Genomic DNA, 56,977 nt, shown 5'->3' on the forward strand with positions numbered 1-56,977 from the left:
TGCTTTTCGTCTTCTTTTTTGTTCAGTTTTCAAAGGTCAGTTTCTTTTGCTGCTAAAGCGTTTGTCCGTATCAGCAACGTTTATAAATATACCAAGATTTTTGCCTTTCGTCAATACTTTTTACAAAATTTTTTAAATAAAGATGAAAAAAGATTAATTTAGTGTATAAATTGATGTTAGGACAATGTTTTTTAGTCAAAACTAAAAGGCTTTATGTTGTATAAATTTGCATTCCTTTTTCTTCAAATTGTTCTTTCAAGACTGGATCTATTTCTTTTCCAGTGATGATAGAAGATATTTCATCTAGGGCTGCGTATTTGTATAAGGAGATGCGGCCAAACTTGGTGTGATCTGTTACTAGGATTACTTCATCGGCTGAGTGGAGCATTTGTTGTTTAGCTGGGATTAGGTATTCGTCGTAGTGCATTAATCCCTTATCAATATCAAGAGCTGGTGTGGTTACGAAGGCTTTATGTACGTGAATACTCTGTAAGGTTCCGCTCGTAATCATACCGTTAAGAATGAATGTTTCTGGATAAATGACGCCGCCTGTCACGATTACCTTGGATGGGGAAAAGCGCATTATGGAAGCTACGTTAATATCATTTGTTATTACGGTTAATTTGGAGCGGTCTTTTAACGCTGTTGCGATATGACCGGTTGTTGTTCCGGCGTCTAGGATGATTGTGTCCCCGTCTTTAACCATTGTTGCTGCTAATGTAGCGATGCGTTGTTTTTCTTCATAGCGCACTTCACTACGTTTTTTCCAGTTAGGTTCAGAAACTACTTTTTCTTCTATCATAACTCCGCCATGGGTTCTTTTTAGTTTTTTGTCTTTTTCAAGTGATGTTAAATCGCGGCGAATGGTTGCTTCGTGAACTTCAAAATGTTTAGCTAGTTCGCTAACGGTTGCTATTTTTCGGCTTTTGACATATTGGACAATGGCGCGTTTACGTTCGATAGATAGCACTTCTTCCCCTCCTTTTGTTTAACTATATGGTAACTCCAATAGAAAAAAATCGCAAACAATCAAAAAACCTTGGAGCGATTGGCCCCAAGGTTTGGAAATGAAAATTAATCGTTTAAGCGTTTTTCTAGTTCTGCTTTTTTGTCTTCGAAGCCTGGTTTGCCAAGTAATGCGAACATGTTGGCTTTATATGCTTCTACTCCTGGTTGGTCAAATGGATTTACGCCATTTAGGTAACCACTGATTGCTACAGCTTTTTCAAAGAAGTATACTAGGTAGCCGAAAGTATAGGCATCTAGTTCTGGTACTTCTACAACAAAGTTTGGAACTTCGCCGTCTGTATGTGCTAAAAGAGTTCCTTCGAATGCTTTTGTATTAACGAAATCAACTGTTTCACCAGCAAGGTAATTTAAGCCATCTAAATCTACTTCTTCTTTATTGATAGTTAAATTGTGGCGTGGTTTGTCCACTTTGATAACTGTTTCAAAAAGGTTACGACGGCCGTCTTGGATATATTGACCGATAGAATGTAAATCTGTAGAGAAGTTAGCGCTCGATGGGTAAATTCCTTTTTTGTCTTTACCTTCACTTTCGCCGAATAATTGTTTCCACCATTCGTTGAAATATTGTAAACCTGGTTCGTAGCTGATTAGAAGTTCAGTTACTTTTCCTTTACGGTAAAGAACGTTACGAGCTGCTGCGTATTGGTATGCAATGTTATTTTTCAGTTCAGGTTTGTCGAAATCTTTGCTTGCTGCTGCTGCTCCGTTCATAAGTGCATCAATATCCACACCACTCACTGCGATTGGAAGTAAACCTACTGCAGTTAAAACGGAGAAACGTCCACCAACGTCATCTGGAACTACAAATGTTTCGTAGCCTTCGTTGTCAGCTAATGTTTTTAGAGCCCCTTTTGCTTTATCAGTTGTAGCGTAAATGCGTTTTTTCGCACCTTCTTCGCCGTATTTTTTGATTAGAAGTTCTTTGAAAACACGGAAAGCGATTGCTGGCTCTGTAGTTGTTCCGGATTTAGAAATAACGTTAACAGAGAAGTCGCGGTCGCCAACTACTTCGATTAAGTCATGTAAGTAAGAGGAACTAATGCTATTTCCTGCAAAGAATACTTGAGGTGTTTTACGCGCACCTTTTTCAAGTACATTATAGAAGGAATGATTTAAAGTTTCGATTGCAGCACGTGCCCCGAGGTAAGAACCACCGATACCGATAACGATTAATACTTCAGAATCGTTGTGGATTTTTTCTGTTGCTTTTTTGATACGAGCAAATTCTTCTTTGTCGTAATCTGTTGGTAAGTTAATCCAACCAAGCGCGTCACTACCAGCACCTGTACCATTATGTAATGAATCATGAGCTGCTTTTACTGCTGGTTCAAGATAATCAAGTTCGCGTTCTTCAAAAAAACGGAGCGCTTTGGAATAATCAAATTTAATATGTGTCATTGTTTTCCCTCCAAATTTTAAAAAAGTTTCTTTATTAACTTTATATCAATCAATGCTTTTTAGCAAGGATAGACCTTGTGAAATTTAAGCCTTTTTGAAAAATTAGGTATAGTTTTCATATAAGACTCCCTCGCTTCTGACTAGTTCATTTAAAGATAATTGGTCTATAGGTAATAGATCGTCAGCAAGTGGAATTGGTATCCATTTTACTCGGAAGACATTGTCGTCGTTTGAAAAAGTCGCCATCTCACCAACTGGTTTTGCTCGAAAAACAAATGTACAAACGTGTTCCCATGTAGCACGGCGCTCTTTGCAATGTAAAATTGACTCTATTTCTATATCAATATTTGTTTGTTCTTTTACTTTACTTGCGAGTGCTTCTTCCATCGTTTGGTCTGTTTCGACATGTCCTCCTGGAAAAGTCCAAGCTAAATTGCGGTTTCTAACTATTAATATCTCATCTTTCTTCTCGTTGTACACAAATGCTTGCACATGAATAGATCTTTTCACGTAAATCCCCCTTTTTTGACTATTTTATACAAATGAATAAATTGAAAATTACTACTAACTATTCCCTTTTTCTAAAATTTTAGTCAATTAAATTTATCAGCCTAGCAATTTATCCCGAAAAGGGCATTATACCAAGCTGATGGAGATTTTTATTTATCTGCTTTTTTAATCCATTCTTCTAATTTATCTCGTAATGTGTTGAAACCTTCATCATTTTCGCCAGATGATACGGTTTTTTTCTTAGCCGGTTGTTCTTTTGGTGCTTCTTCAGTCGCTCTAATAGAAAGACTGATTTTGTTTTTTTCTTCATCAATGTCGAGTATTTTTACTTTTACCTCTTGGCCAACTTCTAGAAAATCATGGATATCTTTTACAAAACCATGTGTTATTTCTGAAATATGAACTAAGCCTTGTGTAGAATTATCTAATGCTACAAATGCACCGTAGCTTTGAATTCCGGCAATTTTCCCAGAAACTACTTCTCCCACCTTGAATGTACTCATCCTCATTCCACCTACTTTCAACCTTACAATATTTTATAAATTATAACACTTAGGCGAAACTTTAACAATTATTCTAAATCCTTGTATGGTGAGCTTTAAAGGTGAAATTTATGCTATAATTGAGTCGAATGAAAGAGAAGGAGCGTGACATAATTGAGTCAATTTGATGAAGTCATTCCGCGGATTGGAACTAATTCAGAAAAGTGGGATGGGGCAGAAGAATTATTTGGCAGAAAAGATATTATTCCAATGTGGGTAGCTGATATGGATTTTCGTGCGCCGCAGCCAGTACTTGATGCATTCCAGCGTCAAATCGATCACGGGATTTTTGGTTATTCTACAAAATCAGCGGCACTTGTCGAAGCTGTTATTGATTGGAATAAAGAACAACACCAATTTGAAATTGATCCGAGCACTTTGTTTTTCAACGGGGCTGTTGTTCCAACTATTTCGCTAGCAATTCGTTCGTTAACAAGTGAAGGTGACGCTGTTCTAATGGTTTCGCCGATTTATCCGCCATTTTTCAACGTAACCAAAGCTACAGAACGAAAAGTAGTTATGTCCCCGCTCATATATGAAAACCACCAATATCGAATGGATTTTAATGATTTGGAAAAACGTATGAAAGAAGAAAATGTAAAATTATTCCTTCTATGTAATCCGCAAAACCCTGGTGGTCGTTGTTTCACGAAAGAAGAACTAGTGGAACTTGCTAATCTGTGTGAAAAATACCAAATTCCGATTGTTTCAGATGAAATTCACGCTGATTTAGTGATGAAAAATCATAAACATGTACCAATGATGGTTGCTGCGCCATTTTATAAAGATCAAATTATCACTTTGATGGCTGCTACAAAAACATTTAATTTAGCTGCTATTAAAGCTTCCTACTATATTATTACGAATAAAGACTACCAAGCAAAATTCGCCGCGGAGCAAAAATATGCTACAACTAACGGGCTTAATGTTTTTGGGATTGTTGGTACTGAAGCTGCCTACAGGGATGGCGCTGCTTGGTTAAACGAACTAAAAGAATATATTTATCGTAATTATGAATATGTAAAGGATGCAATCGAAAAAGAAGTACCAGAAGTTGGCGTAACGGACTTAGAGGCAACTTACTTGATGTGGCTTGATTGCCGCGCGCTTCCTAAAGATGAGAAAACGATTTATACTGATTTAATCGAAGCCGGCGTTGGTGTCCAAATGGGTTCTGGATTTGGTCATTCAGGTAAAGGTTTTGTCCGCCTCAACATTGCTTGTCCAAAAGAAACATTAGAAAAAGGTGTAAAACTTCTGATTCAAGGCTTAAAAAAATAGTTTATTATGGGAAACTAAGTAGCAAATACTTAGTTTCTTTTTTTAGGAAATTGAATATAGCTTTGGTATACTATTCTTTGGAAAGTGAAATAGTGTTCATTTTCCGTTTACATAAATTTAAAGGAGTTGGTATAACCGATGTTTTTAGGGCTTCGTGAATTAGTTTATTCTAAGTTGCGCTATATTTTAGTAACAGGCATCATGGTCTTAATTATGTTACTATCACTTATTTTATCTGGGCTGGCAAACGGGCTTGCTTATGATAATGCTTCATCTGTAGCAGATAACGGGGTTCCATATTATGTTCTCAGCAAAGACGCCCAAGACAAATTATCTAGATCTCAGTTCCCAGAATCCAAACTCGCTGACGTGAAAAAAGATGCGAACGTGAAGGATGCTGCGGTTCTCGGACAATCTATGCAAACGTTAAAACGGGAAAGTGACGATAAAAAGTTTAGCGTCGCACTTTTCGGTATTCAACCAGATAGCTTTCTCGCTCCCAAAATTTCTGATGGAGCTAACATACAAGTGACAAAGCCTGACGAAATCGTCGTCGATTCTTCCTTGAAATCAGACGGAATCAAAATTGGCGATGTTTTAATGGATGATATTTTAAATAGAGAATTAACGGTTGTCGGCTTTACGGAAAATCAAAAGTATAGCCATGCTCCCGTTGTTTATATTAATATCGCGACTTGGCAAGAGATTAACCCTGTTTTATATCACCAAAAAATCCCGCAAACAAGTACTATTGCGATTAAAACAGAGAATCCTGATAAAGGCGTAACCCTTTCGGATAAAGATTTAACAACGATTGATCATAAAGGTTTCTTAAATCAAATTCCAGGTTATTCCGCGGAACAAATGACGCTTAACATGATGATTTTCTTCCTAATCATTATTGGCGGATTTATTTTAACAGCATTCTTCTATGTAATGACGCTCCAAAAAACAACGCAATTTGGTATTTTGAAAGCACTTGGAACGAAAACTAGTTACTTAGTGAAGAGCATTATTACTCAAGTGGTGATTATTTCGATTATTAGTATTTTAATTAGTGTCGGTGTAACATTGCTGCTTCCAAGTATTATGCCAGCAGCTATGCCATTTAGATTGAGTCCAATGACGATTGCGCTTTATAGTGGCCTATTCTTCTTAGTTGCTCTATTTGGTGCTCTTTTATCACTTAGACGAATCGCTAAAGTAGATGCATTAGATGCTATTCGAGGAGGTGATGAATAATGGAAACTCTATTATCTTTTGAAAATGTATACAAAGATTACCCGTCTGGCCCTTCAATTATTCATGCACTGAAGGAAACCAATTTCGAAGCGAAAAAAGGAGAATTAATCGCCATCGTTGGTCCAAGTGGTTCTGGCAAAAGTACGCTACTTTCTCTTGCCGGAGCGCTATTAACACCAACTGGCGGAACAATTTCCATAAACGGCAAGTCAGTCGGAAACTTATCTTCTAAAGAACAAACAGCTCTTCGTTTAGAAGAAATTGGCTTTATTTTCCAAGCTGCTCACTTAGTTCCTTATTTACACGTAAAAGATCAAATCAGCTTTATTGGAAAAATGGCTGGGAAAAGCGCGGCGGAACTTGAAAAAGATACCGCTTCCCTTCTAAGCCAACTTGGAATTAGCGATCGCGCAAATTTCTATCCAAAAGATCTATCTGGTGGGCAAAAGCAACGTGTCGCTATTGCGCGAGCACTTATCAACCAACCTTCCGTTATTTTAGCCGATGAACCAACTGCAAGTCTTGACACAGAAAGAAGTCGTGAAGTTGTGGAGCTCATCCGAAACGAGGTTGTTCAAACGAGTCGAACTGCGATTATGGTTACACACGATGAACGTATGTTAGATTTAGTGAACCATGTGTATCGTATGGAAGACGGAATACTTACCCAAGAAAGCTAAAAAACCTGCGTGGCTTAACTGCCACACAGGTTTTTTTACTGTTTATTTTTGGAACCCATCAATTAAATCTAATGCTTGACCGAGTACTTTTTCACCGTTCATTGTACCATAAGCTGCCATGTCGATAACATCTACTGGAATTTTCCCAGCAGCTAGTTCATCAACTGTTTTTTTCTGATAACGTACTTGTGGTCCTAAAAGTACTACATCTGCATCATCGATTAAGTTACTTACTTCAGCAATGGAGTATGCTTCGATTTCGCATGTTTCTCCACGATCTTCAGCTGCTTTACGCATTTTTGTTACTAAAAGGCTTGTTGACATCCCTGCCGCACATACTAAAACAATATTTTTCATCGTAATCTTTCCTTTCAGATTAAGGCTGCTTTTTTTGTACACTCTTATTATAACTACCTTTAGCTTTTTAAACAAGTAAACTACTGGTGCCAAGATAAAATTATTAAAAATGCGAAAAAACATTGCGATTTCACGTAAAAAGAGCGATAATAGACAATAACTTTATCCGAAAGCTCAGAAAATTTCGCATCATTCAAATACAACAGTTTCGGGAGATAAAAATTCAGATCAGGAGTGTGTTGCATGAAAGTAATTAAATTTGGCGGAAGCTCTTTAGCATCAGGGATTCAATTAAATAAGGTTTTCCAACTTGTAGCGGAGGATTCTGAACGAAAAATCGTCGTTGTTTCTGCACCTGGAAAGCGTTTCAAGGACGATACAAAAGTGACCGATTTACTTATTGATTGTGCGGCAAAAGCACTTCTAGGCGAAGATACGAGTGAACTATTTGAAGCCGTCATTGCGAGATATGCTGGCATTGCCCTTGATACAGGAATGGATGACGGGATTATCACACAAATTCGCGCCGACTTACAAAAGACTATTTCGTCTGATAAAAGCGATCCAGATAAATTTTTAGATCGAATGAAGGCTAGTGGAGAAGACAATAATGCGAAATTAATCGCTGCTTATTTTAAATTTAAAGGCTTAAACGCCAACTATGTTAATCCAAAAGATGCCGGGTTATTTGTGACGGATGAACATGCTAGCGCCCAAGTTCTTCCTGAGTCTTATGACCGTTTATTTGCGCTTCGAGAGCGAGAAGGTATTATTGTTTTCCCAGGATTTTTCGGTTATACGAAAGACGGTGAAATCAGTACATTTTCTCGCAGTGGCTCTGATATTACTGGAGCGATTGTCGCAAACGGGGCTCAAGCTGAGTTATACGAGAACTTTACTGATGTTGATGCAGTGTATGCGGTCAATCCCGCTATTGTGAAAAATCCGAAGAAAGTTCTTGAACTGACTTACCGGGAAATGCGCGAACTTTCTTATGCAGGCTTTTCTGTTTTTCATGATGAAGCACTGATTCCGGCGTTCCATGCGGGTATTCCTGTGCATATTAAAAACACAAACAACCCTGATTCTTGTGGTACACGTGTCGTTCATGAACGCGAAAACAATAATGGTCCTGTCGTTGGCATTGCTAGTGATGATGGCTTTTGTAGCATTTATATTAGTAAATATTTGATGAACCGGGAAATTGGCTTTGGACGGAAAGTGCTGCAAATTCTGGAAGATGCTGGGTTGAACTATGAACATATGCCGTCTGGGATTGATGATTTAACGATTATTATTCGTGAAAATCAATTTGGTGAGGATACAGAGCGGACGATTATGACGCGGTTAAAAGAAGAATTAAATGCCGATCAAGTGATTATGCAACATGGTATCTCCCTGATTATGGTCGTTGGTGAAGCTATGCGCCATAATGTTGGAATAACCTCGCGTGCTTCGAAAGCTTTATCCGACGCGAAAGTGAATATTGAAATGATTAATCAAGGTTCCTCTGAGGTAAGTATTATGTTTGGTGTGAAGGAAGAACAAGAAGATGCGGCCGTTCGCGCACTATACAATGAATTCTTTTCAGAAGTCTTAGTCTAAAAAAACAAGTTTTTCATCCTGATTGATGAGAAACTTGTTTTTTGTTATTTATTTGCTTCTTCTAATTGGTGGTCTTTGGCGATTATATCAATAATATAATCATAAGTACTAACGCGGTAATGCTTAAAATCTTGAACGTTATAATCATTTCTTATTTTCACTCGTTCATGGATTAAATTAGACTGCTCGATTATTTCAAAATTGCTCTGACTTGTTAACCAACTCGTACTCCATTTGCTTTTTTCGTAGGTGTCGAGTTCGGTGGATGAGTAGAATAATAATCCAGAGAAAATTAAATTCAGTTGACTGCTTCTAGTTTCGAAGTCAATTTCAAGCAGAAGCGTAAGGACATTATCATTTTGTTGTAGACCATTTAACCAAATCTTGTCTCTCCCATAAATTATTTGTTGGTTTATTTTTATAGGTTTAGATTGCTCTATTATTTTGTCCACCTTCTCCATATGATATTCAAATTCTTGTATAAAAGATACCATACCACTCCTATAAAAACAAAGTTCTCCTTAGTAATCATATGTATCAACATTCAAACAAGAATATAATGAGAGTATTATTTTATAAGTTAGGAAGTGAACTATTTGAGAGATCCGAATTATTTTGAATTAAGATCTATACTTCATGAAAATGAAAAAGAAAATATTGTTCATTTTAGTTTAGGTAAACTCGCTGAAGCTTGGTATTACTCCAAGAAAAATGCTAAAAAAAAGCTACAAAAATATGAAGAAAACAATTTAATAAAGTATATTCCTGGAAATGGCAGAGGTAATTTATCAACTATTATTTTCCATAATGATTTTTATTCAGAAGTTCACGAGGTATTAACTAATTGCATTGAAAATAAGGACATTAAGTTTGCACTTCAACTTTCTCAATTGTCCATACCTCAAGAATGGTTTACTCCTTTCTTAGATGAAATACACGCCCTTTTTAATCATGGCAGTGAGAATGGAAATAATGTTCTTAGGTTTGTAATTAACAGAAAAATCGAGGTATTAGACCCTAATTTAGTTTCTTTGCACTTTGAAGCTTCCTTAATCAAGCAAATCAGCAATACGTTAGTTGACTACAATGAAGAAGAAGATACATTCACCTCTTCCGTCGCAATTGATTGGTCTCATACTGAGGATTTCACAAAATGGACTTTTAATATTAGAAGAAACATCTTTTTCCATAATGAGAAAAAAGTAATTGGCAGCGATGTTCTTTTTACATTTGAGGAAGCTGCGAAAAGTAGTACCGGTAAATGGCTACTCTCTAATTTAGAAAAAGCTTACTCGGAATCTGAAAATATTGTTCACTTTATCTTTAGAAAACCAGAGCCATCATTTTTAAAGTTGGTAACTCATTATTCGCTTGTAATCAGACCTGCGAATTCAAATAGCAAAAAGCTTATCGGTTGCGGTCCTTTTATGCTTGTGGAAAGCAAGAATAATTATGTTTACTTAAAAAGTTTTTCAAAATATTTTAAAGAGCATCCATTAATTGATGGGGTAGAATTCTGGCTGATAAATTCAAATTTCAAAAAATGGTTAATTGTTCCTCAAGAAAAATACATTCAGCTCAATAATGATGGTGTTAAGCCTATTGAAGTAGCTCGGTCCGGAGTAGCTTATTTAATTTTCAATAAAAACAAACAAAATCCTACAGATATGCTTTTGATAAATTATTTAAAATTAATCTTTAATGTAGCTGATTTTGTATCTGAGTTATATCAAGCTAGCATCCCAGCGGCTTACAGTTATTTTTATGAACTTTCGAAATCGCTGGAACCCGTACAAAACAAACCATTAGTAACTCCTTCCGATGTCTCAAGCTACATAGATAAGCCTTTAAATTTAGCAGTTTTTAATCATCCTAGACTCATTCAAGAAGCGTTATGGTTTAAAGAACGCGCGGCGATGTTTAAATTAAAAATAGAAATAATAACATATACATTTGACGATGATTTTTTCAAAGAAAAGATTTTAGTTGATGCGGATATAGCCTTAGCTATGGATGTGCCCGTTACTGATGTTGAATTAGGTTATCTCGATTTTTTATTAAATAAAACTTTACTCTTTCAGCGATTTATCAATACAGAGCAAACCGCTACTATAGTTTCGCTCACGGAAGAATATAGAGCAGCTGTCTCCTTTGAACAAAAAACAACCTTAATCAATCAAATTGAAGATTATATAAAGCGGGAAAATATACTTATATATCTTTATCATCCTTTAAAGCACTATAATATTCACACTTTCATCAATGGAGTTGAATTTGATAGTAATGGCAATATTGCTTTAGGTAAATTGTGGTGGTGAATACAAAAAGAGCACTTTCATAGAAAGTGCTCTTCATTCATTATTTAATATTAATTTTCTCAATCACAACGTCATTAACTGGTTTGTCTTGCATGCCAGTTGGTAGGTTGGCGATTTCGTCTACTACGTCCATGCCTTCGATTACGTGACCGAAAACTGTGTGGCGGCCGTCTAACCATGGTGTTCCGCCTTGTTTGTAAGCTTCGATAATTTCTACTGGGAAGCCAGCTTGTTCCATTTGGCCAAGCATGTCAGCAGGCATATCTGGTTTTTGAACGATGAAGAATTGGCTGCCGTTTGTGTTTGGACCAGCGTTTGCCATTGATAGAGCTCCGCGTAAGTTGAAAGCTTCTGTAGAGAATTCATCTTCAAAAGATTCGCCCCAAATACTTTCGCCACCAGTACCGCGGCCGTCTGGGTCGCCACCTTGGATCATGAATTCAGGAATAACACGGTGGAAAATAAGGCCATCATAGTAGCCGTTTTTGGAATGTGTAACAAAGTTTTCTACTGTTTTTGGTGCAATTTCAGGGAACAGTTTGATGCGGATAGTTCCTCGGTTTGTAATCATTTCTGCTTCGATTTCATTAGGTGCCACTTCTTTTGATAATTGTGGGTATGTCATATTGTAAAAACTCCTTCTTTTGTTTAAATTTATTGTTTACTAACGTAGCCAAATAATAAGCAAATTAACAACGACAGCAATCAGATACAGTACTAGTATAACAGCTGAAACCCAAATGACAATTTTTTTAACCAAAAATGCACATCCTTCACTTTATTTTTCATTCACTATCTTTTATTCTATAATGAAAAGGACAGTTTTAACAATAATACGAATAGAGATGATTCTTTTATGACAACTCGAACACGGAATTTATACATCTTAATGCTGGCCAACCTGCTGATGTCAGCCAGTATGACAATGATTATGCCCTTTTTATCTCTTTACATTGAAACATTTGGCGATTATAGCAATGCCTACGTCCAAAGGTGGGCCGGTTATATTTTTGGCGTGACATTTTTAGTTGCGTTTATCTTTTCGCCGATTTGGGGTCGTATTGGTGATAAGCACGGTTATAAAGGGATTTTGATTCTGACTTCGGTTGGTTTATCAGTTTGTATTTTTTTGATGGGATTTGCGCATTCTGTCACCTATTTACTGATATTGCGGATTTTCATGGGGGTTGTAACTGGCTTTATTGGCGTTAGTAATGCCTTTATTGCAAGGCAAACTCCTCGTAATGAAGCTGGGAAAATTCTTGGTACGCTGCAACTTGGCGGGGTTACTGGGATGCTTTTTGGGCCACTTATTGGTGGTGCGATGGCGGATTTATTTGGTTTTAAAGACACTTTTACAATTACTGGGATTGCGATGATGGTTGCGGCACTGCTTGTTGCTTTTGGTGTAAAAGAAATTCGGACTGAAGAACAAAAAGAAGCTGCCAAAGTAGTGTATTCTCGTCGTGCGGTGTTAAAACAAATTTTTACGCTACGAGTACTTTTTACTGTGATGGTTATTACTGCTCTTATTCAAATAGCGAATTTTAGTGTGCAACCGCTTCTCGCACTGTATGTTGGAGATATGACGAAATCAGATAATATTGCGTTTTTATCGGGGTTAGCCTTTTCTGCGACGGGGTTTGGGAACTTGGTGATGACGCGAAAATGGGGACAGCTTGGCGATAAATATGGGTATGAGAAAATTTTAAATATCCTATTGATTATGGCGGCGGTTTTCGTTATTCCACAAGCATTCGCGACAAATCTGTGGGTGTTTATCTTCTTCCGCTTTTTATTCGGTATCGCAATTGGTGGAATGGTTCCTTGTACGACAGCCTATATTCGGCTTGCGGCGCCTGGAGTTATGCAAGGAGAAATGCTTGGATATAACCAGAGTGCTCGCTTCTTAGGAAATGTTATTGGACCTATTCTTGGTGGAACACTTGCTGGTTTTACAGGTATTCCAAGTGTTTTCTTATTTATGAGTTTTATGTTTCTTGTCGCGTTTTTCATTCTACTTTACGCCCTTCATTCTGACCGAAAACGGCAAGTTAATGTTGATTAATCTTTGCAAACCTAAGTTTTTTCTTAGGTTTGTTTTTTTGTTCTTCCTATTTAATTGTTTTTTAACATTGCGTAAATTGATTTATAAAGTTAAGTTTCCTGCCTTTTTTTCAGATAAAAAAGTATGTTATAATAAAAAATATAAAAAGTACGGCGTTTATTTGGGTACTTCGTGAATAGTAAGGTTGTTGAAATTTGATGAGTTAGCGCAATTTTTTAAAATGTTAGTTAGAGCTATGTTTCATTAAATGTAAGTACTTGCTTAAAAAATAATGATTTCCTGTTCTTATTTTCACATTTCCAGGATGAGTTTCCGTATAAAAATTCTTCGAGGAGGAGCCGATATTGTCATTTCTTCATCTAGCAATTGTTCTGCCATTTATTGTGGCACTGCTAATTCCACTTTTTTACCGGTGGACTAAACAAGTTCATACTGGCTGGTTAGTACTTCCGATTCCAGTGATTTTGTTTATTTACTTCTTAACATTTATTCCCAAAACGATGGACGGGGCAACGATTGTTTCAATGCCTTGGATTCCGCGACTTGGGATTAATTTTACAGTAGTAGTAGATGGGCTAAGTTTACTGTTTGCGCTACTTATTACTGGAATTGGTTCACTCGTTACATTTTACTCTATTTATTATTTAGGGAAAAAGAAAGAACGACTTAGCAATTTCTATACATTTTTATTTATTTTTATGACGGCAATGCTTGGGGTTGTCCTAAGTGATAACTTGATTGTCCTCTATCTTTTCTGGGAATTAACTTCGATTAGTTCGTTCTTATTGATTGGGTACTGGTATCATCGTGAGCGTTCAAGGTACGGTGCTCGTAAATCGATGATGATTACAGTCTTCGGTGGACTAATGATGCTCGGCGGGTTTATTTTGCTTTATATTATGAGCGATTCTTACTCCATTCGCGAGATTATTAGTAACGCGGACGTGATCAGTAATAATAGTTTATTCATTCCCGCAATGATTCTTGTATTGCTCGGGGCATTTACGAAATCTGCGCAAGTACCATTTCATATTTGGCTACCTGACGCAATGGAAGCACCTACTCCGGTTAGTGCCTACCTTCACTCTGCTACGATGGTAAAAGCTGGGATTTATATTGTAGCTCGCTTTACGCCGCTGTTCGCAAGTTCGGGTGTCTGGTTTTGGACGGTATCACTCGTTGGGATTACGACCCTTTTCTGGGGTTCACTGAATGCCACAAAGAAAAACGATTTAAAAGCGATTTTGGCTTACTCGACAATTAGTCAACTTGGACTTATTATGTCACTTCTTGGTGTTGGAGCGGCCTCGCTTCATTTTGACACGCTAAGTGATGATATTTATGTGATGGCGATTGTAGCGGCTGTCTTCCATCTGTTTAATCATGCGACATTTAAAGGAAGCTTGTTTATGATGGTTGGGATTGTCGATCACGAAACCGGCACGCGAGATATTAGACGACTTGGCGGATTGATGCGAATTATGCCTATTACAGCAACGATTGCATTTATCGGAACATTTGCGATGGCTGGTATTCCACCATTTAACGGATTTCTAAGTAAAGAAATGTTTTTTGAAAGCATGGTAAATATTACGCAATTGCAATTGTTTGACGCAAGTACTTGGGGCGTTCTGCTTCCTGTTGTTGCTTGGGTTGCTAGCGTATTTACGTTTGTTTATAGCATGATTATCTTCTTTAAAACATTTACTGGAAAACTGAAGCCATACTTACTTCCTAAAAAGCCACATGAAGCTCCGTTTGGACTACTGTTGCCACCAATTATTTTATCAATTTTTGTGGTAGGGATTGGGCTTTTCCCTAATTTAATTGCAGAGCCGATTTTGGAACCTGCTGTAAGAGCGATTGTTCCAGGACTTGCTACTGATTTTTCTATTCATATTGGTTTATGGCACGGATTTACACCAGCTTTATTGATGACTTTCGGGGTTGTCGCAGTTGGTATTGGCTTGTTCCTTACACATAAATACTGGAAACCTTGGATTACTACTCGGGTTCCAAAAGCACTTCGAATTGGCAAAACATATGATAATGGGATGTATTATTTAGAACAAGGTTCGTATCGGATGACGATGTTTATTATGACTGGTTGGCTACGAACTTACTTAAACTATATGTTATCGGCCTTTATTTTAATGATGGCTTCGGTAATGATTTTCACGAATGCACTTGATTTCAACTTTTCGAGTATGACGAAAGTAACGGTTGTTGATTTTGTATTAGCTGCTGTTATTTTAGTGACTTTGGTTGGGATTGTCTTTTCCAAGTCACGTATCACTTCGATTATTTTACTTGGAGCGATGGGTTACACGATCAGTATTTTCTTTGTTATTTCAAGAGCTCCTGACCTTGCTTTGACGCAGCTTATTATTGAAACTATTTCCGTTGTGCTTTACCTACTTGTGTTTTATCATCTTCCTCAGTTTAGTAATATTGAGGAAAAGCCGAAATGGTTTTCAATGAAGACGATATTGAGTATTGGGGTTGGTGTGATTATTACACTGGTTTCCCTTTCAGCGTATAATACGACTTTTTATGACTCAATTTCGAAATACTATGTCGATAATGCTTACGTGGAAGCGGCGGGACGAAATATTGTTAATGTTATCTTGGTTGATTTCCGTGGTTTTGATACGATGTTCGAAACCGCTGTTCTGTCAATTGCCGCGATTGGTATATACGCGATGATTAAATTACGACTGACGAAACGAGGTGAGAATGATGAAAACGAATGATGTTCTACTGAGAAATGTAACGAAAGTAGTAGCTTTCATTATTTTCTTATTCTCGCTTCACCTCTTCTTCGCAGGGCATTATAATCCAGGTGGCGGGTTTGTGGCCGGGCTTACAACAGCTGGCGCAATTACGTTAACATTACTTGCTTATGATACAAAAACAGTCGCTAGTATGCTTAATATCAATACAATTATGCTCACTGGTGTCGGCCTTGTTTTTGCTCTAGGTACAGGAATGATTGGGATTTTTACGGGTGATCCTTTCTTAACACATAAGTTTGGTCATGTTGATTTGCCCATTTTAGGAGATACTGCGTTACACACGGCGACTTTGTTTGACCTTGGCGTTTACTTAGTTGTTGTCGGTGTAACACTTACGATAATTCAAACGATTGGGGAGAGTGACTGATGGAACTATTAATGTCTATATTAATCGGCTTGATTTTTGCAGCTGCTGTCTACTTAATTCTCTCTAAAAGTTTGTTACGAATTATCATTGGAACAGCTGTCCTAAGTCATGGCGTCAATTTACTTGTACTAACGATGGGTGGACTGAAAAAAGGTCGCGTACCGATTCTTGGTACACCGGGATCTGGAACATACAATGATCCCCTTCCACAAGCACTTATTTTAACTGCGATTGTTATAAGCTTTGGTGTAACTGCCTTTTTCCTTGTTCTTGCTTATAGAGCGTATCAGGAGCTTGATAGCGAGAGTGTATCCAAGACGAGAGGACATGAAGCCGATGATGAATAATTTAATTTTAATGCCGATATTGATTCCTTTCCTTGGAGCAATTACGTTAATGCTACTGCCAAAACGGGTCATCGTTCAACGAGTTTTCGCCCTGATATTTAGTGGTATTCTGGTTGTGGCGACACTTGGACTTGTGTTTTACATTCGAGAAAATGGTATCACAACTGTGAATATTGGTAACTGGGCTGCTCCTTTTGGGATTACGATGGTTGGCGATATGCTTGCGATTTTACTTACGGCAACGACTAGTATTATCCTTTTCTGCGTGATACTTTATTCCTTTTATACAATTGGGAAACCGCGTGAGAAATTTCTTTATTACCCAGCGATTCTCTTTATGATTGTTGGGGTGAATGGTTCGTTTTTAACTGGTGATATTTTCAATATGTTTGTGTTCTTTGAAGTAATGTTGATGGCATCTTATGTACTTCTTGTCATTGGAGGGACCCAAGTTCAACTGAAAGCAACGATTAAATATTTACTGATAAATGTGGTTGGGTCTGGATTTTTCGTTGTAGCGATTGCGCTGCTTTATTCGATGATTGGAACACTCAACATGGCAGATATTTCACAAAAAATTACGGACTTAAATGGTGCGAATACTGGAATGATAAGCGTTGTCGCAGTTTTATTCTTGTTTGTATTCGGACTAAAAGCAGGACTCTTCCCGCTTTATTTCTGGCTTCCGGGATCTTACTTTGCTCCACCAATCCCAGTTCTCGCTTTATTTGGCGGGCTTCTGACAAAGGTTGGTGTTTACGCAATTATTCGAACGTATACACTATTTTTCAGTTCACTAACTGACTTTGTTGTTCCGTTACTTGGAATACTCGCGATTGTGACGATTATCCTTGGCGTTATAGGGGCAATTAGTTATTATGATATGAAAACAATTGTGATTTACAATATTATGATTGCGATTGGCGTGATACTATTTAGCGTTTCGATTATGACACGCGAATCGATGACTGGTGCCGTATTTTACTTGATTCACGATATGATAATCAAAGCCGCACTCTTCCTCATTGTTGGGATTGTGATGGCGATTACTGGTTACTCTAGCGTGAAAAAATTCAGTGGCTTAATGAGCGTGAAGCCGTCACTTGGTTGGATTTTCTTTATTGCCACATTAGGCCTTTCAGGGATTCCACCTCTTAGCGGATTTATCGGAAAACTTTTGATAGTCGAAGGAGCTTTCTCAGCTGGTCAAATTGTTGGCGGGATACTCATTTTATTATCAAGTTTATTCGTCCTTATGTCTTTAATCAAAGTCTTTACAAGAGGTTTTTGGGGCGAGAAAAAAGGCGTATTCAATCTACAAATTCCGTATAAAAAAATGCTCGTACCTGTAGTTATTCTACTTGCAATTTCTATTGGTTATGGCGTGTTTAGTAACGCAATCTATCCGTTTATTGAACAGGCGGTTGACCCACTTGTTGACCCTTCTGTTTATATCGATGCGGTGATAAAGGAGTGATAAAAGATGGCTTTTCAACTTATTCTTAATATAATACTTGCTTGTTTGTGGATGTTTCTTGAGTCATCATTTAGTTTTGCGACATTTATCATTGGCTTTATTATCGGGATATTTTTGCTTTTATTTATGCGACGCTTTCTTGGGTCAAGATTTTACCTTTTCCGGTTATTTGCCCTCGTTAAACTAGTTTTCCGTTTCTTACATGATTTAATAGTTTCAACGGTTCATGTAAGTCGAATTGTTTTGAAGAAAGATATGAACATTCGTCCGGGGATTTTCAGATACGATACAACACTTGAAACTGACTGGGAAGTAACTATGCTTGCGTTATTAATTACATTAACTCCTGGTACACTTTCGATTGATATTTCAGATGATTATAAAGCAATCTATGTTCATTCACTGCACGTTCCGAATATCGAAGAAGAAATTGCGACGATTCGTAAATCTTATGAAGGTGCGATTATGGAGGTGTTCCACGGATGATTATTCAAATAGCTTTATCCATTGGTTTACTTCTTTATTCGATTTCTACCTTCTTATATCTTTACCGTATTTTAAAAGGACCAACTACTTCTGATAAAGTCGTGGCGCTTGATTCTATTGGCATGAATTTAGTGGCAATTGTTGCCCTCCTTTCAATGTTTTATGACACCCATGCCTTTTTAGATGTTATATTACTTATTGCGCTCCTTGCCTTTATTGGGACGGTTTCCTTTGCTAAATTTATTGAGAAAGGGAAGGTGATTGACCGTGAACGTGATAATTGAGATTATTATTTCTATTATGATTTTAATTGGTGGCTTGCTTAGTATTCTGGCGGCAATTGGTGTTATCAGACTACCGGATGTTTATACAAGAACACATGCTGCTGGGATTAGTAATACATTTGGCGTTAGCTTGCTTCTTTTTGCAACGGTTGGTTATTTTTTCCACTCAGGTGAAGGTTTTAATGCACGAGTGCTTCTGGCAGTGCTGTTTATTTTCTTAACGACTCCAGTAGCTTCCCACCTTATTAACCGGGCCGCTTATGATACTGGTGTGCCGCTAGCTATTCGAATTCGTGACCAATTGCGTTCGGTGAAAAAAGACGACATCAAGAAAAAGAAAAGCCTTATTATTCGCCAAGAACAAATTGAAAAAGCGCGACAAGAACGAGAAGAATTGGAAGAACGAATGGAATGGGAACGACGCGAAGAAAAAATCGATGAGCGTGAAGATCAAGAAGAGCAAGAACGCGAACGCGAGGAACAAACGATTGAAGAACAGTCGGATGATTCCGAGCATGAAATCATCGAACAAGATGAAAGTGAAACTGATTCAGACGAAGATGAATCAGAGAAATAAAATAAGCATGGCGAGAGTTCATCAATTGACCTCTGCCATGCTTTTTATTTTCGTTTCTTTTTAACTGCTATAGTACATCTGCTAATACAAATTAGTTTTTCCGTTTCGTCAGTGATTTTAATTTCCCAGACTTGGGTACTTCTGCCAAGGTGGATTGCTTCCGCGGTTGCTGTTACTAATCCTTCTTGTTTTGAAGCAAGGTGGTTGGCGTTAATTTCTAAACCAAAGACGATTTCATCAGGTTCAATTGATTTCGCAGCACCAATACTCGCAGCATGTTCTGCCAAAACAACAGAAACTCCGCCATGCAAATAGCCAAATGGTTGATGAACTTTTTCTGTTACTTCTAACTGAACGACTGCTTTTCCTTTTTCTACTGAAACAATTTCAATGCCAATAGTTTCTTGGAGTCCCATATGTTCCCTTCTTTCCGAATTTGATTTATACTTTATTATATAAGAGTTAGAAGAAAAATTCTAGAAAAGGTTTTTAATAAGCTCATTGTGGTAAAATAAGAATAGACTTTTTGACAGGAGAGATTTGATGTCGATATTTACGAATACACCATTAATTGCATCTATTATTGCGATAGTGTTTGCTCAAGTGGTAAAAGTGCCGATTCATATATTAGTTTACCGGAAGTTTAACCTCGGACTAATGTTTTCCACTGGTGGTATGCCTAGCTCTCACTCGGCTGCGGTTACTGCACTAATGACAACACTCGCAATTGAATACGGGCTAGATTCACCTTATTTCGCGATTGCTGTTGTATTTGGTATTATCGTGATGTTCGATGCGACTGGCGTTAGAAGACAAGCCGGTGAACAAGCAGTTGTTTTAAACAAATTAGTAACAGATTTCCAAGACTTCGTGGAGCATGCAAAAGGGCTAGCGGCACCTGAACAAGAAGAGAAAACGAAGCATTTAAAAGAATTACTCGGCCATAAACCGATGGAAGTTTTCTTTGGGGCTTTGACCGGGATAGCGATTGGATTTATTTTAGAAATATTTATGTAAATAAAAAGCTGACTCATTGTAGTCAGCTTTTTTTCATGAGCAATCCCAGTTATACATAATGTTAGAAAAGTCTCGATTGATTAAATCTTGTTTATTAATGAAGAAGTTCGCAACACCGCAGTCGCCCCACATAATCGCCATTCTGTTATCGTCAAAATCTTCGGAAGCTAATTGGAATAAAAGCGTGTCGTGATGGGGATTTTCTGCATACATACGCGGATCTTCTTGCGTGAAGAACGGATACCCGCCGAGCTGACTGCCTTCATTTGCTAGATTGTATAGCTCATCAGCCTTATCTTCCTCATCAGCAAAAATCTGATCAGCTAACTCATAAAAATTATTACCAAACTCATTTTCAAAATCAAAGCTATCTTGTAGTAAAATTTGATCCGATACTTGACCAGTTATTTTAAATTCTCCATTCACAACTGGATAAAAATCTGTTTTCGCTACATCTTCAAAAAACGCATCTTGTTCTTCTTTGGACAGGCTCTCGCTCCCTAAGTCATCAAAGAAAAACACCCGAAAACCTTCCTGGCTAGTAGGATTTTCAAAATTAAGTCCATATAAATCATCTTGATAATCTACATAAAAAGCAAGCAAGCCAAATTCTGGATAATTTTCCATTTGCGGCATTTCCGAAAAATTAATTTGTGCCAAAAGAGAAAGCGGCTTCCCTTCTTCCGTTACAGGATAACCTTGTTCTTTAGGCAAATAACCGCGTCCACCAGCTTTACTTTGAAGTAATGATAGCGTGCCCGCTTCTTTAAAATGTATTTCGATGCGCTCTTTTTCTGTTTCCAAAAAGCGTTCGGCCCATTCACTTGGAAGTATATCAAAAAGTTGTTCCATGACTTACCTTCTTTCTTTTTTTCTAATTATACCATGAAAAAAGCGCCATATCTGACAAAAGCAGATACAGCGCTTCTTGACTTTTTATTTATAGAATTTGAATTTACCTTTACTTGCCAAGACGCCTGAACCACCAATTAGTAATAGCGCACGGTCATCAATAACTTTTTTCATAACGGAAGCTGGGTAGCCTTTTAGGTTTTTGCCGAAAACAACACCGATTGCGTCGTTATCACCTAGTGAGCAAACTGTTCCTTTTTCATGATAAACAAAGTCTTGTAGATCTGTTTCGCCTTTAACTAATTTAGCTAAGTTCACTGCAGCCACATCTGCTTGTTGCATTGCAATTTGAGCAGTTGGCGGGAATGGACGATCGTTTGCAGGGTTGATGATTAGTGAGCAGTCACCAACAATTAAAATTTCTTCATTACCAGGAACGGTTAAATTGTTGTTTACTTTCACACGACCACGACCAGCTTCAAAACCAGACGCTTCAATAACACTGTTACCACGAACTCCGGCAGCCCAAATAATTGTCGCTGCTTTAATTTCGCGTACTTCTGTTTCACTTTCAGCATATTTAACGCCGTCAGCTGTAGCTTCTTTGACTGGTTTACCAACATGGAATTCTACGCCGCGATCTTCTAGTACACCAACACCATAATCAACGAGTTTCGCATCAAATTGTGGTAATACTTTTGGAGCTGCTTCCATACAATAAATGCGCACTTTTTCGCGTGGCACATCGTACTCTTTCACTAGTTCTGGAATGCGATTAGTTAATTCCCCAAGAAACTCAATTCCAGTAAAGCCAGCGCCACCAACGATAATTGTTAATAATTCATCGCGTGGATCTGTTTTCCATTTAGCAAATTGCGCTTCAATGTGCGCACGGATTTTTTTAACGGATTCTACACTTGTAATAGTGAAGGCATATTCTTTCAAACCACTGATTCCAAATGTTTCTGCTTCTGACCCAAGTCCAATCAATAAATAGTCATAGCTGATATCGCCATTTGCATCTAGTGTGACTGTTTTTTCGTCTTTATTAATTTTTACTACAGTATCTTGGATAAATGTCGTTTTTGTATTGTTAACGACTTTGTCTAATGGATACATTAGTTTTTCTGGCTCAATTGTTCCAGCTGCTGCTTCATGTAACCAAGTCGTTTCGTGGTGGTAGTCATTCTTATTCACTAGAACGATTTCGGCATCCAAGTTTCTTTGTTGTAACTTACGTAAAGTTTTTAGTCCCCCGTATCCTGCTCCGAGAATGACAATTTTTGGTTTACTCATCTGTTATCACATCTACTTTCCCTTATATTTTTCTTCACAAAAAAAATTGCATTAAGAATTTCTTACTGCACCTATGTAGATTGCGCTAAAAATCTACTGCAACCAGTGAAAAAAGCGGAACTGGTAAGTACCAATTATATTCCCTCTTTCACAGCTTACAAACTATATCATAGACTTTTTAACTTGCATTTTCAAGGAAGCGAACTCAAGGGTTTATGCTTCTTAGCGGTAAGGTTAGAGTGGTATATGATTTTTTTCACAATAAACCTCTGAGATGACTTGGTTTTCGTAAAAATCTTTTATTTGAGTGGTAATTGGTCTAGTTCATTTTTCCGGATTTTTTAATACCACAATCCCGTAAACATTCTTTTTCAAAAATATATGCTAAAATATGCTTATTGCAACTTTAGCTATTTCATAGGGAAATTAGGAACTAGGGGGTGATGTATTTTGGATGAAAAAACAAAAATTTATGATATCACGATCATTGGTGGTGGACCGGTTGGGCTATTCGCTGCTTTTTATGCCGGAATGCGCAATGCGAGTGTGAAAATAATAGAAAGTTTACCGCAATTAGGTGGACAACTTTCAACGCTTTATCCTGAGAAGTATATTTATGACATTCCAGGCTATCCTTCTGTTCGCGCACAGGAACTCGTTAATAATTTAATACAACAAATGAAACCATTTGATCCGACAGTTGCGCTTGAAGAAGCAGTTCAAAGCGTTGAAAAGCAAGTCGATGGCACATTTGAAATCATCACGAAGAAAGATACACATTATAGTAAAGCAATCATTATTACTGCTGGTAACGGAGCATTTGAACCAAGACGTTTAGATCTTCCGGAAGCTGAACAATACGAAGGAAAAAACATTCATTATTTCATTAATGATCTTAGTCGCTTTTCCGGTCGCCGCGTTGCTGTTTGTGGTGGCGGGGATTCTGCGGTTGACTGGGCGCTAATGCTTGAAAAAGTGGCAAGCTCTGTTTCAATCGTTCATAGACGTAACGCTTTTCGCGCGCACGAACATAGCGTTAACAATTTAGAAAAGTCATCCATTGCGATTAAAACTCCATTTATTCCAACAGAAGTTCTTGGTAATGGTGATAAATTAACACATATTACGCTTCAAGAAGTCAAAGGTGATACGACAGAAACGCTAGAGATTGACGATTTCATTATTAACTACGGTTTCGTTTCCTCGCTCGGACCTATTAAAAACTGGGGCTTAGAGCTAGAACGCAACTCGATTATCGTGAATTCCAAAATGGAAACAAATATCCCAGGGATTTACTGTGCTGGTGACATTTGTACTTATGATGGTAAAGTAAAACTAATTGCGACAGGATTTGGTGAAGCGCCGACTGCCGTAAATAACGCAATGAATTTCATTGATCCAAAAACCCGAGTGCAACCAATGCATTCCACATCTTTATTTGAATAACAGCAAAAACCACGAGGCAACTTGTGGTTTTATTTTTTACTCACCGGGAAAAGTTCTTTGTAGATATTTTTTAGGAGGAGATTAGCAATGAATGTACTCGTAATTGGCGCAAATGGCAAAATCGGCCGTCTTTTAGTAGAAAAACTCGCCATGGAAAAAGGCTTTTTCGTCCGAGCAATGGTTAGAAAAGCAGAACAAGTAAGTGAACTTGAAAAACTTGGCGCAAAACCAATAATTGCCGATTTAAAAAAAGATTTCCACTATGCCTATGATGAAATTGAAGCGGTTATTTTTACAGCTGGCTCAGGTGGTCATACGCCTGCATCAGAAACAATTAATATTGACCAAAACGGCGCCATTAAAGCAATCGAAACTGCCAAAGAAAAAGGTGTACGTCGTTTTATCATTGTTAGCTCTTACGGCGCAGATGACCCAGAAAGCGGTCCTGAATCTCTCGTCCACTATTTAAAAGCAAAAAAAGCCGCCGATGACGAACTCAAACGAAGCGGTCTAGATTACACCATTGTGCGACCAGTCGGCCTTTCAGACGATCCGGCTACAGGTAAGATCTCAGAAGTCTCAGGAAAACCTAAAACAAACATTCCTCGCGCAGATGTTGCAAACTTTATTAGTGAGGCTTTAACTGAGAAATCCAGCTACTATAAAACCTATACTATCGAAAGCGGCGAAACACCAATCAGCCAATTTTTTGATTAATAAAAAGCGATGAGCCAGATTACGCGCTCATCGCTTTTTTCTATATTAAAACGGATTTTCTTCCAAAAATGTATATATATTCGCAACCAATTCCTCCGCTGTTTCTCCGCGAACCACTTCTCCGTCCACTAGAGCAAACAAACTTGTCGCGCATAAATCACAATATGTCAGACAATCATATTCAATCACGTCTAAACTATCATCCGCATCTAATTTCGCAAACGCCGCATCTGCCCCGCTCGCCAAATTATTAACGCAAAATTCCACAATCGGATTCATTTCTACTTGCCTCCTAGACTGTTACATCGTTGCCAAGTAACCACGGTCGGTCATTACTTGATAAATATCTTTCAACCGAGGATTGCCTTCCGCGATAATTTCACCGTCAACCACAATGACTGGATACATATAATCTTCATCAACAATCTTATTCGCCATATCTGCTAAAGCCGCTTCATTTGGCGGATTAAAAATATCTACATATTCCACTACAAAAGGCTGTCCTGAAAACTTCCGACCAATCGCAGCTCGAAGCCATTCCTCTGTTTCTTTCGAGGACGGTGCTCCGACACAACTCGCACAAATAGTCGTTGAACCATATACATATAATTTCGCTTCATTTACCATCATGCTTCACCTCACTATCATTGTACAAAAACCTACCCCAAAAAGCGACTAAGCTGTCTCATTTAGCATAACTATTAAACTTTATGAATTTTTATAAAGATATGAATTGACACAAATTTCTAGATATATTATAATATTTCCAATACATTGCAAATCTTTAAAGCAGTAGTGTATTAGCATGATAAACTATCTCTAGGTTGTACCCGTGATTTCACGGTCAACATATAAGTAACACTCCCTTTAACAATTGGGCGCGCAACCCAATTGTCTTTCAACCTTACCAGTTGAAAGAGCACGTTCCTTTCTGAGCCTTAGGAACGTGTTTTTGTTTGGCCCGTTCGAAGCAAAGCGAGTTACGGGCCAAATATGCATACGAGCAAAGCGAGCATGTAATCCTTCCAGTAAAGTGCGCCCTCCACACAAAAACTTCCCTCCCATCAAAATCCATCCACCATCAATCTAAAACCCTTCATCCCATTCGGCCCGTTCGGAGCAAAGCGAATTACGGCCCAAATATGCATACGAGTGAAACGAGTATGTAATCCTTCCCGTAAACTGCGCCCTCCACACAAAAAGTTTCTTCCAATTAAAATCCATCCACCATCAACCTAAAACCTCCATCCCATTCGGCCCGTTCGAAGCAAAGCAAATTACGTCCCAAATATGCATACGAGCAAAGCAAGCATGTAATCCTTCCCGTAAACTGCGCCCTCCACACAAAAAGCCCCCACCCACCAAAATCCATCCACCATCAACCTGAAACCCTCCATCCCATTCCACCATTCAAAGCGAACCAAATCACCCCCCAACCAAAAACTAACCATTCAATATTTTTAGAAAAATTTAAAACCTAACAACTAATTTATATGTTATATATATCCAAAAACCCACTTCCCACACCTACCAACAAGCGAAACCCTTTCTCCCGCCTACATCCCCGCTCTAAAAAACAAATATGTCCAATTATTGAACCTCCCTCTACTTTCACTAAATTTCTTTTAGAAAACCCATGATTTATGAAGAGCCTTCATGGTATTATAACTTTGCTTTGAAGTGTATTCGATTGAAACCACTAGATTCTCGACTAATTTTGTTGCTGAAATAGTCAGTTTTAACGAATAACTAATTACGAATACATTCCAAAAAACAAGGAGGAAATTAGACATATGCAAAAAGCAATCAAAATAATGTTAGCTTTATTTTTAATCACAACCGTATTTTTACCTTTTAGTAATGTACGGGGAGCATCAACTGATGTAGTAAATATCCCAGATCCGTATTTAAAAGAAGGTCTTAAAACCATCGTAGGAAATCCGTTGCTAGACGAATTAACTGAAGCACAACTTGAGACGATTAGTACAGCGGATATTTCCTATATGTTCGGTTCATCTGGATATGCTGTCACTGGATTAGTTAGAGATTTAACTGGTCTCGAAAAAGCGGTCAATTTGACTAAATTATATTTTTCAAACCAAACAGAAATCACTAATTTAAATCAGATTAAGAATTTACCTAAGCTGAAAAAAATCGTTGGTATTACTACTGGATTGAATGATATTAAAGCTCTTGGCGAAATGCCAGCGCTCGAAGAAGTAGAACTAGGCGGGGATTATATTACTGATTTCACTCCCTTACTTGAAAAAGAAAACTTAAAATCATTTTCTTATAATTCGTATGCTTGGTTAGATCCAGCATATCACCAAATCGATAATGAAGAATTTACAAAATTTGCAAACCTTAAATCACTCGAAACTTTAGATGTAACTTGGAATAATATTTCTGATTTAGCAGCATTAACTGCAGATGATCATATTACACACTTAAATCTAAGTTACAACAAGTTCACTAATGTAGCTCCAATTGCTACGATGAAAAAACTTAAAGTCCTTTATTTAAACAATAACAACCTAACTTCCATTGATTCTTTAAATACACTTAGAGGATTATCTATTGCTTACGCTGATAATAATAGCATTACTGACTTAAGTAAGTTAAAAGACTTTTTTGAAGGCATGGCAGTCGTTGGTGATTATAAAGGTTTACAAGTTAACAACCAAACTATCACACTTCCAACTATTAATATTAAAGAAGGGGCAACAGCTATTTCAAACAACCCTACTTTAGATATTGATGGAGAAAAAATGCCTGTTTCTAGCATTTCTGACGATGGAACGGTATCGGATGATAATAAAACAGTCTCTTTCTCAAACTTACCAATTGGAACTAAGACTGTGACTTACAACGCGACATTCACAGCTACTTCCGCTAAAGGAGTACCGCTTAGTTACTCCATTAAAGTATCACAACCAATTAAGGTATCTGAAAAAACAAATTCAGCTGTAAACGTATTTTATAAAGATGAAAATGGCGATGAATTAGCTCCAAGTGAAACAATTTCTGGTAAATCCGGAGAAAATTACCAAACAACAGAAAAAACAATTACTAACTACAAACTAAAAGAAATCGAAGGCCAAGCTTCCGGACAATTTGGCGACAGCGATACAACAGTCACTTATGTTTACGAAAAAGCAGATGGCGCTCCTGTTACCGTTAAATACGTTGATGGTGATGGCAACGAACTTGCTACTTCCGACACACTGAATGGCAAAATCGACGCTTCTTACCAATCGACAGCCAAAAGTATCACAGGTTGGGCAGTTAAAACCACTCCTGCCAATGCTAATGGCGTATTTACAAATGCTAACCAAACTGTCACTTATGTTTATGAAAAAGCAGACGGCGCTCCCGTTACCGTTAAATATGTCGATGGTGATGGCAACGAACTTGCTACTTCCGACACACTGAATGGCAAAATCGACGCTCCTTATCAATCGACAGCCAAAAGCATCACAGGCTGGGCAGTCAAAACTACGCCCGCCAATGCTAACGGCGTATTTACGAACGCTAACCAAACTGTCACTTATGTTTATGAAAAAGCAGACGGCGCTCCTGTTACCGTTAAATATGTCGATGAAGACGGCAACGAGCTTGCTACTTCCGACACACTGAATGGCAAAATTGACGCACCTTATCAATCGACAGCCAAAAGCATCACAGGTTGGGCAGTTAAAACTACACCTGCAAACGCTAATGGCGTATTCACAAACGCTAACCAAACTGTCACTTATATTTACGAAAAAGCAAGCGGCGCTCCCGTTACCGTTAAATACGTTGATGAAGACGGCAACGAATTAGCTACTCCTGACACGCTGAACGGCAAAATCGATGCTCCTTACCAATCGACAGCCAAAAGTCTTTCTGGTTGGGCAGTTAAAACTACGCCTGCCAACGCTACAGGAGTATTCACAGACACTAACCAAACTGTCACTTATGTTTACGAAAGAGTAGATGGCGCTCCTGTTACCGTTAAGTACGTCGATGGCGATGGCAACGAACTTGCTATTCCTGACACACTGAATGGCAAAATTGACGCACCTTACCAATCGACAGCCAAAAGCATAACAGGTTGGACAGTTAAAACTACTCCAACCAACGCTACAGGAGTATTCACAGACACCAACCAAACTGTCACTTACGTCTACGAAAAAGCAGACGGCGCTCCCGTTACCGTTAAATACGTTGATGAAGACGGCAATGAACTCGCTACTCCTGACACACTGAACGGTAAGCTAGATACTTCTTACGCGGCAACAGCTAAAAACTTGAGCGGTTGGAAGTTAACAGCTACACCAGCCAATGCCACAGGTGTATTTACAACAGATGCTCAAACAGTCACCTTTGTATATGCTAAACAAGAAGATGATCCTAAAAAAGAGGATAAAGACAAAAAAACTATTAAAATCAATGAAAACAAACCAAAAGCAAGCAAACCAACCACAATCAAAAAACAAACAAAATTACCGAAAACCGGCGATAATCAACAAGAAAGTATATTGTTCGGATTAATTGGTACATGTTTCGTTCTCTTAGGAATTTACTCAATTTCTAAGAAAAACAGCTAAAACAAACAACTAAAACTCTCTTATCCAGCTGATAAGAGAGTTTTTATTTGGAAATTACTCTAAAGTACACTACTTTCCACCTTGGAAAAACCCAATTTAATTTCTTTAATTTTTTCCGTATCCTGTTATAATAGAGAATATGATAGTGCCTCGCGAAAGGAGAACTATATCCTATGGAAGAAATTAGTTATGCCGAAGTTGATAAAGCTTTAAAAAAGTTCCGGCCGTTTTTAGTTCGTGATGGCGGGGACTATGAGCTTGTGGAAGTGACCCCAGACGGCATTGTAAAAATCAAATTACTTGGTGCATGCGAAACTTGTCCAAGTTCTGATATGACTTTAAAAATGGGAATCGAATTGACTTTAGCAGAGAAAATTATCGGATTTAAAGAAGTCGTTCAAGTATTTTAAGAACTACTATTTTAGCGACCAAAATAAGCGGTCGCTATTTTTGTATAAATATGTTTAGAAATCCTGTAAACGTCTATCATACAATATACATACAGTTAGAAGGAGGTAAGGACAATGGTAGAAAAACAAAGCGCCCTAGAAGCTAAAGCTCGGAGTTGGCTGATTGAACGTGGCGTAGAAATAGATGACATCGCAGAATTGGTATTATTTTTACAACAAAAGTATCATCCCGGATTAGAATTAGAAATATGCCGTCAAAACGTAGAGCACGTGCTTCGTAAACGAGAAGTTCAAAATGCTGTTTTAACGGGCATCCAGCTTGATGTCATGGCCGAAAAAGGTGAACTCGTCCAACCGCTACAAAACATTATTAGCGCTGATGAGGGGCTTTATGGCGTAGATGAGATATTAGCACTTTCTATTGTTAACGTATATGGTTCGATTGGTTTTACAAATTATGGTTATATCGATAAAGTAAAACCTGGTATTTTGGCAAAACTGAACGAACATGATGGCATTGCTGTTCACACGTTTCTGGATGATATTGTGGGAGCTATCGCAGCTGCTGCAGCAAGTCGTCTTGCCCATAGTTACCATGATGATATTGTTAATTAAACAAAAACCAGTAAAACTAGAGGTCATTCCTCCGTTTTTACTGGTTTTTCTTTGCCACGTTTTACTTCCACTTGCCTGATTGAGTTTTTATTCATCGAACGAACGATAAACCGATAACCTTCATGTTCAATCTCGTCCCCTGTTTCTAAGTCAAAGCGTTCGAGCAGCATCCAACCTGATAGCGTATGGACACCCGGACTTTCAATCGGAACGCCAATTGCTTCCTCTACTTCCAAAAGCGGCTCAGATCCCTCTATAATGAAATGATTTAATGCCACCTTACGTATTCCTTTAGGTCCTTTTGCTTCTTCCATATCGCCGACAATCACTTCCATGACATCTTCAAGAGTCACAATACCTGAAGTCCCGCCATATTCGTCTGTTAAAACGACAAATGGTTCGCTTTCTTGTTGCATTTTTACGAGTAATTCTTCTAAAACCATCCCTTCAAATACTTCTAAAACTGGCGATATAAAAGGTTTGATTGATTGTTCTACAATGGCTTCATCTTTTCCAAGACCGGCCATGACTGCACTGACACGTAACATGCCAATGATATGATCTTTGTCTTCATCTTCGGTTACTGGAAAAATATGATATGTATGCTCGGAAGTTAGTTTAAGCAAATCTCGCACTGTCGCTGTTTGGTCAATGGCAATCATCGACATCCGCGGAATCATGACTTCTTTTGCCGGCACATCCCCAAGCTTGAAAATATTTTTCATATAACGAAATTCTTGTGGATTTAAAAGACCTTGCCGGTAGCTATCTTCAAAAATAATTTTGAGCTCAGTCGGTGTCATTTGATCCGCATCATCAGTACGTTTCACACCAAACATCCGCGTAATTAAATTTGCCGAGTTATTTAAAAGCCAATTGAGCGGAAAAGTTAGGCGATACCAATAAACTAGCGGGCGCGCGATGAATAACGCTACTTTTTCGGTACTTTGAATGGTGAATGTTTTCGGAGCTAGTTCCCCAAGCACCACATTTAAAAAGGTAATTAAAATGAACGATACAAAAATCGAAATCGGTTTTTCCAGTGATTCGGGTAGTGGCAGCATTAAAAAAAGTGGTTCTAGCCAACCGCGCATTGTTGCTTCACCGACCCACCCCATCGCAAGTGCTGCGAGTGTGTTTCCTAGCTGACAAGCAGCCAAATAATCATTCATATTGGAAGTTACTTTTTTAACGTATTTCGCTCGTGGGTTATCTGAGGCAAGTAGTTGTAGGACAGTAGGTTTTCGAATTGCAACAATGGCAAATTCACTCGCTACAAAAAAAGCAGTCGCTGCAATTAAAAATACGACAAAAAAATCATTAAATACGTCCATTCCCAGTCCTCCTTATCCCCATTCTATACCCTTTTTCATCGTTTAAACCACAAGTCAGCAACTGCCTCACCATCGATAATTTCGCCCGTTTTCTCAAACCCATATTTCGCATAAAATTTCTCTGCCACATGGTTATCTGGTTCGTAAGACAAGCGTAGTCTTGCAGGTTTTTCTGGCAAATTTTTCACCATTTCGATGATTTGCTCCAAAGCATCCCCGCCGTAGCCTTTACCTTGGTGCTCTTTTCCAGTCATAAAACGTACTAGCCAAAATTCGCCGTCATCCGTATCCATTCCGTACATTGCATATCCAACTGGCATATTATCAGCATAAATGACAATAGAATGATACGTTTCTTCAAAACTTGCTTCGATGATCGAGTACCAATTTTCTGCTACAAATGTTTTCTGGTGAGGATGGACTTGTAATTTAGCCGTTTCATGAAAATTATCTTTCGTTAGCTTTTGTATTGAGACCATTTTTCTAACCTCCTAATTATTAAAAAAAGAGCAGAAAAATTCCGCTCTTCTAGTTAAATTTCCAATCAGTTAGCTTCGTTACAGCATATGTTGGCTGAATCTCTTTGGTTGTTAGTGCCTCTTTTGAAGTGAAACCAGTATGAACGATTAAAGTATCCATACCGTAGTTGATTCCCGCCATAATATCTGTTTCGTAGTTATCGCCAACCATAATTGCTTCGTTTTTTTGAACACCGAGTTTTGCGAGTGCTTGCTCCATAATAATTGATTCCGGTTTTCCGATAAAAACAGGCATCGTTTCTGTCGCGACAGAAACAACCGATGTAATCGAACCATTTCCCGGAAGCAAACCGCGTTCAGTTGGGATTGCCGCATCGCCATTTGTGGAGATAAACATTGCGCCACCTCGAACCGCAAGGGCTGCCTTAGCAAATTTTTCGTAATCTACTTCTCGGTCAAGTCCAACAACAACAAAAGCTGGGTTACTAGAAGTTATTTCAAATCCATTATCAGTTAGTTCTTGTTTTATTCCACGTTCACCGATAACATAAACCGATTTCTCGCGTTTTTGTTCAAGCATAAATTGCACAGTTGCTTGTGAAGTTGTAAAGACGTCACCCGATTCCGCTTGAATGCCCATGCCAGTTAAATGTTCGGCTACTTGATCTGGTGTCTTTGTAGAATTATTAGTTACAAATAAATACGGAATTCCCGCACGTTTTAAATTTTCGATAAAAATGATTGCTTCGGGAATAACTTCTGCTCCGCGATACATTGTGCCGTCTAAATCAATTAAATACGCTTTATAATTCTTCAATTCCAAATTACCTCATTTACTATTTTACTTTTTTAATAACAAAATAAGCACAGCCAAAGTTGCAGTATTCGTAAATATATTCTTTTAACGTGCTAATCTTGTTGTCGTATGCGGCTTTACGGTTGTCGTCTTCAAAGAAACCTTTCAGTCTAAGTTGATCGTAACCCCAGTCACCTACTATATAATCATATCGCCCAAGAATATCGCTAAATCGTTCATTCAATTTTTCCTCGTCAAAAGCATCGCGATAATTGGTGATAATTTCGTAGTTTAAATCTTGAATCGTAATCGTCACGTGTCTTCCTCCTGTCCGTACATTTTTTTGAGTTTCCATTTTAAAATATCTCGGAGTAATTCTGGTGTATATACTTCTTTTCGTTTAATTTGCTTCACTATCGGGAAAAATGGCGCGAATACAAACGTATCATGCGTCGCAATCCGATATTCCCGTGTTTTATCAATCGGTTTATTATCAAAAAGTGCCACTTGATTTTCCGAGTCAAAACTAGCTCTGTCCATCAAAACGGTACCAAAATACTCGCCTCGGAAACCAAAACCTCGAAGCGGAATATCTTGCAGTTCTGCTTTCTTTCGGTAGATTCCGTCAATAAGTATTTCAAGTTCCTCACCAGACATCGTTAAAGCAATCGCATTTAACGGATGCGGTAACATTTGGTGAATATCAAAATCCGTCACAATCCCAGCTTCAAAATCAGTCATAAAAATGCCCGCGTTCATCACAAACGTTTCCGAACCAGTCCATTCACAAACAGCCTCATTCAAAATGTGCGCAATTTCCGAGTCATCAAACCAATTATGCGCTAACTTCCCGGGAATCGCAACTACTTTTTCAGATAATTCATCTCGTCCTTTATCAAAGAAAGCTTGAATTTCTGCCGTTTCATTTGGAGGAATCGGAAGTTTTTCGGTTGCAAAAGTTACTGCTTTTTTAGAGATGATCTGATTATTTTCATCTAGCTCAATAGTAACTTTCCCTACATGCTCGCCCCATCTTCCGGCAGCAGCCAGTAATGCATTTCCTTCTATTTTTCCATTTTCAAGTAAATGATGGGTATGCCCACCTAATATAATATCAATTTCTGGTAATTCTAAAGCAATTCTTTCGTCTGTCGGCAAACCGAGGTGACTCAGTAAAATAACTACATCTGCGTCCGCGTCCAAGCCAGCAATTTGCTTCTTAATCGCACTAATTGGCTCTTCTACTCCCCAGCCCATCTCTTCGTAGTACTCTCTAAATGGCGCCGTCGCACCGATAATAGCAATTTTCACTTGTTCTATTTCTTTATACACAATCGATTTCACCCAGTCCGGCTGCTCGGTGCACTCTTTATCCGCGTAAAAATTACAGCAAACTACCGGGAAAGCCGCGTGCTCGTATAAATTATCCAAGTCTTCATGTGCCAAAGTCGTTCCTTCATTATTGCCAAAAGTTACTGCATCATAAGGCAGCTGATTAAGTAAGTCCGTATTCGCAAGCCCATTTGTCCCTTCAGTAAGCGGATGAACCCGGTCTAAAAAATCGCCAATATCAAAAAAGAGCGCCGCCTTATTTTCTTTATCTGCAGCTGTTCTTTTCTCTTTTAAGAAATTAAAAATACGAGGCCAATGCTCCAAGTGACTATGAACATCATTTGTATGCCATAAAGTTAAATGTTTCATCAATCCACCTCACTCCTCACATATAACTATTGTAGCTCAAAATAGCTTTTTTTACACGCAGTAGGACCGTTTGAATCGTTCAACCTTCATTTTATGTTATGATAGGATATATTGTTTTAAAGGGAAGTGATTTTTTTGGATATTACGCAAACAGTCGAAATTCTTCTAATCTCTGTTTTTGCAGGAGTTGTAGGCTCTTTGCTTGGGCTTGGTGGTGGAATTATTGTAACGCCTGCCTTGACTCTTATTTTCGGGATTGATATTCAGTATGCGATTGGAGCGAGTATTATTTCCGTTATCGCAACAAGTAGTGGTTCCGCCATCGCTTATATCAAAGACGGCATCACCAATCTTCGTGTCGGTATGTTTCTCGAGATTGCCACAACAATCGGTGCAATAACCGGAGCTTTCGTCAGTGGACTGCTCTCGGCTACAGCCCTCTACATCATCTTCGGACTTTTACTTCTATATTCTGCTTTCAACATGATTAAAAAGGTCGGTTCAGAATTTCCTACCAATGTGAAACCAGACCCACTAGCAACAAAATTAAACTTACATGATTCTTATTACGATAAATCTTTACGGCAAACAGTTGACTACCAAGTGGCAAATGTTCCTGCTGGTTTTGGTGTGATGTACGGCGCAGGTATTGCTAGTGGCTTACTTGGAATCGGTAGTGGCGCTTTTAAAGTAATGGCACTTGATGTCTTTATGAAAATGCCGCTCAAAGTAAGTAGCGCAACGAGTAATTTAATGATGGGTGTAACCGCGGCGGCCAGTGCAACTGTGTATCTTTTCCAAGGTGACATCCAGCCCGCGATTGCAGCTCCTGTTGCGATTGGGGTACTTGTCGGCGCAACACTTGGAACGCGCATCATGCAACGTTTAAAAAGCAAAGTTATTCGGATTATTTTTATTCCCGTCATTTTATATGTTGCCTTCCAAATGATTTTAGAAGGATTGGGGTGGATTTAGATGGCAGAGAAAAAAGAAGAAATGTACCGCGTGGAGCTAATTGTTAGCGCACTGCTACGAATCGGTGTTGTCCTTAGTGCGATCATTATCGTTTTTGGCCTCGTTATGCTGTTTATTACCGGCGAAAGTGGCTATCCTGGGGAAACTTACCCGACCTCACTTACAGCGATTTTTAGCGGGCTAGGAACGCTTAAACCATACGCAATTATGATGTTCGGTCTGTTTTGCTTGATTTTAACGCCAGTCCTTCGTGTCGTTGTATCATTGTTTACTTTTTTGAAGGAAAAAGATTACTTATACGTTGGCGTAACTGGGATTGTACTTATTATTTTGGTTATTAGCTTTTTAATTGGAATTAAGGCATAAAAAAGATGGCGCGTAAGTAGCGCCATCTTTTTTATTCTGAAAATAAATCCATTTGCATTGGAGCTAAACCTTGAAACTCAACTTGAAGCGCCTTTTGTAAATGTTTCGCATTATCAGCCGCATCCCCGCCGCTGTTATTATTAAAAATCACAACTACCTCTTTGGACAATTTTTGTAAATGCTCCACATATTTGGTCCACTCGTTAATTTCTTCCTCATTATAACGATAAAGCGTGCGAACCTCGCGCCATTCCGGACTACTTGCTTTCATCCAACCATACTGATTCCGACCATGCAGTCTTACTAGCGTCATCTCACTATTTGTCTCACGAAGCACAATTGGTACACTTCCAGATCCAACTTGTGGTTCATCAACAACCGTATGAATAAAACCTAATTCGCGCAGTAAATCTAACGTCTTTTCTGTATTTTGTTCGCTATACCATGAGTTATTACGAAATTCAATTGCTACAGGCAAATCACCCATTTTCGAAGCGATATATCTTAAATAAGTCACATTTTCTTTCGTACAATTAAAATACGGTGGAAATTGATATAAAATTGCCTGTAGTTTTCCCGTTTCACTTATCGGCGCAATCATATCCATATAAGCCGTATACATCCCATTTTCACTATCAAAATACTGCGACCATTCCTTATGTTTTGTCATCGCCGAAAAAGCCTTTATCACAAAACGAAAATCATCCGGAGTTTGCGCCACCCAGTTTGCCGTTGTTCGCGGAGAAGGAATCGCATAAAAACTCGTATCGACTTCTACCACAGGAAAATGTGCCGCATAATCAGCCAACGTTAATTTTTTTGATTGTAACAATGAATCATGATCACTCCATCCAGTTAACCCGATTGTAATCATCAACCGCCACCCTCTCTATCGTTTTTGATTTATGTTTATTATAACGCAAAAAGGAGGGAGAATCTTTTAATTTGGTTGTTGCTTTACCTTGGATATTTTATGTTTTATACTTTAATTAAAAAAAAGGAGAAAACAGATGAAAAGACTTATTATAATGACTTCAGTTTTTTTCGGAACGATATTAATCGGTTCAGCCTTTACTGGTAGGAAACCTTTTGACGGATCAGATATATCTTTAATAGGCGGATTATCTATTTTTATACTATCTTATTTTATTGCTGGCTTTTTAAGTAGAAAGAAAAACAGCTAAAATTAAATGTAAATAAAAACCCCCTTCAACCACAAAGCTGCAGTTGAAGGGGATTTTTTTGTTATATTAACCAATCGAGCCTTCCATTTCAAACTTAATCAAACGGTTCATCTCAACGGCATATTCCATTGGCAATTCTTTCGTAAATGGTTCAATGAAGCCCATAACGATCATTTCTGTCGCTTCTTCTTCGCTTAAACCACGGCTCATTAGGTAGAAAAGTTGTTCCTCGGATACTTTGGAAACTTTGGCTTCGTGTTCTAATGAGATGTTGCTGTTTAGGATTTCGTTGTACGGGATTGTGTCCGATGTGGACAGGTTATCCATAATGAGCGTATCACATTCGATATTGGAACGTGCTCCGTCTGCATTACGACCAAAATGAACAATTCCACGGTACGTTACGTTTCCGCCTTGTTTCGAAATCGACTTCGATACAATCGTAGAGGACGTATTAGGCGCATAGTGCATCATTTTTGCTCCTGCGTCTTGACGTTGCCCTTTACCGGCAATCGCGATAGAAAGGGTCGTTCCGCGCGCTCCTTCGCCACGTAAATGTACAGCTGGGTATTTCATTGTTAATTTCGAACCAATGTTACCATCAATCCATTCCATTGTCGCATTTTCTTCACAGAAAGTACGTTTTGTTACTAGGTTATAAACGTTATTTGCCCAGTTTTGGATGGTTGTGTAACGGCAGTAAGCGCCTGGTTTTACAATGATTTCCACGACAGCTGAGTGAAGGGAATTCGTTGTATAAACGGGAGCAGTACAGCCTTCTACGTAGTTTACGCTGGCATTTTCGTCGACGATAATTAGTGTCCGTTCAAATTGCCCCATGTTTTCCGAGTTAATGCGGAAATAGGCTTGAAGCGGCGTATCTACTTTGATACCTGGTGGTACGTAGATGAATGAGCCACCTGACCAAACAGCCGAGTTTAATGCTGCGAATTTGTTGTCGCTTGGTGGAATTACTTTTGCGAAGTATTCTTTGAAAATATCTTCGTTTTCTTTTAACGCGGAATCTGTATCTTTGAAGACAATCCCTAAATCTTCTAGGTCTTGCTTCATATTGTGATAAACTACTTCGGATTCATACTGCGCAGATGCACCAGCCAAATATTTTTGTTCGGCTTCAGGAATACCTAGTTTATCAAAAGTACGTTTAATTTCTTCAGGAACTTCATCCCAAGAGCGCACTGTTTGTTCAGACGGTTTCACGTAGTAAGTGATGTCTTCAAACTTAAGTTCTGACAGGTCGCCACCCCAAGTCGGCATTGGCATTTTATAAAATTGCTCTAAAGACTTCAAACGGAATTCTAACATCCATTCTGGTTCTTCTTTAATATTCGAAATTTCTCTTACTACTTTTTCTGTTAATCCGCGTTCTGTACGGAACACAGAGGTATCTTTGTCATGGAATCCATATTGGTATTCGCCAATTTCTGGAATTTCAGTCATGTCGTACCCTCCTTTTCGCTACTTATTTTGTTCCTTCTTTTTCAAAAATCGCTCTCTCCATTGCTTTCCAAGAAAGGGTCGCACATTTGATTCTTGCTGGGAATTTCGCAACCCCGGCAAGTGCCTCAACGTCGCCGTATTCATCAATTGTTTCATGGTCGTGACCTTGCACCATTTCTGAAAATTCACGAGACATTTTTAATGCTTCTTTCTCGGTTTTCCCAATAATGCTTTGCGTCATCATCGAAGCAGAGGCCATCGAAATTGAACAGCCGCTACCAGTGAATTTTGCCGCAACGATTTTATCACCGTCCATTTTTAAATGAAGATGAATTTGATCACCGCATGTTGGGTTGTTGAGGTCGATTGTTACATCGCTATCTGGGAGCTCTCCATTATTGCGCGGATTTTTATAGTGATCCATAATGACTTGTCTATAAAGCTGATCTAATTTCCGGCTTGTCATAATCCAAAATACTCCTTTGTTAACTTGAGGCCATCTATAAGCGCATCAATTTCTTCTTTTGTATTATAAATATAAAAGCTTGCGCGAGCTGTAGAAGAGACATCTAGCCATTTCATCAACGGTTGTGCACAGTGATGACCAGCTCGAATTGCAATTCCATCTTCGTCCAAAATAGTCGCAATATCATGTGGGTGTGCACCTTCTAAATTGAAAGTCACTAAGCCACAACGTTTACTCGCATCTTTTGGTCCATAAATGGTAATGCCTTCGATTTTGCTCATTTCTTCTATCGCGTAGCTGGCTAATTCTTGTTCATGTGCGTGAATATTTGCAAGTCCGACTTCTGCCAAATAATCAATCGCCGCACCTAGCGCAATCGCTCCGCCAATAATCGGTGTTCCAGCTTCAAATTTCCACGGCAGTTCTTTCCACGTCGAATCGTATAATTCAACAAAATCAATCATTTCTCCGCCAAATTCGGTAGGTTCCATCGCATCGAGTAATTCACGTTTCCCATACAAAGCGCCAATGCCAGTAGGAGCCATCATTTTATGTCCAGAAAAAGCATAAAAGTCAGCATCTAAATCTACTACATTTACTTCCATATGAGGCACAGCTTGCGCACCATCAACGAGAATGACTGCTCCAAATTTATGAGCAATTGCTGCGATTTCTTTAATTGGCGTGATAGTTCCGAGTACATTAGAAACATGAGCTAATGCAACGATTTTCGTTTTTTCGCCAATCGTTTTTTTGGCTTGTTCCACTGAAATCGTCCCATCTTCTTCTAGTTCGATATATTTCAAAACCGCGCCCTTGCGTTTAGCTAGTTGTTGCCACGGAATCAAATTAGAATGATGCTCTAGATAAGAAATAACTATCTCATCGCCAGCTTCAATATTTGCTTCCGCGTAACTATCAACAACTAAATTAATCGCTGAAGTAGTACCTCTTGTGAAAATAATTTCTGCAACTTCGCGAGCATGAATGAACTTGGCTACTTTAGAACGAGCTGATTCATATGCATCCGTCGCTCTTGCCGCAAGTGTGTGCACACCGCGGTGAACGTTCGCATTATCAAATTCATAGTAATGAGTTAAAGCCGCAATAACTTGTTTTGGCTTTTGTGAAGTGGCAGCATTATCTAAATAAGCTAGCGGTTTTTCATTTATTTCTTGATCTAAAATTGGAAAATCCGCCCGAATTTTTTGGATATCAATCATTTAGCGCACTTTCCCTTCGATTACTTCACGAAGCATCGTTTTTACACTTTCGATTGGTAACTGACGAACAACAGGATCCAAGAAGCCATGAATAACTAATCTTTCTGCTTCTTTTTGAGAAATCCCACGGCTCATCAAATAGAATAATTGTAGTGGATCAACGCGTCCAACAGAAGCCGCATGTCCTGCAACTACGTCATTTTCATCAATTAATAAAATTGGATTCGCATCGCCGCGTGCTTCTGGGCTAAGCATTAATACACGTGACTCTTGTTGTGCATCAGACTTAGAAGCACCATGTTTAATGTGACCAATTCCGTTAAAAATAGTTGTCGCTCTTTCTTTCATAACACCATGAGATAAAATCGTTCCGTTAGAAGCTTTTCCGTAATGTGTCACGCGAGTTGTTACGTTTTGCGTTTGCTTACCGCGACCAACTGTCACTGTTTTAACATCAGCAGAAGAGCCATCACCCATCAGGTTTGTTACGTTCTCATTAATTGTGTCGCCATCATTCATTAGGCCAAGTGCCCATTCAATTTGGCTGTCTGTTCCAATGTGTCCACGACGGTTCACATATGTCGTAACGCCACTTGCAAGATTATCTACACCGCCAAAAGTAATACGCGCATTTTTCTCAGCGATTACTTCTTCAACAATACTAACAATCCCTTTAGGTGCGTTGTCTACTGTTACATAGTTTTCCACATAAGTGACTGCGCTATTATCATCCGCCACAAGCAACACATGGTTAACAAGTGGAGATTCTGCTTTTTCTTGTACAAAAACAGCTTGAATTGGCGCTTTCACTTCAACATTTTTAGGAACGTAAAGGAAAATCCCACCGTTCACTAGTGCCGCATGAAAAGCAGTCAGTTTATGTTCGTTCACTTGAACTGCATCTGTCATGAAGTATTTTTTCACAAGTTCAGGATGGTTTTTCACAGCGGAAATAATATCTGTAAAAATAACACCTTGATCAACTAGTTCTTGTTGCAACTGAAGTCTCGCAGGTCTTTCATCCATTTGAACGTAAAAATTGGCTTCTTTATTATCTAAATCAACTAAATTCGCTACTTTTTCAGGCAAAGTTTCATTTGTTACGCCTTCTTTAAAAGGTATAAACGTCTCAAACTTCGTGAAATTCCAGCGAGTAATTTTTGTTTTATCCACAAAAGGCAAGTCCAGTTCCCCGTAAGCTTTAAAAGCATTGCGACGGATTTCTAAAAACCAATCCGGTTCATTCGCATTACTTGAAAAAGCGTGGATAAAATCATCTTTAATTGTCATATTTTCTGCCATGATTTTAACCTCACTTCCTTATTGTTGGTCTACTGCTTCTTCTTCCTCAAGTTCAATACCAAGTTCTTGTTTAATCCAGTCATAACCTTCAGCTTCTAAACGTTTAGCAAGCTCAGGTCCACCTTCTTTAACTACTTTACCTTGCATCATTACGTGCACAAAATCTGGTGTAATGTAGTTAAGTAAACGTTGGTAATGGGTAATGATTAAGCAGCCGAAACCTTCGCCGCGCATTTCATTTACACCTTTAGAGACAACTTTAAGTGCATCAATATCAAGACCAGAGTCAATTTCATCTAAAATCGCTAATTTTGGCTCGATCATTAATAATTGTAAGATTTCATTACGTTTTTTCTCTCCGCCTGAAAATCCTTCATTTAAATAACGTTCTGCCATTTCTTCGTCCATATCTAAAATGTCCATTTTGGCATCTAATTTACGGATGAATTGCATTACTGGAATTTCGTCGCCTTCTTCGCGTCGGCTATTGATGGCTGCACGAATGAATTCAGCGTTTGTAACACCGCTAATTTCACTTGGATATTGCATCGCTAAGAAAAGACCAGCACGAGCGCGTTCATCTACTTCCATCTCAAGTACATCTTCTCCGTCAAGCGTGATTGATCCTTGTGTTACTTCATATTTCGGGTGCCCCATAATTGCTGAGGACAACGTAGATTTACCTGTTCCGTTTGGTCCCATGATAGCATGGATTTCGCCAGTTGAAATTTCAAGGTTAACGCCCTTCAAAATTTCTTTTCCTTCTATTTCAACATGTAAATCTTGAATCTTTAAAGTTGCCATAAAAAAGTCCTCCCTAGTGTAAAATTTGCATAATCCTAGTTTAGTATAATTCTAATCTGATTACAACTATAAAAACCAGCACTCTTCGCATTCTCCCCTTCATTCTACTATTAATAGCCGTTTTTTACCAGTTTTCGTGCATTATCACTATTTCCATTTTATTTGAGAATCCATGACATAAAAGGAAGAGCGCTCTATATCAATAGAAGAAAGGTCCTTTTTTACTATAAAAAAGGATTGTATATCTTATTTAGATATGGTATTGTTGTAACGTAACAAATTTGCAACATAATAACTTATTTGTAATAAACGATTATTTATTGAAGGAGAATTTAAAATATGAAGAAAGCAATAATGGCTCTGACCATCTTTGTATTGCTTTTAGCCACATTATCCGGGTGCAGCTCCCCTAAGTCCGACTTCACATCTACTTTAAAGAAAACAGCTGAAAATAAACAATTTACAACGAACGTCACATTCCAAGTAAACAACCTATCTGATAACTACATTAAAAAACTTGGCTCTGATATTGACTTAAATCAACTTAAAAAATCTAACATTCAATATAAAATTTCTGTAGATAGTGATTCTTCCTCTTCCTATAGCGCTTATTCGCTTCACTGGAAAGGCAAAGAACCACTTGATTTAACTCTACACGCGCTCCAAAACAGTGAAGACGGGAAAGCTTATATCCCTGTAGCTGATATTTATGATGCAGCAGACAGTTTTTCAAGCCTACTATCCGATTCAGCAGCTCAGATTTTCAACAAAGTACTCGCGCAAAATAAAGACTTAGAATCTAAATATCTCAACGTATTCGAGACATTCCAAAACTTCTCCAATCAAACAATTGATTCAGAAACCGTTGATCGTCAAGCGGAAGAATTGAAAAAAATTGAAGAAGCCAGTGGTATCGCAATTTACAGCTATTTAAATAACTTAGATGACAAACATTTCACTTCCAAAGATAATGGAGATATTGTTTTAAACCTATCCAAAAACGAAATAAAAGATTTAGTTAATGACGTTTTTACAGCACTTGATAATGACGGAAATATCATCACACTTCTTTCAGAAATTGATGGTAGCTCGCAAAAAGAAGCTCAAAAAAAATGGAATTCCGGTGAAAAAAGCGTTCGTTCTTCGCTAAAAAACCTTACTTCCAATAAAAATCAAACACTCGATTTCAAATTAACGTTAACACCAGATAGTAAGAAAGGTTTCAGTAAAGCCGTTATTACTACAAACTTTGAAGATAGCAAAACAAAAGATTTAATCAACTTAACAACAACCGTCGACATGCTTGATTATGAAAAAGTTCCTCCAATGCCAGAAGGTAAAGACATTGTTTCTAAAAAAGAACTTGATAAAGCCATTTCTGATGGACTGAAACTATATTTAAGTAGTGCTAATTAAAAAAATCCTTTTACCAAATCGGTAAAAGGATTTTTTTGTTTACTTATCAACTGGAACAACTGCTCCGTCCCATTCTTTCGTAATGTAATCTTGAATTTCTTTTGAATGTAACACTTTAACTAGTTCTTTAATGTTTTTGTCGTCTTTTTTCTTGTCCGTAGTTACAACAATATTAGCGTAAGGAGAATCTTTGCTTTCGATTGCAATAGCATCTTTCGAAGGATTTAAGCCTTGGTCTACAACAAAGTTTGAGTTAATAGCGACAACATCGCCTTCTTCATTATTATATGCAGTCATCAAGTAAGCTGGGTCAAAATCATATTTGAATTTCAAGTTTTTCGGATTGTCTTTAATATCGTCAAATGTTGCATCTTGTGGTTTCACGCCATCTTTAAGCGTTAAAAGTCCATTATCTACAAAAATCCCAATAACACGCGGCCAGTCAGATTTTGAGTTAGAAAGTAAAACTTGCGCGCCGTCTTTTAAATCTTTAATATCTTTTACTTTTTTAGAATAAATGCCCATTGGTTCGATGTGAATAGCACCGACATCAGCAAATTTGTAACCTTTTTCTTTTTCTTCTAATTCAAGATATGGTTTATGTTGGAAGTAGTTAGCATCTAAATCGCCTTCTTCTAGGGCTTTATTAGGCATAACGTAGTCTGTATATTTAACAATTTTCAAGTCAATCCCTTTATCTTTCAGGATTGGTTTTGCTTGTTCTAAGATTTGAGCATGGGGTGTATTTGACGCACCCACTACCAATTTATTATCGTCTTTACTAGATGAAGCTTTATCTGAGGAGCCACCGCAAGCTGTAAGTACTAAAACTAAACTTAATGTGAAAATTAAACCAAGAACCTTTTTCATGAAATTCTCTCCTTTTTTGCGGGGATTCCGCGTTTTTTTATATAAATTTCTTCATATACATTGATTAGCGTTTATCGGTTCGTTTTGTTAGGAAGTCGCCGATAAATTGGAAAATAAAGACGATGATTAAAATAATAATTGTCGCAAGTACCGTTACATCAGGTTGTCCACGTTGGAATCCTTCAAGATAAGCTGTATTTCCAAGCCCACCTGCACCAATGACGCCGGCCATCGCTGTGAATCCAACAAGTGAAATTGCTGTCACTGTAATACCAGAAATAATCGCTGGTAAGGCTTCTGGGATGAGCACTTTACCAATAATAGTAAACATATTCGCGCCCATGGATTTAGCGGCTTCAATAACGCCTTTGTCTACTTCGCGAAAAGCAATTTCTACCATCCGACCATAGAACGGAGCTGCTGAGATAATTAAAGCTGGAAGTGCTGCTTTCGGTCCAATTACGGTTCCGACTAACGATTTTGTCATCGGTAAAAGTAACACGATTAAAATAATAAAAGGAATGGAACGGAACACATTAACAAGGATTGCTGTGATCCAGTATAAAATGCGCGCTCCGGCATGTTTTTTATTATTGGTTAAAAATAGTAATAATCCTAGCACGATTCCTAGTAAAAAAACTGCAAATAATGAAGTAAGTGTCATATATAGCGTTTCTTGTGTGGCAACCCACATCATTTGAAAATCAACATTTGGAAATAACTCTTGTAATTTCGTCATCGTTCTAACACTTCCGTTTCTACTTTAAGTTGACGTAGCTGTGTTAGACTGGCTTCTATCGCTTCTTCTGTGCCTAGAACTTGGACATACAATGTTCCGTATGCGCCGTTTTGCGTTTGAGTTAAGTTCCCATGAAGGACATTTAGCAAGACATCATTTTCTTTTGCTACTTGAGAGATAACTGGTTGAGTTGCATTTTCACTCATGAAGAGTAGTTTAACGATTTTACCTTCTGCGTAATTATCGAGTAATAGATGGATTAGTTCTTCCGTTTCGTCTGAATCAGTTACTTGGCGGACGAAGCGCTGCGTTACTTTTTCTTTAGGATGGCGGAAAACGTCTAGTACGTCACCGAGTTCAGCAACTTTCCCGTTTTCCATGACTGCCACGCGATTACAGATTTTACGGATAACGTGCATTTCGTGGGTGATAACGATGATAGTTAGGTTGAGGCGTTTATTTATGTCTAGCAGTAATTCTAAAACTTCATCGGTTGTTTGTGGATCTAGTGCGGATGTAGCTTCATCACAAAGCAATACTTTAGGATTATTCGCGAGCGCTCTTGCAATACCTACGCGCTGTTTTTGCCCACCACTTAGTTCAGCTGGATAGGCGTTTTCTTTTCCTTCTAAGCCAACGAGTCGGATTAGTTCATTGACCCGAAAACGTCTTTTCTCACCGCGAACACCAGCAATTTCTAATGGAAACGCGATATTTTCTGCAACAGTTCTTGACCATAATAAATTAAAATGTTGAAATATCATTCCGATTTGTTGGCGCGCTTTTCTTAATTTACTACCACGAATTTGGCTAATTAGTAGGTTATCTACTTCAACAGATCCTTCAGTTGGTAGTTCTAATCCATTGAACATTCGGATTAGTGTACTTTTACCAGCCCCTGAATAACCAACTACTCCGAAAATCTCACCTTGTTCAATTTCTAAATCGACATGGTCGACTGCGAGAACTTTGTTATTTCTGGACGTATATTCTTTTACGACGTTCTGTAACGTAATCATCTCTATCACCTTTTCTACATTCTGATATACAAAAAAGCCTTCCTGCTAATGAGCAGAAAGGCAGCATTTTTTCAAATGGGCTAACTTCCTTCTCATCTTTCAGAACAAATCGTTGTTCTGCATGACTTAGCACCTTAAACACATAATGAATTATTGTTTAGGTTGCTGGGTTTCACAGGGCATTTCCCTCCACCACTCTGGATAAGATTTCTACATATTATTATATCACTTCATTTGTGACTATAGTGACGTTTCTTGTTTTTTCATATTACCTTTTCCGTCACACTTTGTCAATAACTTTTTTATTTATACGCATCTATTTGTAATTTACTTCACTAATAATATTATTTTCTCCCGAATGTTCCTGGCTAGCTAACTGAGAGGCTATTTTAATCTGAGCTCTATTTTGATATTTAAGTTCGCTACTATTGACTTGAATTATGTACATAAATACCGCAATGACTGTGATACAAGCAACAACAATTAAAACAATATGTTTTTTCATTTTTCTCTCCTCCGTGATTTATATTCTACTGAAAGAACATAAATCACAAGGAAAGAAACATTTAAGAATTTTTAAAGATTAAATGAGCGGCAATTTGACGATAAAACTTGTTTTGCGATGTTTGCTTTCTGCGGTAACAATTCCGCCGTGTTTTTCAACGATAGACTTAGCAATTGCAAGGCCTAAACCAGTCCCCGTTGTTGTCCGGTTTTTATCTACTTTATAAAAACGTTCAAATAAATAAGGCAAATCAACGGTTGGAATCTCTTCACCGTAATTAGTGACCCGCACAACAGCCATATGATCTTCTTTTTTCGCGCTTACATCAATTTGTTTATTTCCTTCTCCGTATCTAAGCGCATTGGAAAATAAATTCTCAAACAAACGCATAATTTGGTTACCATCGCCACCAATGATGAGTTTATTGGCATCAAAATGTTCGATTATCTGCATATTTCGTTCTGCAGCTCGTCCGTCATATTCTGCTACTAATTGTCTGAGTAATTCAATGATGTCTAGTTCGTCTTTTTTCAATTGGTAATCAACACTATCAAGCCTAGTATAAGAGAATAAATCATCAATCAGTTTATGCAGATGACGCGCTTTTCCGTAAACAAGTTCCGTATAATAACGCAGCTCAATCTCATCACGATAACGATCCTCATGAATATAACTTAAATATCCTAAAATCGACGTTAAAGGCGTCCGCAAATCATGTGAGACATTCGTAATCAAGTCATTCCTAGCTTGCTGCGCCTGTTCTTCCTTTTTCATTAATTTATTTTGTCGTTCACGCATATTTTCAATGTTTCGCTCAAGTTCTTGAATTTCCGGGACAAAACTTTCTGTATCAACCGGCTTTCCATCATTTAAAGCAAAATTAATCGTTCGTAGTTGTTTTTTTAATATCCGCTGACGCATCAATCGATAAAAGAATGCAAAGAATAAACAAGCAATCAAAAAGATAATTAAAAACTTCAGCGATAACATCCAAAACGACTGCATTATCCGAGTATATTTATTCGGCCCAAAAAGTTGAACCATAGATTGCGTCACTTCACGTAAAAACAAAGAATCATCACGAATAGAAATACTCCACAAATAAATAGTTTGGACAGTAATCAAAGCAAAAACCCAAGACACTATTGCAAAAAAAGTCGCCTGCCAAACATTCATCACATGGCTAATTTTCGTAAACAACACTTCCAGTCTAGATTTCAATTTTGTACCCTACTCCCCATATTGTCTTAATCACATTTTCTCCGCCCATAGCATCTCTCAATTTATCACGCAAGTTGCTAATATGGACCATGACCGTTTTACTCGCTCCGAGTGCTTTCTCCTGCCAAATTTTCTCAAAAATATATTCTGAACTGAAAACACGACCTGGTTCACTCGCTAGTAAAAATAAAATATCAAATTCTGAAGTAGTTAAATGAAGTTCTTTTTCTCCAACAGTTACAACATGAAGCCCGCGATCAACTACAATTGGCCCAATAATGACCTTATCTTGACTAACTGGCTCCGCTTGACTCATTTGTTGCATACGTCTTAAAATCGCTTTAACGCGAACAGAGAGCTCTAAAGGATTAAACGGTTTGACCATATAATCATCCGCTCCAGTTAATAGTCCCATAATTTTATCATTATCTTCTGCCTTTGCACTAAGCATTAAAATTGGCGTTAAAATACCATTTTTCCGCATTAATCGGCATACTTCAAGGCCATTCATTTCTGGCATCATTATATCTAAAATCACTAATGTTGGCTGCTTTTCTTGCACTAAACGCCATACTTCCGCACCATCATAAGCTTGATAAATTGTGTATCCTTCATTTTGTAAATATAATTTTACTAAATCAACAATTTCTTTATCATCATCGGCAATCAAAATAGATGTTGTCATACTCATTGTCCTTTCCATTCTTATTTCTACCTATTGTAACACTTTAGAAACAAATCGAATAGAAAGAGCTGATTTTTAATTTCTAGTTAGCACTCGCTCTTCTTCAGGTTCTAAGTGAATCAAAACTTCTGCTTTCGCATAGAAATTCATAATCTCTGCTTCAATTTCATCACAAAGCGAATGAGCACTTTCAATTGTCATCGTGGAAGATACTACTAAATGAAAATCAATATATTCTTCCGCTCCTGCTCGTCTAGAGCGAAAATCATGAAACTCAATAAATTTATTTTTATGCGCTAAAATAATCTTTTTAATTGCCTCTTCTTCATTATCTGAAAGACGTTTATCCATTAATGGTGGAAAAGATTCTTTTAAAAGCTTAAATGCTTCGTACATAATATAAAATGCCGTTAAAATAGCGATAACTGGGTCTAACCACAACCAGCCAGTTATGTATACTAAAAATAAACTAAGCGCAATACCAAGCGATGTGAAAACATCTGTATATAAATGTAGCGCATTGGATTTCATTGCCACTGAATTGGCTTTAATTGCCGCTCTTTTAATAATTCGTGACACAATAATATTAACAATCGCCCCAAAAAGCATGACAGCAATACCGAGCGCTGGAAATCTAATTTCATGAGGATTTAAAAGTTTATTAACAGATTCAACAATAATCCAAATACCCGCTACAAAAATCAATAAAGTTTCAATAGTCCCCGCGATATTTTCCGCTTTCCCGTGCCCATATGGATGGTCCTCGTCTGCAGGCTGATTCGAAATTCGAATAGAAAAGAAAGTAATGACTGATGCAAATAAATCCATTGAAGAGTGAATTCCTTCTGAAATCACAGCTACTGATCCCGTGAAAAAGCCGACAATTAATTTAAGTACGACGATAACAAAATTACTACACACCGATAAAATAGTAAGGTTAGAATTGTTCATAGAAAAGCCTCCGATATGTTTATGTTTCACTAAAAATTTCTCTTTATAAAACACTATTTTAACAACTCGAATTATCTTACCACGAGTAGCCAAATTGTGTCTATAGCAATGTTTTTAGCTAAATGCAGTTCTATATCAGAAACGAAACTTTTTTGCGCACGGGCAAAAATTAACACAGAAAAAATCCCTGTATCACTCACTATACAGGAATTCAAAAATAGCTGTTGCATCATGTAATTTATACGTTAAATCTTTTGGCTCACCGTTCTTAAATTTTACTAATGCCGGGACTGACGTGATTTCCAAGCTTTGAGCAATATCTGGCACATAGTTCAAGTCTACTTTTGCGACGTTGCTGTGAATACTGTCTGCTTCTAAAACCACGTCTACTAAGCGGCTTGCTATCTGACAGCTGCCACACATTGGTGTAAAAAAGAAAACGACAAAATCCGCGCCATTGTTTTGCGCCTCGCTAAAAGTCTCTTTTTCCCAAGTTTCCAGAAAAAACGCCTCCTATCAAAAAAAGCCAGCTTCGGTTGTCCCAAGCCGGCTTCTAATAAATTAATCTAATCCTTTTTCGTAATCATCACTTGATAAAAGAGCAGTTACATCTGCTTCTTCTACTTCAGTAAGTTTTAAAATCCAACCTGTATCATATGGGTTGCTATTAATTAGTTCTGGCTCATCTTCTAATGTTTCATTAACAGCAACTACTTTACCAGTTACTGGCGCATAAAAATCAGATACTGTTTTAACGGATTCAATGCTACCGATTGAATCACCTTTTGTTACGGTATCGCCAACTTCTGGCAATTCAACAAATACAATATCCCCTAATTGATCTTGGGCAAAGTCAGTAATTCCAATAATATAACTACCGTCTTCTGCTTTCACCCATTCATGTTCTTCTGTGTACAATAAGTCTTTTGGTAAACTCATTTCAAAACTCCTCCTTTTACTTGCAATTATCTATATTGACTATTTCCAAGTTGCTTCAAATTCTTCTTCTTTGAAACCAAGCGTTACTTCTTTACCGTTAGTTGTAAGTGGGCGTTTGATTAACATGCCATCTGAAGCAAGCAAATTATAAGCCTCTTCCGGTGAAAGTGTATCAAGCTTATCTTTTAGTCCAAGTTCGCGGTATTTAATACCACTTGTATTAAAGAAACGACGGATTGGAAGCCCGCTAGCCTCATGCCATTTTTGTAATTCTTCGGCAGTTGGGGTTTCAGTCTTAATGTCTACTTCGTTAAAATTAACATGCTCATTTTCAAGCCATGCTTTTGCTTTCTTGCAGGTGCTACATTTTGGATACCAATAAAAATTAATCATTTTGCCTCTCCCTCCGATTGCATTCTATTACTATCATAGTGCATTTTTTCTTAAAGTACAAATAGCAACCCTTAGAAAAAAACAGAGATTTTGAAAGCGCATTCATATCAGTTCAAAAAAATACAAAAGCCACTTCGACTTCTGTATTTTTCTTTTAAGATGCGTGATTTTCTTCTTTCACTTCAAACATCGATTTCTTAAAGTTAAACCTTATCCCGAGAACGAGCCCGACTGCCATCATATTCCCGAGCAGAGCACTACCACCGTAACTAATAAACGGAAGCGGAATACCTGTGATTGGTAATAAACCAATATTCATGCCAACATTTTCTAGCACGTGGAACATTAACATCATTACAACACCCGTACAGATATATGAATAAAATGGAACGCCCACATCAAGCGCCACCCGAATAATTTGATAAATTAGTAAGAAATAAATCGCCAGTAAAATACTCGCTCCTATAAAGCCATAATCTCCAGCTACAATCGTAAAGATAAAGTCATTATGATTTTCAGGAATTGCGATGGCATCATATCCCGCCCCGTTTCCAGAAATCTGACCAGAACCAATTGCCGTCATCGCTCGCAGTACTTGATAGCCCCCACCTTGAGGGTCATTTTCCGGATTTATCCAAGTCGTAATCCGGTCAAATTGATATGGTTTAAAACCAAGACTCGTTAGCCAATTCTGATGATAAATAACCATCCAAATAAGCGTAGTACCGATTGCTGCTATCGAGCCAAAAAGCGGTACGATAATTTTCCAAGTAATACCTGAAATAAGAATCATCCCCGACATAATGGCGATAAATACAAGTGCTGTCCCTAAATCGGGTTGTAGCATAATTAAAATAAGTGGCATTAATGTAAATAAGCCAATTTTCAGCAGTAACCAAGCGTCATAACTAAAGCGATGAACCTTATACGTTCTATTATGATCCCAGATTACTTTTGCCAATACGATAATTAATATTACTTTTACAACCTCAGAAGGCTGAATATTACCTAAAAACGGAATAACAATCCAACTCTTCGCTCCTTTTACTTCTTTACCAAAAAGTAAAACAAACACGAGTAAAAATAGACCTAATCCGTAAAAGTAATAAGCCCATCTCGTGAGTCGATCATAGTCCAGTTGCATCACGACAATAATTGCAAATGTCGAAACCACAAACCACATAGCTTGTTTTACAACAAAGTTTGCATCATATTGATTATTTGTTAATTGCGCACTATAAATGGACACCAAACTGATTATCATAAGTAACATCATTGATAAAACAATCCCGTAATCAATGCGTCCAGCTAGTTTATTTTGTTGATTCATTATTTAATTACTCCTTACTGGTTGGTTTGTGTATACTAACGCTTTCTCCCAAACAGTTTAAAAAAGAAAATCATACGCGATTCCCTTTTCCTAAGTTAACTTCTGGGGCATTATACCTCGCAGATAACACGAGTCCAAGTGCCATAAATGCGCCAAGAAGAGAGCTTCCCCCATAACTGACAAAAAGAAGTGGAATACCGGTAATTGGAAGAAGACCAATTGTCATCCCGATATTTTCTAAAACGTGAAATAAAATCATCGAGCAAACACCCGTACAAATATACGAATAAAAAGGAATACCAATGTCTAATGCCACTCGAATAATTTGGTAAATCAGTAAAAAGTATAACATAATAAGTACGCAGCCACCAATAAAACCGAAATTCCCACCAATAATAGAAAAAATAAAATCATTGTGGTTTTCTGGAATAGCGATTGCCTGGTTGCCAATACCATTTCCTTGCAACTGACCAGAACCAATCGCCTGCATTGAACGGAGCAGTTGCATACCGTCCCCAAGCGGATCTTCCTCAGGTCTAAGCCAAGAAGTAATTCGTTTAAATTGATATGGTTTAAATCCTAGTTTTTGTAAAAAATCTTGATTGTACATAACTAAATAAATTAACGTCCCGCCTAGTAAAGCGACCGAACTAAATACTGGCACTAAGATTTTCCATGTAACACCACTAATAAAGATCATTCCGATAATAATAGCAATAAACACTAAAATTGTACCTAGGTCTGGCTGAAGCCTAACTAACCCAAGTGGAACAATAGAAACGATGCCTATTTTAAGCAATAATTGTATATCTAATTTTACCGTGTGCAGTTGATATTTTTTATTATGGTCCCAAATTACTTTTGCAAGCGCGAGAATTAAGAAGCTCTTCATTAACTCTGATGGTTGCAAACTTCCTAGTGAGCCAATACTAATCCAGCTTTTAGAACCTTTACGCTCATCGCCGACAATTAATACAAGCACTAGAAGTAAATTCCCGATACCATACAAGTAATATGCTGCCCATTGAAGCCGATCATAATCGAAAAAAAGTACAATAACAACGACTATTCCAGTAGAAATAACAATCCAAATAGACTGCTGCAGTAAGAAATTATTTGTGTACTGGTCATTAACAAGTCCTGCGACATAAATAGCCATTAAACCAATAGTACAAAGCAACATCATCAAGAATATAATCGCGTAGTCAACTCGAACTGCCTTTTTTCTATTTCTAGCCATTGCTTTCCGTCCTTTATGTTTAGATTTAAATGTAAAAAAGCTGCTATTCTTAAAAAGAGCAACAGCCTTCATCTATTATAATAAAGTTTACCTTGGATAGGAAGCTTTTTCACCAAATTCTAATCTTCTTTCTGTTTTCTTTAATATTCAAATCTAGTCGAAGCAAGCGGATGAATGTGCTGTTTTCCATCTTTTTCAGTAATATCTGCTGTAATATGAAAGACATTTCGCAAAAGCTCCGTTGTAAAAACTTCTTGAGGCGTACCATTTTTGACTAATCGACCATTTTCGCAAACAAAAACATAATCACTGTAGATTGCAGCTTGATTTAAATCATGTAACACTAACACAATCGTTAAATTATATTCTTTATTTAAATGAACTAACAAATCTAAAAGCTCAAGTTGATGGGCAATATCTAGATATGTCGTTGGTTCATCAAGTAGTAAAATAGGTGTTTTTTGCGCAAGAGCCATTGCAAGCCATGCGCGTTGACGTTCACCGCCTGATAACGAGTGAAGTGGTCGATACGCCAGATTTTCTAAGTTACACACTTTAATTGCCCACTGAATAACCGCCTCATCATCTTCTTGTAAAGTAGAAAGCCAACTTCTGTGAGGCAAACGTCCATAAGCCACCAAGTCATGCACCATCACATCGACTAAACCTTCAGGCGCTTGAGATAACATCGTCATTTTCTTCGCTAAATCTTTAGAAGGAATATCCGTAATATTTTTTTCATCAAGCAAAACTTCTCCACTATCAGGTGTCAAAAGGCGCATCATCAAACGAAGCATAGTTGATTTACCTGAACCATTTGGGCCGATAAGTGTCGTGATTTTGCCTTCTGGAATGCGTGCACTCACGTCTTTCATTTCAAAATCTCTTTTACGTGAGAAAGAAATATTTTTTAGTTCTAATGCAGGTTTCATGAAGCAACCCTCCCTCTTTGAAGTAGGAATAAGAAGAATGGTGCGCCAATCATCGCAAGCAAAATCCCAACTGGAAGCTCAATCGACCCAAACCAACTTCTAGCCGCTGTATCAGCAAAACCAACTAATAGTGCGCCACCTAAGGCAGATAATGGCAGTAAATATTTGTAGTCATTGCCGATAATCAAGCGGAAAATATGTGGCACAACCAGCCCAACAAAGCCAATTAATCCAGCAACACTCACTGCAACCCCACTTAAAAATGCCGCTAACATGATAATGAAAAAACGATGTCGTTCGACGGAAAAACCGAGTAATTTTGCTGCATCATCCCCAAGTAGCAACACATTGGAAGAGCGAATAGCAAAACCACTTAACACAAAACCAACCAACATATACGGCCAAATCATATCCAAGTGGTACCAACTTTTCCCAGAAAGCGTTCCTGTCATCCAAGAAATAACACTTTGAACCCGATTACTATAAAGCACCATAACTCCAGAAGTCATTGCGCCAATAAAAGCATTAATAGCAACACCAGATAAAATGACACGTAATGGAGAAACGCCACGATCCCACGCTAATAGATAAATTAAAATTGCCGTACCAAAAGCTCCTAAAAATGCGCCAATTGGAACAAAAGAAGCCAAAGCAGGAAATGCTAACGTCATTAAAATTGCTATAAATCCGCCGCCCGCTGAAACCCCGATTACACCTGGGTCAGCTAATGGATTTCGCATTACGCCTTGGAGCAAGCAACCTGCTATTGCAAGTGCAGCACCTACTAAGAATGCAATCAATAGTCGTGGCAAACGCAAATTCCATATCAATTGATTCGCAAGGTCACTCCCGCCGCCAGTCAAAGTTTGCCAAGCGTCACTATATGTAACTTTCACGGACCCAGTAGTCAGCCCATAGAAAAAAGCTAAAATAAGTAAAACGATTACTACAATAAAAGTTATCCGTCTACGTTTTCGCCGCGGATCATGCGCCTTCACAGTTGTCATTAGTTAGCCACCTTATTTATTTCATCTGTCATATAATCCAATGCTTGATCAATTTTCATTCCGGGATTTGTTCCGAAAAGTTCTGCTGGAAGTACGACAATATGATCATTTTTAACGGCGCTTGTTGAATTCCAAGCTTCATTTTGTTTCATTTCTTTTTTAAAGGCTGTTTCTGTTTCTGTTTCATCTCCGCCGTGAATCATTAAGAAAATCACTTCTGGATCAGCTGCAACAATTTTTTCAACGTTCATCGAAGCATATTGCGGAAAGTTTTCCACACCTTTAAAATCTTTCGCCACGTTTTCTCCACCAGCGATTTCTAAAACGTTTCCGCTTAATGAGGATGGTAACGCTGCGTAGTTACTTCCTGGAGCCCCAAGTACTAGTAAAGCGCGTACTTTTTTACCTTGCTGTTTTTGCTTCACTTCTGCTACTTTTTTATCAATATTTGCCTCTAGTTCTTCTGCTTTTGTTTCTTTACCTAAAAGCTTGCCAAGAACGGCTGTCTGTTTTTTTATTTCATCGATTGAATTCGCTCCAGTTAGCACAACTTTCGGTCCTACGCCTTCCATTGCAGGCACGTCTTTTAAGTTTTGTTCTGAACTTGCTACAATAGCATCAGCCCCAAGAGAAGCAATTTTCTCTAAGTTTAAATCATGCGTATTGCCCACTTCTGTCGCTTTTTTTGCGCCATCTGGAACACCACTCGCATCCGTTGTTTGACGACCAACGACTGTCCCACCAAGCGCATAAATAATATTCATATCTGCATTTGTAAGTGCGATGATTCGTTCCGGTTTTTTATCAAAAGAAACATCACGACCAGCCATATCCGTTACCGTTAAGGCTGCTTGCGATTTATTTTCTGTTTTTACTGTTTCGTTATTCGTATCAGTTGCAGTATCATTTCCACACGAAGCAAGGAGTAGTGCGGCTGTTATACTTAACGTCAATATAGTTATTTTCTTCATAATTCCCCTCCACAATACTGTCCTTTTCATTTTACTAAATTATACCACGATATTCAAAAAGTCGGACCCCTAATTGAGAATTATTTTCATCTATATCCAATTAGTCGATATTTTCACGTTAATACTTTATAATTAAATCAAGGAGGCGATCAAAAATGACTGATAATCTTTTTCCTAATCTAGCGCATGAAAATTGCAAAGAACCGATGCCCCCAGTCACAACAGAACAATTCAAAGAAGCAGCCATTCTAGAAAAGAATCGCAAGCTTGAAGAAATTTTGAACATCGTGGATAAAAAGAAACCTAGTATAAAAAAATAACGAGGACCTGTTCGCGCAGGTTCTTTCTTCACACTTTAATTCC

At 38.0% G+C, this 56,977-nt stretch carries 64 protein-coding genes and 1 riboswitch; of the genes, 24 read left to right on the forward strand and 40 right to left on the reverse strand.

What is annotated here, in order from left to right:
• Positions 1 to 211: 211 nt before the first annotated feature.
• From AC4PG8_RS12135 to yugI, 4 genes are all read right to left on the reverse strand, one after another.
• Complete coding sequence (locus tag AC4PG8_RS12135; RefSeq protein WP_003722392.1) at positions 212 to 970, reverse strand: DeoR/GlpR family DNA-binding transcription regulator; 759 nt, start codon at positions 968 to 970, stop codon at positions 212 to 214.
• A 104-nt stretch (positions 971 to 1,074) separates the two neighbouring features.
• Positions 1,075 to 2,427 (reverse strand): glucose-6-phosphate isomerase, encoded by a 1,353-nt coding sequence (locus AC4PG8_RS12140; RefSeq protein WP_160464750.1) that lies wholly within the window; start codon positions 2,425 to 2,427, stop codon positions 1,075 to 1,077.
• A gap of 102 nt (positions 2,428 to 2,529) precedes the next feature.
• Positions 2,530 to 2,937, reverse strand: a complete 408-nt coding sequence (locus AC4PG8_RS12145) for an NUDIX hydrolase (RefSeq protein WP_003763729.1) — start codon at positions 2,935 to 2,937, stop codon at positions 2,530 to 2,532.
• Positions 2,938 to 3,086: 149 nt separating this feature from the next.
• Positions 3,087 to 3,440: a S1 domain-containing post-transcriptional regulator GSP13 gene (yugI, locus tag AC4PG8_RS12150; protein ID WP_003763730.1), complete on the reverse strand. Its 354-nt coding sequence runs from the start codon at positions 3,438 to 3,440 to the stop codon at positions 3,087 to 3,089.
• A 153-nt stretch (positions 3,441 to 3,593) separates the two neighbouring features.
• Here yugI and AC4PG8_RS12155 point away from each other — a divergent pair, with 153 nt between their 5' ends.
• From AC4PG8_RS12155 to AC4PG8_RS12165, 3 genes are all read left to right on the forward strand, one after another.
• Positions 3,594 to 4,760: a MalY/PatB family protein gene (locus AC4PG8_RS12155; RefSeq protein ID WP_185590637.1), complete on the forward strand. Its 1,167-nt coding sequence runs from the start codon at positions 3,594 to 3,596 to the stop codon at positions 4,758 to 4,760.
• A gap of 138 nt (positions 4,761 to 4,898) precedes the next feature.
• Positions 4,899 to 6,002: an ABC transporter permease gene (locus AC4PG8_RS12160; protein WP_003728416.1), complete on the forward strand. Its 1,104-nt coding sequence runs from the start codon at positions 4,899 to 4,901 to the stop codon at positions 6,000 to 6,002.
• Positions 6,002 to 6,682, forward strand: a complete 681-nt coding sequence (locus tag AC4PG8_RS12165; RefSeq protein ID WP_003763734.1) for an ABC transporter ATP-binding protein — start codon at positions 6,002 to 6,004, stop codon at positions 6,680 to 6,682. The genes AC4PG8_RS12160 and AC4PG8_RS12165 overlap by 1 nt, the downstream gene beginning before the upstream one ends.
• A 42-nt stretch (positions 6,683 to 6,724) precedes the next feature.
• Here the strand turns inward: AC4PG8_RS12165 and AC4PG8_RS12170 are convergent, their stop codons facing one another.
• The gene (locus AC4PG8_RS12170) at positions 6,725 to 7,039 is read right to left on the reverse strand and encodes a PTS sugar transporter subunit IIB (RefSeq protein ID WP_003763736.1); all 315 of its coding nucleotides are present in this window, start codon (positions 7,037 to 7,039) and stop codon (positions 6,725 to 6,727) included.
• Positions 7,040 to 7,282: 243 nt separating this feature from the next.
• On the opposite strand from AC4PG8_RS12170, the gene AC4PG8_RS12175 reads away from it, so the two are divergent.
• Positions 7,283 to 8,644, forward strand: a complete 1,362-nt coding sequence (locus AC4PG8_RS12175; RefSeq protein ID WP_492170406.1) for an aspartate kinase — start codon at positions 7,283 to 7,285, stop codon at positions 8,642 to 8,644.
• 44 nt (positions 8,645 to 8,688) lie between these two features.
• On the opposite strand, the gene AC4PG8_RS12180 is transcribed toward AC4PG8_RS12175, so the two are convergent.
• Entirely contained in the window at positions 8,689 to 9,084 is a 396-nt protein-coding gene (locus AC4PG8_RS12180; protein WP_185539386.1) for a hypothetical protein, read from the reverse strand.
• A gap of 156 nt (positions 9,085 to 9,240) precedes the next feature.
• Here AC4PG8_RS12180 and AC4PG8_RS12185 point away from each other — a divergent pair, with 156 nt between their 5' ends.
• Positions 9,241 to 10,962, forward strand: coding sequence for an ABC transporter substrate-binding protein (locus tag AC4PG8_RS12185; protein WP_492170407.1), 1,722 nt, complete (start codon positions 9,241 to 9,243; stop codon positions 10,960 to 10,962).
• Between the two features lie 40 nt (positions 10,963 to 11,002).
• On the opposite strand, the gene AC4PG8_RS12190 is transcribed toward AC4PG8_RS12185, so the two are convergent.
• Positions 11,003 to 11,587 (reverse strand): peptidylprolyl isomerase, encoded by a 585-nt coding sequence (locus AC4PG8_RS12190; RefSeq protein WP_003726864.1) that lies wholly within the window; start codon positions 11,585 to 11,587, stop codon positions 11,003 to 11,005.
• A gap of 162 nt (positions 11,588 to 11,749) precedes the next feature.
• Between AC4PG8_RS12190 and AC4PG8_RS12195 the strand changes: the two genes are divergently transcribed.
• The 8 genes from AC4PG8_RS12195 (at position 11,750) to mnhG (ending at position 19,363) form a co-directional block, all read left to right on the forward strand.
• On the forward strand, positions 11,750 to 13,030 hold the full coding sequence (locus tag AC4PG8_RS12195; RefSeq protein ID WP_481277488.1) for a lmo2377 family MFS transporter: 1,281 nt from the start codon (positions 11,750 to 11,752) through the stop codon (positions 13,028 to 13,030).
• 344 nt (positions 13,031 to 13,374) lie between these two features.
• The gene (locus tag AC4PG8_RS12200) at positions 13,375 to 15,783 is read left to right on the forward strand and encodes a Na+/H+ antiporter subunit A (protein WP_492170408.1); all 2,409 of its coding nucleotides are present in this window, start codon (positions 13,375 to 13,377) and stop codon (positions 15,781 to 15,783) included.
• Entirely contained in the window at positions 15,767 to 16,192 is a 426-nt protein-coding gene (locus tag AC4PG8_RS12205) for a Na(+)/H(+) antiporter subunit B (RefSeq protein WP_003769105.1), read from the forward strand. Before AC4PG8_RS12200 ends, AC4PG8_RS12205 begins: the two co-directional genes overlap by 17 nt.
• A complete protein-coding gene (locus tag AC4PG8_RS12210; RefSeq protein WP_003763750.1) occupies positions 16,192 to 16,539 on the forward strand; it encodes a Na(+)/H(+) antiporter subunit C in 348 nt (115 codons plus the stop codon). The genes AC4PG8_RS12205 and AC4PG8_RS12210 overlap by 1 nt, the downstream gene beginning before the upstream one ends.
• Positions 16,532 to 18,016: a Na+/H+ antiporter subunit D gene (locus AC4PG8_RS12215; RefSeq protein ID WP_072218538.1), complete on the forward strand. Its 1,485-nt coding sequence runs from the start codon at positions 16,532 to 16,534 to the stop codon at positions 18,014 to 18,016. The genes AC4PG8_RS12210 and AC4PG8_RS12215 overlap by 8 nt, the downstream gene beginning before the upstream one ends.
• Positions 18,017 to 18,022: 6 nt before the next feature.
• Positions 18,023 to 18,502 (forward strand): Na+/H+ antiporter subunit E, encoded by a 480-nt coding sequence (locus AC4PG8_RS12220; RefSeq protein ID WP_003768160.1) that lies wholly within the window; start codon positions 18,023 to 18,025, stop codon positions 18,500 to 18,502.
• Positions 18,499 to 18,786, forward strand: coding sequence for a Na(+)/H(+) antiporter subunit F1 (locus AC4PG8_RS12225; protein ID WP_003722409.1), 288 nt, complete (start codon positions 18,499 to 18,501; stop codon positions 18,784 to 18,786). Before AC4PG8_RS12220 ends, AC4PG8_RS12225 begins: the two co-directional genes overlap by 4 nt.
• The gene (gene mnhG / locus AC4PG8_RS12230; RefSeq protein WP_010991214.1) at positions 18,770 to 19,363 is read left to right on the forward strand and encodes a monovalent cation/H(+) antiporter subunit G; all 594 of its coding nucleotides are present in this window, start codon (positions 18,770 to 18,772) and stop codon (positions 19,361 to 19,363) included. The genes AC4PG8_RS12225 and mnhG overlap by 17 nt, the downstream gene beginning before the upstream one ends.
• A 44-nt stretch (positions 19,364 to 19,407) precedes the next feature.
• Here the strand turns inward: mnhG and menI are convergent, their stop codons facing one another.
• A complete protein-coding gene (gene menI, locus AC4PG8_RS12235) occupies positions 19,408 to 19,779 on the reverse strand; it encodes a 1,4-dihydroxy-2-naphthoyl-CoA hydrolase MenI (RefSeq protein ID WP_003763757.1) in 372 nt (123 codons plus the stop codon).
• 127 nt (positions 19,780 to 19,906) lie between these two features.
• Here menI and AC4PG8_RS12240 point away from each other — a divergent pair, with 127 nt between their 5' ends.
• Positions 19,907 to 20,380 carry a divergent PAP2 family protein gene (locus tag AC4PG8_RS12240; RefSeq protein ID WP_003763760.1) on the forward strand — a complete coding sequence of 158 codons (474 nt, stop codon included), beginning with the start codon at positions 19,907 to 19,909 and terminating at the stop codon, positions 20,378 to 20,380.
• Positions 20,381 to 20,413: 33 nt separating this feature from the next.
• Here AC4PG8_RS12240 and AC4PG8_RS12245 read toward each other — a convergent pair whose 3' ends face one another.
• Positions 20,414 to 21,232 (reverse strand): YwqG family protein, encoded by an 819-nt coding sequence (locus AC4PG8_RS12245; protein ID WP_492170409.1) that lies wholly within the window; start codon positions 21,230 to 21,232, stop codon positions 20,414 to 20,416.
• A gap of 84 nt (positions 21,233 to 21,316) precedes the next feature.
• Positions 21,317 to 22,528, reverse strand: coding sequence for an NAD(P)/FAD-dependent oxidoreductase (locus AC4PG8_RS12250; RefSeq protein WP_003769108.1), 1,212 nt, complete (start codon positions 22,526 to 22,528; stop codon positions 21,317 to 21,319).
• A 450-nt stretch (positions 22,529 to 22,978) separates the two neighbouring features.
• On the opposite strand from AC4PG8_RS12250, the gene AC4PG8_RS12255 reads away from it, so the two are divergent.
• A complete protein-coding gene (locus AC4PG8_RS12255) occupies positions 22,979 to 23,974 on the forward strand; it encodes an NAD(P)/FAD-dependent oxidoreductase (RefSeq protein WP_003763767.1) in 996 nt (331 codons plus the stop codon).
• 87 nt (positions 23,975 to 24,061) lie between these two features.
• On the forward strand, positions 24,062 to 24,691 hold the full coding sequence (locus AC4PG8_RS12260; RefSeq protein ID WP_010991218.1) for an SDR family oxidoreductase: 630 nt from the start codon (positions 24,062 to 24,064) through the stop codon (positions 24,689 to 24,691).
• A 45-nt stretch (positions 24,692 to 24,736) separates the two neighbouring features.
• Here the strand turns inward: AC4PG8_RS12260 and AC4PG8_RS12265 are convergent, their stop codons facing one another.
• The 4 genes from AC4PG8_RS12265 to AC4PG8_RS12280 form a co-directional block, all read right to left on the reverse strand.
• On the reverse strand, positions 24,737 to 24,970 hold the full coding sequence (locus AC4PG8_RS12265; protein ID WP_003725587.1) for a YuzB family protein: 234 nt from the start codon (positions 24,968 to 24,970) through the stop codon (positions 24,737 to 24,739).
• Positions 24,971 to 24,991: 21 nt separating this feature from the next.
• Positions 24,992 to 25,318, reverse strand: coding sequence for a YuzD family protein (locus AC4PG8_RS12270; protein ID WP_003768177.1), 327 nt, complete (start codon positions 25,316 to 25,318; stop codon positions 24,992 to 24,994).
• Between the two features lie 240 nt (positions 25,319 to 25,558).
• A complete protein-coding gene (locus AC4PG8_RS12275; RefSeq protein WP_492170410.1) occupies positions 25,559 to 25,741 on the reverse strand; it encodes a hypothetical protein in 183 nt (60 codons plus the stop codon).
• A gap of 180 nt (positions 25,742 to 25,921) precedes the next feature.
• Positions 25,922 to 26,038, reverse strand: a complete 117-nt coding sequence (locus tag AC4PG8_RS12280; RefSeq protein WP_492170436.1) for a hypothetical protein — start codon at positions 26,036 to 26,038, stop codon at positions 25,922 to 25,924.
• Positions 26,039 to 26,484: 446 nt separating this feature from the next.
• Here AC4PG8_RS12280 and AC4PG8_RS12285 point away from each other — a divergent pair, with 446 nt between their 5' ends.
• From AC4PG8_RS12285 to AC4PG8_RS12295, 3 genes are all read left to right on the forward strand, one after another.
• A complete protein-coding gene (locus tag AC4PG8_RS12285; protein WP_492170411.1) occupies positions 26,485 to 29,280 on the forward strand; it encodes a MucBP domain-containing protein in 2,796 nt (931 codons plus the stop codon).
• 173 nt (positions 29,281 to 29,453) lie between these two features.
• A complete protein-coding gene (locus AC4PG8_RS12290; protein WP_003763779.1) occupies positions 29,454 to 29,690 on the forward strand; it encodes a NifU family protein in 237 nt (78 codons plus the stop codon).
• Positions 29,691 to 29,804: 114 nt separating this feature from the next.
• Positions 29,805 to 30,305, forward strand: a complete 501-nt coding sequence (locus AC4PG8_RS12295; protein ID WP_003769113.1) for a phosphatidylglycerophosphatase A family protein — start codon at positions 29,805 to 29,807, stop codon at positions 30,303 to 30,305.
• Between the two features lie 23 nt (positions 30,306 to 30,328).
• Here the strand turns inward: AC4PG8_RS12295 and AC4PG8_RS12300 are convergent, their stop codons facing one another.
• Genes AC4PG8_RS12300 through AC4PG8_RS12320 form a run of 5 tightly spaced genes read right to left on the reverse strand, consistent with a single transcriptional unit; the run spans position 30,329 to position 34,618 of the window.
• A complete protein-coding gene (locus tag AC4PG8_RS12300) occupies positions 30,329 to 31,639 on the reverse strand; it encodes a hemolysin family protein (protein WP_003769115.1) in 1,311 nt (436 codons plus the stop codon).
• Positions 31,640 to 31,674: 35 nt separating this feature from the next.
• Positions 31,675 to 32,118, reverse strand: a complete 444-nt coding sequence (locus AC4PG8_RS12305; RefSeq protein ID WP_003763788.1) for a GNAT family N-acetyltransferase — start codon at positions 32,116 to 32,118, stop codon at positions 31,675 to 31,677.
• 49 nt (positions 32,119 to 32,167) lie between these two features.
• A complete protein-coding gene (locus AC4PG8_RS12310) occupies positions 32,168 to 32,935 on the reverse strand; it encodes a TIGR01457 family HAD-type hydrolase (RefSeq protein WP_185505542.1) in 768 nt (255 codons plus the stop codon).
• 19 nt (positions 32,936 to 32,954) lie between these two features.
• Positions 32,955 to 33,230 carry a YutD family protein gene (locus AC4PG8_RS12315; protein WP_003722426.1) on the reverse strand — a complete coding sequence of 92 codons (276 nt, stop codon included), beginning with the start codon at positions 33,228 to 33,230 and terminating at the stop codon, positions 32,955 to 32,957.
• Positions 33,227 to 34,618 (reverse strand): bifunctional metallophosphatase/5'-nucleotidase, encoded by a 1,392-nt coding sequence (locus AC4PG8_RS12320; RefSeq protein WP_185550917.1) that lies wholly within the window; start codon positions 34,616 to 34,618, stop codon positions 33,227 to 33,229. The genes AC4PG8_RS12315 and AC4PG8_RS12320 overlap by 4 nt, the downstream gene beginning before the upstream one ends.
• 132 nt (positions 34,619 to 34,750) lie before the next feature.
• On the opposite strand from AC4PG8_RS12320, the gene AC4PG8_RS12325 reads away from it, so the two are divergent.
• Together AC4PG8_RS12325 and AC4PG8_RS12330 are read left to right on the forward strand one after the other, a co-directional pair.
• The gene (locus AC4PG8_RS12325) at positions 34,751 to 35,590 is read left to right on the forward strand and encodes a sulfite exporter TauE/SafE family protein (protein WP_003722428.1); all 840 of its coding nucleotides are present in this window, start codon (positions 34,751 to 34,753) and stop codon (positions 35,588 to 35,590) included.
• Positions 35,591 to 35,956, forward strand: coding sequence for a DUF1634 domain-containing protein (locus tag AC4PG8_RS12330; protein ID WP_003763796.1), 366 nt, complete (start codon positions 35,591 to 35,593; stop codon positions 35,954 to 35,956).
• 31 nt (positions 35,957 to 35,987) lie between these two features.
• On the opposite strand, the gene AC4PG8_RS12335 is transcribed toward AC4PG8_RS12330, so the two are convergent.
• Positions 35,988 to 36,830, reverse strand: coding sequence for a DUF72 domain-containing protein (locus AC4PG8_RS12335; RefSeq protein WP_492170412.1), 843 nt, complete (start codon positions 36,828 to 36,830; stop codon positions 35,988 to 35,990).
• A gap of 136 nt (positions 36,831 to 36,966) precedes the next feature.
• Here AC4PG8_RS12335 and AC4PG8_RS12340 point away from each other — a divergent pair, with 136 nt between their 5' ends.
• Positions 36,967 to 37,140: a hypothetical protein gene (locus tag AC4PG8_RS12340; RefSeq protein WP_041176564.1), complete on the forward strand. Its 174-nt coding sequence runs from the start codon at positions 36,967 to 36,969 to the stop codon at positions 37,138 to 37,140.
• A gap of 66 nt (positions 37,141 to 37,206) precedes the next feature.
• Here the strand turns inward: AC4PG8_RS12340 and sufB are convergent, their stop codons facing one another.
• Genes sufB through sufC form a run of 5 tightly spaced genes read right to left on the reverse strand, consistent with a single transcriptional unit; the run spans position 37,207 to position 42,396 of the window.
• Positions 37,207 to 38,601: a Fe-S cluster assembly protein SufB gene (gene sufB, locus AC4PG8_RS12345; protein ID WP_003722438.1), complete on the reverse strand. Its 1,395-nt coding sequence runs from the start codon at positions 38,599 to 38,601 to the stop codon at positions 37,207 to 37,209.
• A 22-nt stretch (positions 38,602 to 38,623) separates the two neighbouring features.
• The gene (gene sufU / locus AC4PG8_RS12350; RefSeq protein WP_003722439.1) at positions 38,624 to 39,067 is read right to left on the reverse strand and encodes a Fe-S cluster assembly sulfur transfer protein SufU; all 444 of its coding nucleotides are present in this window, start codon (positions 39,065 to 39,067) and stop codon (positions 38,624 to 38,626) included.
• Positions 39,064 to 40,290, reverse strand: coding sequence for a cysteine desulfurase (locus tag AC4PG8_RS12355; RefSeq protein WP_160464760.1), 1,227 nt, complete (start codon positions 40,288 to 40,290; stop codon positions 39,064 to 39,066). The genes sufU and AC4PG8_RS12355 overlap by 4 nt, the downstream gene beginning before the upstream one ends.
• Positions 40,291 to 41,592 (reverse strand): Fe-S cluster assembly protein SufD, encoded by a 1,302-nt coding sequence (gene sufD / locus AC4PG8_RS12360; RefSeq protein WP_160464761.1) that lies wholly within the window; start codon positions 41,590 to 41,592, stop codon positions 40,291 to 40,293.
• 18 nt (positions 41,593 to 41,610) lie between these two features.
• Positions 41,611 to 42,396, reverse strand: coding sequence for a Fe-S cluster assembly ATPase SufC (sufC, locus tag AC4PG8_RS12365; protein ID WP_003768207.1), 786 nt, complete (start codon positions 42,394 to 42,396; stop codon positions 41,611 to 41,613).
• Between the two features lie 339 nt (positions 42,397 to 42,735).
• Between sufC and AC4PG8_RS12370 the strand changes: the two genes are divergently transcribed.
• Entirely contained in the window at positions 42,736 to 43,812 is a 1,077-nt protein-coding gene (locus tag AC4PG8_RS12370) for an Lmo2079 family surface lipoprotein (protein ID WP_010991227.1), read from the forward strand.
• A 39-nt stretch (positions 43,813 to 43,851) separates the two neighbouring features.
• Here the strand turns inward: AC4PG8_RS12370 and AC4PG8_RS12375 are convergent, their stop codons facing one another.
• The 15 genes from AC4PG8_RS12375 to AC4PG8_RS12445 all read right to left on the reverse strand — a co-directional run bounded on the left by AC4PG8_RS12375 (position 43,852) and on the right by AC4PG8_RS12445 (position 56,614).
• Positions 43,852 to 44,682: a MetQ/NlpA family ABC transporter substrate-binding protein gene (locus AC4PG8_RS12375; protein WP_003763809.1), complete on the reverse strand. Its 831-nt coding sequence runs from the start codon at positions 44,680 to 44,682 to the stop codon at positions 43,852 to 43,854.
• A gap of 64 nt (positions 44,683 to 44,746) precedes the next feature.
• The gene (locus tag AC4PG8_RS12380; RefSeq protein WP_003763810.1) at positions 44,747 to 45,421 is read right to left on the reverse strand and encodes a methionine ABC transporter permease; all 675 of its coding nucleotides are present in this window, start codon (positions 45,419 to 45,421) and stop codon (positions 44,747 to 44,749) included.
• A complete protein-coding gene (locus tag AC4PG8_RS12385; RefSeq protein ID WP_160464762.1) occupies positions 45,418 to 46,440 on the reverse strand; it encodes a methionine ABC transporter ATP-binding protein in 1,023 nt (340 codons plus the stop codon). Before AC4PG8_RS12385 ends, AC4PG8_RS12380 begins: the two co-directional genes overlap by 4 nt.
• A gap of 89 nt (positions 46,441 to 46,529) precedes the next feature.
• A riboswitch (SAM riboswitch) is annotated at positions 46,530 to 46,648 on the reverse strand.
• Positions 46,649 to 46,756: 108 nt separating this feature from the next.
• The gene (locus AC4PG8_RS12390) at positions 46,757 to 46,945 is read right to left on the reverse strand and encodes a hypothetical protein (protein ID WP_492170413.1); all 189 of its coding nucleotides are present in this window, start codon (positions 46,943 to 46,945) and stop codon (positions 46,757 to 46,759) included.
• A gap of 78 nt (positions 46,946 to 47,023) precedes the next feature.
• The gene (gene cesK / locus AC4PG8_RS12395; protein ID WP_033837587.1) at positions 47,024 to 48,166 is read right to left on the reverse strand and encodes a histidine kinase CesK; all 1,143 of its coding nucleotides are present in this window, start codon (positions 48,164 to 48,166) and stop codon (positions 47,024 to 47,026) included.
• Complete coding sequence (cesR, locus tag AC4PG8_RS12400) at positions 48,156 to 48,851, reverse strand: response regulator CesR (RefSeq protein ID WP_003763814.1); 696 nt, start codon at positions 48,849 to 48,851, stop codon at positions 48,156 to 48,158. The genes cesK and cesR overlap by 11 nt, the downstream gene beginning before the upstream one ends.
• 75 nt (positions 48,852 to 48,926) lie before the next feature.
• A complete protein-coding gene (locus tag AC4PG8_RS12405; protein WP_003768219.1) occupies positions 48,927 to 49,802 on the reverse strand; it encodes a cation diffusion facilitator family transporter in 876 nt (291 codons plus the stop codon).
• Positions 49,803 to 49,994: 192 nt separating this feature from the next.
• Positions 49,995 to 50,303 (reverse strand): thioredoxin family protein, encoded by a 309-nt coding sequence (locus AC4PG8_RS12410; RefSeq protein ID WP_077918115.1) that lies wholly within the window; start codon positions 50,301 to 50,303, stop codon positions 49,995 to 49,997.
• A 60-nt stretch (positions 50,304 to 50,363) separates the two neighbouring features.
• Complete coding sequence (gene gcvH / locus AC4PG8_RS12415) at positions 50,364 to 50,741, reverse strand: glycine cleavage system protein GcvH (RefSeq protein WP_003769150.1); 378 nt, start codon at positions 50,739 to 50,741, stop codon at positions 50,364 to 50,366.
• Positions 50,742 to 50,780: 39 nt separating this feature from the next.
• On the reverse strand, positions 50,781 to 51,134 hold the full coding sequence (locus AC4PG8_RS12420) for an arsenate reductase family protein (RefSeq protein WP_045554303.1): 354 nt from the start codon (positions 51,132 to 51,134) through the stop codon (positions 50,781 to 50,783).
• A 154-nt stretch (positions 51,135 to 51,288) separates the two neighbouring features.
• Positions 51,289 to 52,464 carry a rod shape-determining protein RodA gene (rodA, locus tag AC4PG8_RS12425; protein ID WP_003769152.1) on the reverse strand — a complete coding sequence of 392 codons (1,176 nt, stop codon included), beginning with the start codon at positions 52,462 to 52,464 and terminating at the stop codon, positions 51,289 to 51,291.
• A 70-nt stretch (positions 52,465 to 52,534) separates the two neighbouring features.
• Entirely contained in the window at positions 52,535 to 53,704 is a 1,170-nt protein-coding gene (gene rodA, locus AC4PG8_RS12430; protein ID WP_070752502.1) for a rod shape-determining protein RodA, read from the reverse strand.
• Between the two features lie 140 nt (positions 53,705 to 53,844).
• Positions 53,845 to 54,636, reverse strand: a complete 792-nt coding sequence (locus AC4PG8_RS12435; protein WP_003768223.1) for an ABC transporter ATP-binding protein — start codon at positions 54,634 to 54,636, stop codon at positions 53,845 to 53,847.
• Positions 54,633 to 55,643, reverse strand: coding sequence for a FecCD family ABC transporter permease (locus AC4PG8_RS12440; RefSeq protein ID WP_194317652.1), 1,011 nt, complete (start codon positions 55,641 to 55,643; stop codon positions 54,633 to 54,635). Before AC4PG8_RS12440 ends, AC4PG8_RS12435 begins: the two co-directional genes overlap by 4 nt.
• A complete protein-coding gene (locus tag AC4PG8_RS12445; RefSeq protein ID WP_185505538.1) occupies positions 55,643 to 56,614 on the reverse strand; it encodes an ABC transporter substrate-binding protein in 972 nt (323 codons plus the stop codon). Before AC4PG8_RS12445 ends, AC4PG8_RS12440 begins: the two co-directional genes overlap by 1 nt.
• 155 nt (positions 56,615 to 56,769) lie before the next feature.
• Here AC4PG8_RS12445 and AC4PG8_RS12450 point away from each other — a divergent pair, with 155 nt between their 5' ends.
• Entirely contained in the window at positions 56,770 to 56,934 is a 165-nt protein-coding gene (locus AC4PG8_RS12450) for a hypothetical protein (protein WP_003763827.1), read from the forward strand.
• Positions 56,935 to 56,977: the final 43 nt, after the last annotated feature.

Source organism: Listeria sp. MAN/IMW/UF555 (assembly GCF_058684075.1).

Excerpts from the sequence above, each read along its gene's own strand:
- AC4PG8_RS12140 (WP_160464750.1), bottom strand. The coding sequence starts at position 2,427 with ATGACACATATTAAATTTGATTATTCCAAAGCGCTCCGTTTTTTTGAA.
- yugI (WP_003763730.1), bottom strand. The coding sequence starts at position 3,440 with ATGAGTACATTCAAGGTGGGAGAAGTAGTTTCTGGGAAAATTGCCGGA.
- AC4PG8_RS12160 (WP_003728416.1), top strand. The coding sequence starts at position 4,899 with ATGTTTTTAGGGCTTCGTGAATTAGTTTATTCTAAGTTGCGCTATATT.
- AC4PG8_RS12165 (WP_003763734.1), top strand. The coding sequence starts at position 6,002 with ATGGAAACTCTATTATCTTTTGAAAATGTATACAAAGATTACCCGTCT.
- AC4PG8_RS12170 (WP_003763736.1), bottom strand. The coding sequence starts at position 7,039 with ATGAAAAATATTGTTTTAGTATGTGCGGCAGGGATGTCAACAAGCCTT.
- AC4PG8_RS12175 (WP_492170406.1), top strand. The coding sequence starts at position 7,283 with ATGAAAGTAATTAAATTTGGCGGAAGCTCTTTAGCATCAGGGATTCAA.
- AC4PG8_RS12190 (WP_003726864.1), bottom strand. The coding sequence starts at position 11,587 with ATGACATACCCACAATTATCAAAAGAAGTGGCACCTAATGAAATCGAA.
- AC4PG8_RS12205 (WP_003769105.1), top strand. The coding sequence starts at position 15,767 with ATGATGAAAACGAATGATGTTCTACTGAGAAATGTAACGAAAGTAGTA.
- AC4PG8_RS12210 (WP_003763750.1), top strand. The coding sequence starts at position 16,192 with ATGGAACTATTAATGTCTATATTAATCGGCTTGATTTTTGCAGCTGCT.
- AC4PG8_RS12215 (WP_072218538.1), top strand. The coding sequence starts at position 16,532 with ATGAATAATTTAATTTTAATGCCGATATTGATTCCTTTCCTTGGAGCA.
- AC4PG8_RS12220 (WP_003768160.1), top strand. The coding sequence starts at position 18,023 with ATGGCTTTTCAACTTATTCTTAATATAATACTTGCTTGTTTGTGGATG.
- AC4PG8_RS12225 (WP_003722409.1), top strand. The coding sequence starts at position 18,499 with ATGATTATTCAAATAGCTTTATCCATTGGTTTACTTCTTTATTCGATT.
- menI (WP_003763757.1), bottom strand. The coding sequence starts at position 19,779 with ATGGGACTCCAAGAAACTATTGGCATTGAAATTGTTTCAGTAGAAAAA.
- AC4PG8_RS12240 (WP_003763760.1), top strand. The coding sequence starts at position 19,907 with ATGTCGATATTTACGAATACACCATTAATTGCATCTATTATTGCGATA.
- AC4PG8_RS12245 (WP_492170409.1), bottom strand. The coding sequence starts at position 21,232 with ATGGAACAACTTTTTGATATACTTCCAAGTGAATGGGCCGAACGCTTT.
- AC4PG8_RS12250 (WP_003769108.1), bottom strand. The coding sequence starts at position 22,528 with ATGAGTAAACCAAAAATTGTCATTCTCGGAGCAGGATACGGGGGACTA.
- AC4PG8_RS12260 (WP_010991218.1), top strand. The coding sequence starts at position 24,062 with ATGAATGTACTCGTAATTGGCGCAAATGGCAAAATCGGCCGTCTTTTA.
- AC4PG8_RS12265 (WP_003725587.1), bottom strand. The coding sequence starts at position 24,970 with ATGAATCCGATTGTGGAATTTTGCGTTAATAATTTGGCGAGCGGGGCA.
- AC4PG8_RS12270 (WP_003768177.1), bottom strand. The coding sequence starts at position 25,318 with ATGGTAAATGAAGCGAAATTATATGTATATGGTTCAACGACTATTTGT.
- AC4PG8_RS12285 (WP_492170411.1), top strand. The coding sequence starts at position 26,485 with ATGCAAAAAGCAATCAAAATAATGTTAGCTTTATTTTTAATCACAACC.
- AC4PG8_RS12290 (WP_003763779.1), top strand. The coding sequence starts at position 29,454 with ATGGAAGAAATTAGTTATGCCGAAGTTGATAAAGCTTTAAAAAAGTTC.
- AC4PG8_RS12295 (WP_003769113.1), top strand. The coding sequence starts at position 29,805 with ATGGTAGAAAAACAAAGCGCCCTAGAAGCTAAAGCTCGGAGTTGGCTG.
- AC4PG8_RS12300 (WP_003769115.1), bottom strand. The coding sequence starts at position 31,639 with ATGGACGTATTTAATGATTTTTTTGTCGTATTTTTAATTGCAGCGACT.
- AC4PG8_RS12305 (WP_003763788.1), bottom strand. The coding sequence starts at position 32,118 with ATGGTCTCAATACAAAAGCTAACGAAAGATAATTTTCATGAAACGGCT.
- AC4PG8_RS12330 (WP_003763796.1), top strand. The coding sequence starts at position 35,591 with ATGGCAGAGAAAAAAGAAGAAATGTACCGCGTGGAGCTAATTGTTAGC.
- AC4PG8_RS12335 (WP_492170412.1), bottom strand. The coding sequence starts at position 36,830 with ATGATTACAATCGGGTTAACTGGATGGAGTGATCATGATTCATTGTTA.
- AC4PG8_RS12340 (WP_041176564.1), top strand. The coding sequence starts at position 36,967 with ATGAAAAGACTTATTATAATGACTTCAGTTTTTTTCGGAACGATATTA.
- sufB (WP_003722438.1), bottom strand. The coding sequence starts at position 38,601 with ATGACTGAAATTCCAGAAATTGGCGAATACCAATATGGATTCCATGAC.
- sufU (WP_003722439.1), bottom strand. The coding sequence starts at position 39,067 with ATGACAAGCCGGAAATTAGATCAGCTTTATAGACAAGTCATTATGGAT.
- AC4PG8_RS12355 (WP_160464760.1), bottom strand. The coding sequence starts at position 40,290 with ATGATTGATATCCAAAAAATTCGGGCGGATTTTCCAATTTTAGATCAA.
- sufD (WP_160464761.1), bottom strand. The coding sequence starts at position 41,592 with ATGGCAGAAAATATGACAATTAAAGATGATTTTATCCACGCTTTTTCA.
- sufC (WP_003768207.1), bottom strand. The coding sequence starts at position 42,396 with ATGGCAACTTTAAAGATTCAAGATTTACATGTTGAAATAGAAGGAAAA.
- AC4PG8_RS12370 (WP_010991227.1), top strand. The coding sequence starts at position 42,736 with ATGAAGAAAGCAATAATGGCTCTGACCATCTTTGTATTGCTTTTAGCC.
- AC4PG8_RS12375 (WP_003763809.1), bottom strand. The coding sequence starts at position 44,682 with ATGAAAAAGGTTCTTGGTTTAATTTTCACATTAAGTTTAGTTTTAGTA.
- AC4PG8_RS12380 (WP_003763810.1), bottom strand. The coding sequence starts at position 45,421 with ATGACGAAATTACAAGAGTTATTTCCAAATGTTGATTTTCAAATGATG.
- AC4PG8_RS12385 (WP_160464762.1), bottom strand. The coding sequence starts at position 46,440 with ATGATTACGTTACAGAACGTCGTAAAAGAATATACGTCCAGAAATAAC.
- AC4PG8_RS12390 (WP_492170413.1), bottom strand. The coding sequence starts at position 46,945 with ATGAAAAAACATATTGTTTTAATTGTTGTTGCTTGTATCACAGTCATT.
- cesR (WP_003763814.1), bottom strand. The coding sequence starts at position 48,851 with ATGACAACATCTATTTTGATTGCCGATGATGATAAAGAAATTGTTGAT.
- AC4PG8_RS12405 (WP_003768219.1), bottom strand. The coding sequence starts at position 49,802 with ATGAACAATTCTAACCTTACTATTTTATCGGTGTGTAGTAATTTTGTT.
- gcvH (WP_003769150.1), bottom strand. The coding sequence starts at position 50,741 with ATGAGTTTACCAAAAGACTTATTGTACACAGAAGAACATGAATGGGTG.
- AC4PG8_RS12420 (WP_045554303.1), bottom strand. The coding sequence starts at position 51,134 with ATGATTAATTTTTATTGGTATCCAAAATGTAGCACCTGCAAGAAAGCA.
- rodA (WP_003769152.1), bottom strand. The coding sequence starts at position 52,464 with ATGAATCAACAAAATAAACTAGCTGGACGCATTGATTACGGGATTGTT.
- rodA (WP_070752502.1), bottom strand. The coding sequence starts at position 53,704 with ATGGCTAGAAATAGAAAAAAGGCAGTTCGAGTTGACTACGCGATTATA.
- AC4PG8_RS12435 (WP_003768223.1), bottom strand. The coding sequence starts at position 54,636 with ATGAAACCTGCATTAGAACTAAAAAATATTTCTTTCTCACGTAAAAGA.
- AC4PG8_RS12440 (WP_194317652.1), bottom strand. The coding sequence starts at position 55,643 with ATGACAACTGTGAAGGCGCATGATCCGCGGCGAAAACGTAGACGGATA.
- AC4PG8_RS12445 (WP_185505538.1), bottom strand. The coding sequence starts at position 56,614 with ATGAAGAAAATAACTATATTGACGTTAAGTATAACAGCCGCACTACTC.
- AC4PG8_RS12450 (WP_003763827.1), top strand. The coding sequence starts at position 56,770 with ATGACTGATAATCTTTTTCCTAATCTAGCGCATGAAAATTGCAAAGAA.